56 protein-coding genes and 1 pseudogene (1 of these 57 running past the window's edge) are annotated in these 55231 nt (G+C 63.5%); 19 read left to right on the top strand and 38 right to left on the bottom strand.

Annotated elements, in window-relative coordinates; all coding sequences use genetic code 11:
- Positions 1-39: 39 nt before the first annotated feature.
- The 11 genes from EU811_RS03770 to ftsH all read right to left on the bottom strand — a co-directional run bounded on the left by EU811_RS03770 (position 40) and on the right by ftsH (position 10588).
- Positions 40-1557 (bottom strand): DHA2 family efflux MFS transporter permease subunit, encoded by a 1518-nt coding sequence (locus tag EU811_RS03770; RefSeq protein ID WP_142937180.1) that lies wholly within the window; start codon positions 1555-1557, stop codon positions 40-42.
- Positions 1558-1663: 106 nt separating this feature from the next.
- Positions 1664-2566, bottom strand: coding sequence for a pantoate--beta-alanine ligase (panC, locus tag EU811_RS03775; RefSeq protein WP_142937181.1), 903 nt, complete (start codon positions 2564-2566; stop codon positions 1664-1666).
- A 5-nt stretch (positions 2567-2571) separates the two neighbouring features.
- Positions 2572-3480 carry a Rossmann-like and DUF2520 domain-containing protein gene (locus EU811_RS03780; RefSeq protein WP_142937182.1) on the bottom strand — a complete coding sequence of 303 codons (909 nt, stop codon included), beginning with the start codon at positions 3478-3480 and terminating at the stop codon, positions 2572-2574.
- Entirely contained in the window at positions 3473-5041 is a 1569-nt protein-coding gene (locus EU811_RS03785; protein WP_142937183.1) for a PH domain-containing protein, read from the bottom strand. Before EU811_RS03785 ends, EU811_RS03780 begins: the two co-directional genes overlap by 8 nt.
- Positions 5038-5550, bottom strand: a complete 513-nt coding sequence (locus tag EU811_RS03790) for a PH domain-containing protein (RefSeq protein ID WP_142937184.1) — start codon at positions 5548-5550, stop codon at positions 5038-5040. Before EU811_RS03790 ends, EU811_RS03785 begins: the two co-directional genes overlap by 4 nt.
- Positions 5531-6052 (bottom strand): DUF3180 domain-containing protein, encoded by a 522-nt coding sequence (locus tag EU811_RS03795; RefSeq protein WP_142937185.1) that lies wholly within the window; start codon positions 6050-6052, stop codon positions 5531-5533. Before EU811_RS03795 ends, EU811_RS03790 begins: the two co-directional genes overlap by 20 nt.
- Entirely contained in the window at positions 6049-6594 is a 546-nt protein-coding gene (gene folK, locus EU811_RS03800) for a 2-amino-4-hydroxy-6-hydroxymethyldihydropteridine diphosphokinase (protein ID WP_142937186.1), read from the bottom strand. The genes EU811_RS03795 and folK overlap by 4 nt, the downstream gene beginning before the upstream one ends.
- Positions 6591-6950, bottom strand: coding sequence for a dihydroneopterin aldolase (folB, locus tag EU811_RS03805; protein WP_142937187.1), 360 nt, complete (start codon positions 6948-6950; stop codon positions 6591-6593). The genes folK and folB overlap by 4 nt, the downstream gene beginning before the upstream one ends.
- 12 nt (positions 6951-6962) lie before the next feature.
- Positions 6963-7868, bottom strand: coding sequence for a dihydropteroate synthase (folP, locus tag EU811_RS03810; RefSeq protein WP_142937188.1), 906 nt, complete (start codon positions 7866-7868; stop codon positions 6963-6965).
- 5 nt (positions 7869-7873) lie between these two features.
- Positions 7874-8509: a GTP cyclohydrolase I FolE gene (gene folE / locus EU811_RS03815; protein ID WP_026005412.1), complete on the bottom strand. Its 636-nt coding sequence runs from the start codon at positions 8507-8509 to the stop codon at positions 7874-7876.
- Between the two features lie 9 nt (positions 8510-8518).
- Entirely contained in the window at positions 8519-10588 is a 2070-nt protein-coding gene (gene ftsH, locus EU811_RS03820; RefSeq protein WP_142937189.1) for an ATP-dependent zinc metalloprotease FtsH, read from the bottom strand.
- A gap of 478 nt (positions 10589-11066) precedes the next feature.
- Here ftsH and EU811_RS03825 point away from each other — a divergent pair, with 478 nt between their 5' ends.
- Complete coding sequence (locus EU811_RS03825; RefSeq protein WP_142937190.1) at positions 11067-12044, top strand: type IV toxin-antitoxin system AbiEi family antitoxin domain-containing protein; 978 nt, start codon at positions 11067-11069, stop codon at positions 12042-12044.
- A 13-nt stretch (positions 12045-12057) separates the two neighbouring features.
- Here EU811_RS03825 and EU811_RS03830 read toward each other — a convergent pair whose 3' ends face one another.
- From EU811_RS03830 to dacB, 5 genes are all read right to left on the bottom strand, one after another.
- A complete protein-coding gene (locus EU811_RS03830; protein WP_142937191.1) occupies positions 12058-12885 on the bottom strand; it encodes a hypothetical protein in 828 nt (275 codons plus the stop codon).
- A gap of 203 nt (positions 12886-13088) precedes the next feature.
- On the bottom strand, positions 13089-13640 hold the full coding sequence (gene hpt / locus EU811_RS03835) for a hypoxanthine phosphoribosyltransferase (protein ID WP_011772910.1): 552 nt from the start codon (positions 13638-13640) through the stop codon (positions 13089-13091).
- 31 nt (positions 13641-13671) lie between these two features.
- Positions 13672-14742, bottom strand: coding sequence for a tRNA lysidine(34) synthetase TilS (gene tilS / locus EU811_RS03840; RefSeq protein ID WP_142937317.1), 1071 nt, complete (start codon positions 14740-14742; stop codon positions 13672-13674).
- Between the two features lie 113 nt (positions 14743-14855).
- Positions 14856-15977 (bottom strand): zinc-dependent metalloprotease, encoded by a 1122-nt coding sequence (locus EU811_RS03845; protein WP_142937192.1) that lies wholly within the window; start codon positions 15975-15977, stop codon positions 14856-14858.
- A gap of 60 nt (positions 15978-16037) precedes the next feature.
- A complete protein-coding gene (gene dacB, locus EU811_RS03850; RefSeq protein WP_142937318.1) occupies positions 16038-17483 on the bottom strand; it encodes a D-alanyl-D-alanine carboxypeptidase/D-alanyl-D-alanine endopeptidase in 1446 nt (481 codons plus the stop codon).
- A 147-nt stretch (positions 17484-17630) separates the two neighbouring features.
- Between dacB and EU811_RS03855 the strand changes: the two genes are divergently transcribed.
- From EU811_RS03855 to EU811_RS03885, 7 genes are all read left to right on the top strand, one after another.
- Positions 17631-18122, top strand: coding sequence for an inorganic diphosphatase (locus tag EU811_RS03855; RefSeq protein WP_039239147.1), 492 nt, complete (start codon positions 17631-17633; stop codon positions 18120-18122).
- 223 nt (positions 18123-18345) lie between these two features.
- On the top strand, positions 18346-19326 hold the full coding sequence (locus EU811_RS03860; protein WP_142937193.1) for a hypothetical protein: 981 nt from the start codon (positions 18346-18348) through the stop codon (positions 19324-19326).
- Positions 19323-20129 carry a hypothetical protein gene (locus EU811_RS03865; protein WP_142937194.1) on the top strand — a complete coding sequence of 269 codons (807 nt, stop codon included), beginning with the start codon at positions 19323-19325 and terminating at the stop codon, positions 20127-20129. Before EU811_RS03860 ends, EU811_RS03865 begins: the two co-directional genes overlap by 4 nt.
- Before the next feature lie 74 nt (positions 20130-20203).
- Positions 20204-20839, top strand: coding sequence for an RDD family protein (locus EU811_RS03870; RefSeq protein ID WP_142937195.1), 636 nt, complete (start codon positions 20204-20206; stop codon positions 20837-20839).
- On the top strand, positions 20826-21461 hold the full coding sequence (locus tag EU811_RS03875; RefSeq protein ID WP_142937196.1) for a hypothetical protein: 636 nt from the start codon (positions 20826-20828) through the stop codon (positions 21459-21461). The genes EU811_RS03870 and EU811_RS03875 overlap by 14 nt, the downstream gene beginning before the upstream one ends.
- A gap of 71 nt (positions 21462-21532) precedes the next feature.
- Positions 21533-22132, top strand: coding sequence for a hypothetical protein (locus EU811_RS03880; RefSeq protein WP_142937197.1), 600 nt, complete (start codon positions 21533-21535; stop codon positions 22130-22132).
- Between the two features lie 16 nt (positions 22133-22148).
- The gene (locus EU811_RS03885) at positions 22149-22625 is read left to right on the top strand and encodes a phage tail protein (RefSeq protein ID WP_142937198.1); all 477 of its coding nucleotides are present in this window, start codon (positions 22149-22151) and stop codon (positions 22623-22625) included.
- A 79-nt stretch (positions 22626-22704) separates the two neighbouring features.
- Here EU811_RS03885 and EU811_RS03890 read toward each other — a convergent pair whose 3' ends face one another.
- From EU811_RS03890 to EU811_RS03900, 3 genes are read right to left on the bottom strand one after another with little or no spacing between them, the layout of a single operon-like run.
- Positions 22705-23301 (bottom strand): DUF3618 domain-containing protein, encoded by a 597-nt coding sequence (locus EU811_RS03890; protein ID WP_142937199.1) that lies wholly within the window; start codon positions 23299-23301, stop codon positions 22705-22707.
- A complete protein-coding gene (locus EU811_RS03895) occupies positions 23298-23729 on the bottom strand; it encodes a phage holin family protein (protein WP_142937200.1) in 432 nt (143 codons plus the stop codon). The genes EU811_RS03890 and EU811_RS03895 overlap by 4 nt, the downstream gene beginning before the upstream one ends.
- On the bottom strand, positions 23726-24682 hold the full coding sequence (locus EU811_RS03900) for a hypothetical protein (protein ID WP_187697075.1): 957 nt from the start codon (positions 24680-24682) through the stop codon (positions 23726-23728). Before EU811_RS03900 ends, EU811_RS03895 begins: the two co-directional genes overlap by 4 nt.
- A gap of 183 nt (positions 24683-24865) precedes the next feature.
- Between EU811_RS03900 and EU811_RS03905 the strand changes: the two genes are divergently transcribed.
- Positions 24866-25948 (top strand): FUSC family protein, encoded by a 1083-nt coding sequence (locus EU811_RS03905; RefSeq protein ID WP_223941405.1) that lies wholly within the window; start codon positions 24866-24868, stop codon positions 25946-25948.
- Positions 25949-25950: 2 nt separating this feature from the next.
- Here the strand turns inward: EU811_RS03905 and EU811_RS03910 are convergent, their stop codons facing one another.
- Entirely contained in the window at positions 25951-26985 is a 1035-nt protein-coding gene (locus EU811_RS03910; protein WP_142937201.1) for an NAD-dependent epimerase/dehydratase family protein, read from the bottom strand.
- Between the two features lie 13 nt (positions 26986-26998).
- Positions 26999-28565, bottom strand: a pseudogene (gene rfaE2 / locus EU811_RS03915) (D-glycero-beta-D-manno-heptose 1-phosphate adenylyltransferase).
- Between the two features lie 155 nt (positions 28566-28720).
- On the opposite strand from rfaE2, the gene EU811_RS03920 reads away from it, so the two are divergent.
- A complete protein-coding gene (locus EU811_RS03920; protein ID WP_165450146.1) occupies positions 28721-29896 on the top strand; it encodes a glycosyltransferase family 9 protein in 1176 nt (391 codons plus the stop codon).
- Here EU811_RS03920 and EU811_RS03925 read toward each other — a convergent pair.
- The 7 genes from EU811_RS03925 to EU811_RS03955 are packed head-to-tail and all read right to left on the bottom strand — an operon-like array spanning position 29862 to position 36721.
- Positions 29862-30557, bottom strand: a complete 696-nt coding sequence (locus tag EU811_RS03925; RefSeq protein WP_011772894.1) for an SDR family oxidoreductase — start codon at positions 30555-30557, stop codon at positions 29862-29864. The genes EU811_RS03920 and EU811_RS03925 overlap by 35 nt on opposite strands.
- Before the next feature lie 28 nt (positions 30558-30585).
- Positions 30586-32013 carry a PfkB family carbohydrate kinase gene (locus EU811_RS03930; protein WP_142937203.1) on the bottom strand — a complete coding sequence of 476 codons (1428 nt, stop codon included), beginning with the start codon at positions 32011-32013 and terminating at the stop codon, positions 30586-30588.
- Positions 32010-32696: a D-sedoheptulose-7-phosphate isomerase gene (locus EU811_RS03935; RefSeq protein ID WP_142937321.1), complete on the bottom strand. Its 687-nt coding sequence runs from the start codon at positions 32694-32696 to the stop codon at positions 32010-32012. The genes EU811_RS03930 and EU811_RS03935 overlap by 4 nt, the downstream gene beginning before the upstream one ends.
- 14 nt (positions 32697-32710) lie before the next feature.
- The gene (locus tag EU811_RS03940; protein WP_142937204.1) at positions 32711-33979 is read right to left on the bottom strand and encodes a glycosyltransferase; all 1269 of its coding nucleotides are present in this window, start codon (positions 33977-33979) and stop codon (positions 32711-32713) included.
- Positions 33976-34989 carry a glycosyltransferase gene (locus EU811_RS03945; RefSeq protein ID WP_142937205.1) on the bottom strand — a complete coding sequence of 338 codons (1014 nt, stop codon included), beginning with the start codon at positions 34987-34989 and terminating at the stop codon, positions 33976-33978. Before EU811_RS03945 ends, EU811_RS03940 begins: the two co-directional genes overlap by 4 nt.
- Positions 34986-36074 carry a glycosyltransferase family 9 protein gene (locus EU811_RS03950; RefSeq protein ID WP_142937206.1) on the bottom strand — a complete coding sequence of 363 codons (1089 nt, stop codon included), beginning with the start codon at positions 36072-36074 and terminating at the stop codon, positions 34986-34988. Before EU811_RS03950 ends, EU811_RS03945 begins: the two co-directional genes overlap by 4 nt.
- On the bottom strand, positions 36071-36721 hold the full coding sequence (locus EU811_RS03955) for a D-glycero-alpha-D-manno-heptose-1,7-bisphosphate 7-phosphatase (protein WP_142937207.1): 651 nt from the start codon (positions 36719-36721) through the stop codon (positions 36071-36073). The genes EU811_RS03950 and EU811_RS03955 overlap by 4 nt, the downstream gene beginning before the upstream one ends.
- 86 nt (positions 36722-36807) lie before the next feature.
- On the opposite strand from EU811_RS03955, the gene EU811_RS03960 reads away from it, so the two are divergent.
- A complete protein-coding gene (locus EU811_RS03960) occupies positions 36808-37770 on the top strand; it encodes a glycosyltransferase family 9 protein (RefSeq protein WP_142937208.1) in 963 nt (320 codons plus the stop codon).
- A gap of 42 nt (positions 37771-37812) precedes the next feature.
- Here the strand turns inward: EU811_RS03960 and EU811_RS03965 are convergent, their stop codons facing one another.
- Complete coding sequence (locus tag EU811_RS03965; RefSeq protein ID WP_142937209.1) at positions 37813-38589, bottom strand: sigma-70 family RNA polymerase sigma factor; 777 nt, start codon at positions 38587-38589, stop codon at positions 37813-37815.
- A 141-nt stretch (positions 38590-38730) separates the two neighbouring features.
- Between EU811_RS03965 and EU811_RS03970 the strand changes: the two genes are divergently transcribed.
- Positions 38731-39471 (top strand): GAF and ANTAR domain-containing protein, encoded by a 741-nt coding sequence (locus EU811_RS03970; protein WP_142937210.1) that lies wholly within the window; start codon positions 38731-38733, stop codon positions 39469-39471.
- A gap of 30 nt (positions 39472-39501) precedes the next feature.
- Here the strand turns inward: EU811_RS03970 and EU811_RS03975 are convergent, their stop codons facing one another.
- The 3 genes from EU811_RS03975 to EU811_RS03985 form a co-directional block, all read right to left on the bottom strand.
- Complete coding sequence (locus tag EU811_RS03975; protein ID WP_142937211.1) at positions 39502-39897, bottom strand: DUF1761 domain-containing protein; 396 nt, start codon at positions 39895-39897, stop codon at positions 39502-39504.
- A gap of 80 nt (positions 39898-39977) precedes the next feature.
- Complete coding sequence (locus EU811_RS03980) at positions 39978-40859, bottom strand: helix-turn-helix domain-containing protein (protein ID WP_142937212.1); 882 nt, start codon at positions 40857-40859, stop codon at positions 39978-39980.
- A gap of 128 nt (positions 40860-40987) precedes the next feature.
- The gene (locus tag EU811_RS03985; RefSeq protein ID WP_142937213.1) at positions 40988-41833 is read right to left on the bottom strand and encodes an HAD family hydrolase; all 846 of its coding nucleotides are present in this window, start codon (positions 41831-41833) and stop codon (positions 40988-40990) included.
- A gap of 219 nt (positions 41834-42052) precedes the next feature.
- Here EU811_RS03985 and EU811_RS03990 point away from each other — a divergent pair, with 219 nt between their 5' ends.
- A complete protein-coding gene (locus EU811_RS03990) occupies positions 42053-43081 on the top strand; it encodes a hypothetical protein (protein WP_142937214.1) in 1029 nt (342 codons plus the stop codon).
- A 29-nt stretch (positions 43082-43110) separates the two neighbouring features.
- Here EU811_RS03990 and serS read toward each other — a convergent pair whose 3' ends face one another.
- On the bottom strand, positions 43111-44391 hold the full coding sequence (serS, locus tag EU811_RS03995) for a serine--tRNA ligase (protein ID WP_142937215.1): 1281 nt from the start codon (positions 44389-44391) through the stop codon (positions 43111-43113).
- A gap of 112 nt (positions 44392-44503) precedes the next feature.
- Between serS and EU811_RS04000 the strand changes: the two genes are divergently transcribed.
- On the top strand, positions 44504-45565 hold the full coding sequence (locus tag EU811_RS04000; protein WP_142937216.1) for a diacylglycerol/lipid kinase family protein: 1062 nt from the start codon (positions 44504-44506) through the stop codon (positions 45563-45565).
- On the opposite strand, the gene EU811_RS04005 is transcribed toward EU811_RS04000, so the two are convergent.
- The 3 genes from EU811_RS04005 to EU811_RS04015 all read right to left on the bottom strand — a co-directional run bounded on the left by EU811_RS04005 (position 45562) and on the right by EU811_RS04015 (position 47189).
- On the bottom strand, positions 45562-45792 hold the full coding sequence (locus tag EU811_RS04005) for a hypothetical protein (protein WP_142937217.1): 231 nt from the start codon (positions 45790-45792) through the stop codon (positions 45562-45564). The genes EU811_RS04000 and EU811_RS04005 overlap by 4 nt on opposite strands.
- A 105-nt stretch (positions 45793-45897) precedes the next feature.
- Positions 45898-46830, bottom strand: coding sequence for a prephenate dehydratase (gene pheA, locus EU811_RS04010; RefSeq protein ID WP_142937218.1), 933 nt, complete (start codon positions 46828-46830; stop codon positions 45898-45900).
- Positions 46831-46862: 32 nt separating this feature from the next.
- A complete protein-coding gene (locus tag EU811_RS04015) occupies positions 46863-47189 on the bottom strand; it encodes a rhodanese-like domain-containing protein (RefSeq protein ID WP_142937219.1) in 327 nt (108 codons plus the stop codon).
- A gap of 175 nt (positions 47190-47364) precedes the next feature.
- Here EU811_RS04015 and EU811_RS04020 point away from each other — a divergent pair, with 175 nt between their 5' ends.
- The 3 genes from EU811_RS04020 to EU811_RS04030 are packed head-to-tail and all read left to right on the top strand — an operon-like array spanning position 47365 to position 51091.
- The gene (locus tag EU811_RS04020; RefSeq protein WP_142937220.1) at positions 47365-48108 is read left to right on the top strand and encodes a Type 1 glutamine amidotransferase-like domain-containing protein; all 744 of its coding nucleotides are present in this window, start codon (positions 47365-47367) and stop codon (positions 48106-48108) included.
- A 7-nt stretch (positions 48109-48115) separates the two neighbouring features.
- Positions 48116-49537: an amidase gene (locus EU811_RS04025; protein ID WP_446698039.1), complete on the top strand. Its 1422-nt coding sequence runs from the start codon at positions 48116-48118 to the stop codon at positions 49535-49537.
- Positions 49538-49591: 54 nt separating this feature from the next.
- A complete protein-coding gene (locus EU811_RS04030) occupies positions 49592-51091 on the top strand; it encodes a peptide MFS transporter (RefSeq protein ID WP_142937222.1) in 1500 nt (499 codons plus the stop codon).
- A gap of 92 nt (positions 51092-51183) precedes the next feature.
- Here the strand turns inward: EU811_RS04030 and EU811_RS04035 are convergent, their stop codons facing one another.
- Positions 51184-51825, bottom strand: coding sequence for a DUF4190 domain-containing protein (locus EU811_RS04035; RefSeq protein ID WP_142937223.1), 642 nt, complete (start codon positions 51823-51825; stop codon positions 51184-51186).
- A 220-nt stretch (positions 51826-52045) separates the two neighbouring features.
- Between EU811_RS04035 and EU811_RS04040 the strand changes: the two genes are divergently transcribed.
- Both EU811_RS04040 and pgm read left to right on the top strand, forming a co-directional pair.
- The gene (locus tag EU811_RS04040) at positions 52046-52801 is read left to right on the top strand and encodes an SDR family NAD(P)-dependent oxidoreductase (protein ID WP_142937224.1); all 756 of its coding nucleotides are present in this window, start codon (positions 52046-52048) and stop codon (positions 52799-52801) included.
- A 273-nt stretch (positions 52802-53074) separates the two neighbouring features.
- Positions 53075-54736, top strand: coding sequence for a phosphoglucomutase (alpha-D-glucose-1,6-bisphosphate-dependent) (gene pgm / locus EU811_RS04045; RefSeq protein WP_223941388.1), 1662 nt, complete (start codon positions 53075-53077; stop codon positions 54734-54736).
- 179 nt (positions 54737-54915) lie between these two features.
- On the opposite strand, the gene EU811_RS04050 is transcribed toward pgm, so the two are convergent.
- A protein-coding gene (locus EU811_RS04050) for a malonic semialdehyde reductase (protein ID WP_024818930.1) crosses the window boundary here: on the bottom strand, positions 54916-55231 show its 3' portion. The gene runs 290 nt beyond the window's last position; only the last 316 of its 606 coding nucleotides appear in the window; the start codon falls outside the window, past its right edge — the gene reads right to left on this strand; its stop codon occupies positions 54916-54918.

Raw genomic sequence — 55231 nt, forward strand, 5'->3', positions numbered from 1 at the left:
GAGGGATGTGAGAGAGCGTCTGAGGGGTCAAACGGAGGCTTAGTGGCCGCCGTGGCCTCCGGCGCCTTCCGTCTTGCGCATCATGGCGCCAAGGACCACAGCCGCCACCGCGATAACGGTCGCGGCCAGGAATGCCGCCTGCATGCCCGCCACCAACCCGGAGGATGCAGAAACCACGGCGTAAATGGACACCAGCAGCGCAGTGCCGGCAGCACCCGCAACCTGCTGGGCCGTGCTGATAATCGCTGAACCATGGGAGTAGAGGTGCGGCGGCAGTGGGTTCAGGCCTGTGGTGAAGGCCGGCGTAAAGAGCAGGGCGAGGCCAAGGCTCAGTGTGACGTGCAGGGCAATAACCCAGCCAAGGGAACTTGCCTCATCCAGACGCGAGAACTGCCAGAGAGTCAGGACCATCAGCACCGAGCCTGTGACAGTCAGCGGCAGGGGACCAACCTTGTCGAAGATCCGCCCGATGACCGGACCCAACAAGCCCATGGCCAAACCACCCGGCAGCAGAGCCAGTCCGGTCTCCAAAGGCTGAAGGTGAAGCGTGTTCTGGAGGTACAGCGGCAACAGGATGACGCCGCCGAACAGGGCCATCATGGCGACGACCATCAGCAGCGTGGACACCGTGAACATCCGGAACTTGAAAGCGCGAAGGTCCAAGAGCGGGGCGTCGGACTTCTGGAGCTTGAGCTGCCGGAAGACAAACAGTGCAAGGCAGAGGACGCCTACTACCAGCGCGATGACGGGAACAACGCCAGCCTCGGCTCCACCGATCTGGCTCAAACCGTAAACCAGCCCACCAAAGGCGGGGACGGTAAGGATGACAGAAGGCACGTCCAGTGTGGTCTTCTCCCGTTCGCCCACGTTGGTGAGGTACTTGGCGCCGATCGCAAACGCAGCCAGGGCAACGGGCAGCACGAACACGAACATGAAGCGCCAGGAGAAGTGGTCCAGGATGATGCCTGAAACAGTGGGTCCCATGGCGGGGGCCACCGAGATGGCAATGCTGACGTTGCCCATCACGGCACCGCGTTTGGACATCGGAACCAGCGTGAGGATGGTGGTCATCAGCAGCGGCAGCATGATGGCAGTGCCACCTGCTTGTACTATGCGCGCCAGCAGCAACACCAGGAATCCCGGTGCCAGTGCGGCCAGCAACGTTCCACCGCTGAACAGCCCCATGGCCAGCATGAAAGCCCCGCGCGTACTCATCCGTTGCAGGATGAAACCCGTGGTGGGGATGACGACTGCCATGGTCAGCATGAAGCCCGTGGCCAGCCACTGCACAGTGGACGCGCTCACCTGGAGGTCCGTCATGAGGCGCTGCAGGGCGACGTTCATGATGGTCTCGTTGAGGATCACCACGAAGGTTGCCACCAACAGCGTGACAATGACCGTCACGGATTCGCGTGACATCTTCCCGGACACCGGGGCCTGGGACCCGGGAGCCTGGGGCGCCGGCACTACCGGGGGCGCCGCCTCGGTGGAGGTGACGGAGCCGGAAGCGCCCGAATTAGGCTTGCCGTTGGCGTCGGACGTGACGTCGGTAGACATGAGGATTCCCCAAGGGTTTGGATTTGGTGTCCGGCGATCTATGCCGGTGAAGACTAGAACAGTCTAAACTCCCATCCAATTCCCGTCAGTAGAGAAATTCCTAACGCTAGGAGAACAAAGGGGCGTTGTCGATGAGCCGCACCGGCCCCACTTTGGCGGCAATGATCGCCAATCCCTCACCGCGGAAGGGGGTCTCCTTGCAGTTCTCTGCGAGCGGCTCCAGCGTAGTGGGATCCACGACGTCGAAGTAGTCCAGTTCCACCAGCGGCTGCGATTCAACAAGCGCGACGGCGGAATCGAGGTCAAGCGGTTCATGCGCGTTCGCGCGGGACTCAATGAGGCGCAAAGCCCGCGACAACACCAGCGCTGCTTCACGCTCTTCGTCGGACAGGAACCTGTTGCGGCTGGAGAGCGCCAAACCGTCCTCACTGCGAACGATGGGCACGGGCACAATCTCTACCGGGAAGTTCAGGTCCGAGACCATGCGCTTCACCAATGCCAACTGTTGTGCGTCCTTCTGGCCAAAATAGGCCCGGTAGGCCGCCGTCGTGCCGTCAGCCGCAGCACGTCCGGGGAGTCCGTAGTGCAACAGCTTGGCCACCACAGTAAGGGCGCCGTCGAAATGTCCCGTGCGCGAGGCCCCTTCCCACTTTTCACCCAGCGGACCGGATGTCACCCGTACTAAGGGCTGGCCGCCGGGATACACCTCGTCCACGGACGGCGCGAACACCAAGTCCACGCCTTCGGCATCAAGCAGGGCCATGTCAGCGTCGAGGGTGCGCGGGTAGCGGTTAAGGTCCACGGCATCGCCAAACTGCAAGGGGTTGACGAAGATGGTGGCCACCACCACGTCGTTCTCCGCCGCAGCGGTCCGGGCCAGCGCGGCATGGCCCGTATGCAAAGCACCCATGGTGGGTACAAGTCCTTGCGAATTTCCACCTTTGGCGGTCAGGAGCCGCGCACTCTCGGCCCGTAATTCCGCCGCCGTGGTCACGAGTTTGATGGCCATGCTGTTCAGTTTCCTTCCGGTGCCTTGGGTTCGGCGCCCAAGGCCTCGTCAATCTCAATCAGTTGTTCGGGACGCAGCAGCCCGCGTTTTCCTGCCCTGCGCGCAGTCGCCCGGGCCATGGCCCGGTAGGCCTCAAGGACGTCGCCGCCTGCACCGCCGTCGTACTCTTTCAATGCCTGGGCGTGCGCGGAAACGGTACCCACATCCCCTCGCGAAACAGGACCGGTCAGCGCAGATTCGCCGGACGCGAGGGCGTTCTCGAGAGTCGCACGCAGCAGCGGACCAAGCATGGCCTCCGGGGTTTCGACGCCGATCTCCCGCAGCATTTGCGATGCCTGCGCCACCAGCGTGACCATATGGTTCGAGCTATGCGCGAGTGACGCGTGATAGAGCGTGCGATCGGCCTCAGCAATGGCCACGGGTTCCGCGCCCATCTCCACTACCAGTGCCTGGGCGATCGGCAGCATGGCAGCATCCGCCGTGACACCAAACGTGCAATCCATGAGACGGGTTAGGTCCAGGCTCATGCCGGTGAAGGTCATGGCCGGGTGAAGCGCCAGCGGAATCGCACCCGCTGCCCGGACCGGGTTGAGGATTCCGACGCCGAACCGGCCCGACGTATGCGCCACCAGTTGGCCGGGCTGCCACGCTCCGAGCTTGGCCAACCCCGCCACCAACTCGCCGAGGGCATCGTCCGGGACGGCTAGCAAAACGAGCTCCGAGCGTTCCACGATGTCCTGGATTTCCAGGACCGGAACGCCGGGAAGCAGGTTCTCCGCACGCTCGCGGCTCGCCTCGGATACGGCAGAAACCCCGACGACGGCGTGCTCGGCCGCGCGCAAAGCGGCACCCAACACGGCACCCACCTTGCCAGCGCCGATGATCCCGACACCGAGTCGTCCTGGCCTAGCCATCGTGGCGGTCCTCCTGTTGCGGTGAAGTCTGGGGTGGTGCAGGCTGGGCGGGTTGTTCCGTTAGTGTGGCTGCGAGCTCCGGGGCTTGCGGTGCCACCTGCGCCAGCCATTGTTCGCTGGTTTGCCGCTTCCGTGCCTCCCGGGCCCGGGCAGCCTGCTGATCGAAAAGCTCCACTGCCTGCTCCACGTCGGCTTGGAACACCCGCGGGGAAACCGGCCCTGCCGTGGTGTGGAGGACAAGATCGGCCACGCGGAATCGCCTCGCCCACGGGCCCTGGTGCAGTGCCATGGATTGTGTCCGCTGATGCGGAACCATCACAAGCGTGTGCCACCAGCGGCCGGAACGGATCAGCAACGCAGTCTTGGTGGCAAGGAAACCGTTGCGCCGCCAGCCAAGCGGGGCCAACAACCTTGCGCGGCGGGGAGTGGTGGTGAAGCCGTCACTCGTGGCGGTGTTGGGTTGAACCGGCCCAAGCCCATTAAGGCCCGCGGTGAAAACCCGTTCCGGATCCTCAACTCCAGGATCAGGCAACACCAAAGACATCATCCGCAACACCTCCGGCTTCAGACCGACGGGAAGCAACATTGTTCGGACGCCATCAGTACTGGCCGCCAGGCCGTAACCCGCCACGTTGACGTGAATCCGGTACCAGCCAAAGATCCTCCACAGGGGCGGCTGCGCCACCATGAGCGCCTGGATCCGCCCGGGCGGAAGAGTCTGCGCCTGCGTATCAAGAAGCCCGTACCGGAGGCGGATGCCGTCCGGGGAAATCGCGGCGGTGAAGTTGTAGCCCTTGTTGAAGGAGCTCCAGTAAGACGCAGCGATACCCAGGATGCCGGGGATGAGCGCCAGGAAAATAGCGTTGTTGTCAAACAACACAGACGTTGTGACAACAACTGCGGCCCCAAGCAAAATGCCGACAGTCTGCTCGCTGAGCAGCAGGGAACCAATAAGCCGGGACGGCGGCACCGACAACACAACATGCTCCGGAGCTTCCGGGACTTCCGCTGCGGTTTCCGGTCCGCTGACTACACCCGCCGCCCGCGCAAGAATGGTGGCACGCAGCTGCTTAGCTTGGTCCAGCGGGAGGTAAGCGAGCCGCACGGCCGACTCGCCGGCGTCGGCCACTTCAAACTTCAGTTCAGCGAGCCCGAAGATCCGCGCCAAAAGCGGCTGCACAATGTCGATCGCCTGAACGCGATCCAAACGGGCCTGCCGTTGCTGCTTGAACAGGAAGCCGGTGTTGACACGGACATACCCCTCCGCCACTTGGTAGCGCGTGAAGTACCAGCTAAGAATGAACCCGCCAACCGTCAACAGCAACACTACGGCGCCCCCGGCCAGCAGCCACGGCGCCCGGCCGCTGAGGTTCGGATCCACGAAATCCCGGCCCTGCAGCATTCGCTCGAAAGCGTCACGACCAAAGAAGAACCCGACGGCGGCAAGCGCCACCCAGCCGCGAACGAACGGTGACGCAGGGTGGACGCGGTTCCAGTCGCCGTCGACCGTTGGTTCCGGCTTGCCCGGCAGGCTCTCAGTGGCGTTGTTTTCCAGGCTCACAGCCCGGCCAACCTGGCTTCTCCGCGAGCCGAAAGCTGCTCGCGCAAGCGTGCCCCTTCTACTGCCGGAAGCCCAGGCAACTGCGCATTGGTTCCCGCAGAGGCCGTGTGAAGTTTGAGCGTGCACAACCCCAGGCTGCGTTCAACGGGCCCAACCGCAACGTCCACATATTGCATCCGGCCGTAAGGGACCACCATGGTTCGCTGGAAGAAAATACCGCGGCGGATAAGAAGGTCATCGTCGCGCTCGGCGTACCCGATTGCGCGAACTTGGCGCGGAATCAGCACCAGCCTCCACAAGGCCAACACCAGCACCATTGCGGGAACCGTGATCGCCAGCCACAGAGGCGGCCACCGCCACCAGCCGAGCAACACGAAAACGAGAGGCAGGCTGAGGAATACCAGCATCACAACGTTGCCGATAGCCCACTCCACTAAGCGAACGGTGACGTACTTTGGGGATACCCGCAGCCACTGGACGCCGGGAGGATCAATCGCCTCGGTATGCATACTCGCCTTCACCTTTAGTTTCGCCTCGACGGGTTTCCGGTCCGGCGGTCCCACCTTCCAGGTCCTCCGGCGGGATGCGGCAGAACCGCTCCACCACCAGACCAACCACAACCATCACTACGCCGCCGCCGCCCATCAAAAGGGCATTCCACAGAATTCCCTCGCCGCCACGCAAGCCACCAATACGGAGAAGGTCCGTGGCGATTCCCGCATGCCAACCCAGGAGCAGAGTCCCCGCGTAGGCGCAGGCTTGAGCCAGAATCAGCGTCCTGGCCGCGAGGATCGGATCAAGCAGGTTTTTCTTCTTGCCGTTGCGCCAACGCAATACTCTGATACCCATGACCAGCGTCAGCCCGGCGATGACCGCCATGGTGATGAGCGCGGAAACGGGCAGCACAGGGGTAGGCATGCTGAAACGGTTGGTAGCCACCGTAGCCAACCAACCAATCACGGCAGCGATCACAGCGATGAGCATCAGAACCACGGGGCGCATTGCTTTCATGGCTGCTCCACTGCTCCGGCGGCCGGCACACCGGCTACGTCACCAAAACCGTCGAAGCGCCGAATGTCCGGCATGTCGGCGGCGACGGCGGCCAGTTCAGCCACGCTCCTGCCATTCAGTGTGGCGTGCGGATCCAGCAGGGACCACGGGTACAGCACGAAAGCGCGCTCCGCTGCCCGCGGATGCGGAATCGTCAGAACGGGGTCCTCGCTGGCGACGTCACCGAATACGATCACGTCCACATCCAGGGTCCTGGGACCCCATCGCACCTCGCGGGTACGGTGATGCTTCTGTTCCACTGCATGGCAGTGCTTCAAGAGTTCCAGGGGTGTCAGCGTGGTCTCCACCGCCATGACCATGTTCAGGAAATCAGGCTGGCCCTCCGGACCACCGACGGCCTTTGTCTGCACCACCGGCGAGACACCCAACAAGCGCACCTCCGGCGGGTCCACCAGATCCGCGACGGCAGTGGACAAGGTGTCGTTACGCTCCCCCAGGTTGCTGCCAAGGGCCAGGATGGCCTTGGTATAGCCGGACGTCATGATCGCTCCCGGTGGACGCTAACAGTAACGTCGCCGAACGGTACCTCGATGGGCGCCTTGGGCTTGTGAACTGTGACATCAACGGCGGCAACACTGTAGTTCTCGAGGATGCCCTCGGCAATCCTCACAGCCAGGCCCTCGATGAGGTTCAAAGGCTCGCCCTCAATGTGCTTGGTAATCAACTCAGCCACTTCGCCGTAGTGGGCTGTGTACTGCAGATCATCCGTCTCAGCTGCCTTGGTGAAGTCCGTGTACAGCACGGCGTCCACCACAAAAGGCTGGCCGTCACGGCGTTCGAAATCGAACACACCGTGATAACCGACGGCGGTGACGCCGGTCAGCGTGATCCTGTCCACAGCGGTATCCAATCAGCGGGAAATGCGGGCGGCGACCTTGACGGCGTCAAGGCTCGGGCCGACGTCGTGAACCCGGACAGCCCAAGCACCCTTCGTGGCGCTCAAAGCGGTGATGGCAGCGGTAGCCGCATCGCGTTCCAAGGGTGCAGCGGACTTACCCGCCACTGTGAGAAGCGAACCGAGGAACCGCTTACGGGAAGCAGCAACCATCACCTTGTGGCCCAGCGAGAAAAGCTGATCCAGGTTCCGGAGGATTTCCCAGTTCTGCTCTTCATTCTTGGAGAAACCAACGCCGGGATCTATGATGATCTGCTCCGGCGCAACACCTGCCGCGTACAGCTTGTCGCGGACGCCGCTGAGCTCCGCCACCACATCCTCGGTCACGTTGTTGTAGTCCGTGAGGCTGTCCATGGTCAGGGCGTCGCCACGGCGGTGCGTCAGGATGTACGGAACCTTGGTCCGGGCTACGAGCTCGGGCATGTCCGGTTCAATCGTCAGGCCTGAGACATCGTTAATGATGGCCGCACCCGCCTCAATGGCAGCCGCCGCGGTGGACGTGTGCATAGTGTCGATGCTGACCAGCGCGCCGGCCTTCACCAGCGCCTGAATCACGGGGATGACGCGACTCTGCTCTTCTTCCGGAGAAACCGGTTCGGCGCCCGAGCGGGTGGATTCACCACCAACGTCGATGATGTCCGCACCTGCATAAAACATCCGCAGGCCGAGCGCGATGGCAGTATCCGGCGTCCGGTGAGTACCGCCGTCGCTGAAAGAATCCGGGGTGACGTTGAGGATTCCCATAACGAGCGTGCGGTCCGTTGGCAGGTCCTCGAACCTGGCCGCGGGTCGCGGTTTGCGGAGAATCGGCAGAGGGCTTGTGGCCGGGCCGGTTCCGGGTGCTGCAGCGAGGGAGTCCATAGTGCTTACCTTCCGAGTATGAGGCTCATGGCCTCGGCGCGGGTGGCCGGGTCATGGAGTTGACCGCGCACCGCACTGGTGACGGTCTTCGCGCCGGGCTTGCGAATGCCGCGCATGGACATGCACATGTGTTCACATTCGACGACGACAATAGCGCCGCGCGGGTTGAGGTGCTTCACCAGCGCCTCGACGATCTGGGTGGTGAGGCGTTCCTGCACCTGGGGCCGCCGCGCATAAATATCCACCAGTCGTGCCAACTTGCTCAGGCCGGTCACCTTGCCGTCATGTGACGGAATGTAACCAACATGTGCCACTCCGTGGAACGGCACCAAGTGATGCTCGCACGTCGAGTAGAAGGGAATGTCCTTGACCAAAACAAGCTCTTCATGGTCCAGGTCAAACGTGGTGGAAAGGACATCCGCAGGGTGCTGGTGCAGGCCGGCGAAGACCTCAGCGTAGGCCTTGGCTACGCGCTTAGGCGTGTCCAGGAGTCCTCCGCGGTCAGGGTCTTCACCAATAGCCAGAAGGATCTCGCGGACAGCCGCTTCAATGCGCGGACGGTCCACTTTGTGTCCGTGCTTGGAGCCCGCGGCGGAACCGTGGGCGGCGGCGAGGTCGTCGTCGTCGTCGAAATGAGTCACAGCAGAAGCTTAGCCGTGATGCGGGTGGTCGTTGCCGCCGTCGGGCTGCGGGGCCTGGAACGACTCCTGGCTGCTGACTCCCTGGGCATGCGGTGCCACGACGTCCAAAGGCTCATCCAATCGGGCCTGCTTGGCCTCTTCCTGGGCTTCGCGTTCAGCCTTCTCGGCGCGGCTCTCCACCGGAGGAATCGACTGCACCGGACGGGACTCCTTGGACAGCCAGATCTCGCGGAAATCGCGCTTCCGGATGTCGTGGAAGATGTCAGCGATTTCCTGCTGGTTCAGGGTTTCGCGCTCCAGCAACTCCAAGGCCAACCGGTCCAGGACGTCGCGGTTCTCCGTGAGGATGGCGTAAGCCTCGTCGTGTGCCTGGTCGATCAAGCGACGCACTTCCTCGTCCACAACATAGGCGATCTGGTCGGAGAAGTTACGCTCCTGCGCGGCGTCGCGGCCCAAGAATGGCTCACCGCCGCCCTGGCCCAGCTTCACGGCACCTACGCGTTCGCTCATACCGTACTGGGTGACCATCTTCCGGGCCGTGGCGGTGGCCTTTTCGATGTCGTTGGATGCCCCTGTGGAGGGGTCGTGGAACACGATTTCCTCAGCAACACGGCCGCCCATGGCGTAGGCCATCTGGTCCAGCAGCTCGTTGCGGGTGACCGAGTACTTGTCATCCTCAGGTATCACCATGGTGTACCCGAGAGCACGGCCACGGGGAAGGATGGTGATCTTGGTGACCGGAGCGGAATTACGCAGTGCGGCAGCAACAAGGGCGTGACCGCCTTCGTGGTACGCAGTGATCTTGCGCTCGAGTTCCTTCATGACCCGGCTGCGCTTCTGCGGGCCCGCCATGACGCGGTCGATTGCCTCGTCAAGGGCACGGTCATCGATGAGGTTCGCGTTGGAACGTGCAGTTAGCAATGCGGCTTCATTGAGCACGTTGGCCAGGTCTGCACCGGTGTAGCCAGGTGTCTTCTTGGCAACGGCCTTCAGGTCGATGCCCTGGGCCATGGGCTTGCCCTTGGCGTGGACGTTGAGGATCTGTTCGCGGCCGATCATGTCCGGGGCTTCCACGGTGATCTGCCGATCGAAACGGCCCGGGCGCAGGAGCGCAGGGTCCAGGACGTCGGGGCGGTTGGTGGCAGCGATAAGGATGACGTTGGTCTTGACGTCGAAGCCGTCCATCTCAACGAGGAGCTGGTTCAAGGTCTGCTCGCGCTCATCGTTGCCGCCGCCAATGCCGGCACCGCGGTGACGTCCAACGGCGTCGATTTCGTCAACGAAGATGATGGCCGGGGAGCTCGCTTTTGCCTGTTCAAAAAGGTCGCGAACACGCGAAGCACCAACGCCGACGAACATTTCAACGAAGTCCGAGCCGGAGATGGAGAAGAAGGGAACGCCGGCCTCGCCAGCTACAGCGCGGGCCAGCAGCGTCTTACCAGTACCTGGAGGGCCGTAGAGCAGCACACCCTTGGGAATCTTTGCACCCACGGCCTGGAACTTGGCCGGTTCCTGGAGGAACTCCTTGATTTCCTGGAGCTCTTCCACGGCTTCGTCCGCACCCGCGACGTCAGCGAAGGTCACCTGCGGCATGTCCTTATTGACCAACTTGGCCTTGGACTTGCCGAACTGCATCACCTTGGAGCCGCCGCCCTGCATGCGGGAAAGCAGGAACCAGAACAGGACACCCAGCAGCAGCACCGGAATGAGCAGGGAGAACAGGCCGGAGAACCAGTTGTTCTCCACCGGCTGGTCCGTGAAGCCCTTGTCCGGGTTGGCGTTGGTGACAGCCTTAACCACATCCGGACCGCGATCTGTGACGTAGAAGAACTGAACGTTCTTGCCCTTATCTTGGCCGTCCAGGTTCAGGTTGTCCTTGAGCACCAGGTCAACGCGGTTCTCGGCGTCGAAAATCTTGGCCTGCTCAACCTTCCCGTTTTGGGAAAGGAGTTCGAGGCCTTCCTTGGTGTCAATGCGCGTGGAACCGCCCGGAGCCAGCGTTGCGAATGCCACCAGGAGCAAGCCAACGACGACAACAATCCAGATGCCCGGGCCCTTGAAGAAACTCTTAGCTTTCATCTGATCGGGGTTTTGCCCCGTCCCTCCTGGTAGTGCTGCGAGGCGCAACTTCTGCGCGCGAGTGGTGCTGCTTCAGTTTCTAGCTATACACCGTTCCCAGTAACTCACGCATCGGAAAGTCCAAAAGTTCCCTCTGGGCGTACACAGGATACTCGCGTTGGGTGCGCTGGAACAGGGGTTATGCACTCTCGTTGGGTGCGGGTGCGGCGTCGCCTTGCTGCGTACCCGTTCGCGCCATCCGCACCCGTAACCTCTGGAGCGAACGGCGGAAAAGGGTGCGCACTTGTTGAAGAACAGGCGCGCCCGGCGGAAGAGGGTGCCGGCTTGGGAGGAGCTTGCGAACAACTGGGCCCCGTTGGTGTGCGCCATTTTGGGTCTCGTCCGAGTGGTCTCGATGCCGTTTTCCACATAGCTCGGCTTTCCACATACCTCGGACGGGTGCTTTCGCCTTCGCAGAAGAACAGGAAGCGTGGAACCTATGGTCATTCCGGAACTCATACTTGCTTCAGATGCGACACGCATTGGACAGGACGCGCGCCAGCTTGCGAAGCAGGCCAAACGTGGCGAGCTCGTTCGGATTCGACGCGGAGCCTATATTCGCGCTGTCTATTGGGCGGAATTGAACGAGCGTCAGCGGCACGGCCTCCAAGCCGCTGCGTTGGTCAATACGACCAATACGGTGCCCCTCTTCAACTTGCAGACGGCAGCGCTCCTCTGGGGCCTCGGCGTAGTTGGTGTGCCGCGGAGCTTATGCACCGTCACAGGCGACCCCCGGGGTGGCAGGTCAAAGCACGGAATTAGGAGAAGCCTGGGACCTCTCGACACTGGGGTAACCCAACTAGGCGGCTTCAAAGTCACAGACAAGGTCCGCACCACAGTGGAGCTGGCGGCCGCCCTGAACTTTGCCGAAGCCTTGGCCGTCGTGGACTCCAGCCGCCGAAACCAAAGGTGGGGCGACGCCTTTACGGCCGACGATTGGAACAAGGACAAGGCATGGGGTCCACCGGCGCCAATGGATGAACTGGTTGAAGCTGTCTCCGCTCTCACCAGCGTCTCAAGGCAGCGACGTGCCAAATCGATTCTGGATCTCTCCTCGGAAAAGCCCGAATCGGTGGGGGAATCCATGAGTCGAGCCCAAATGATCTTGCTCAACTTCCCCATGCCTAGCCTTCAGGGCTCTTTTACGTTGGGGAACGGGCGAACCGCCAGAACCGATTTCTGGTGGCCTGAACTCGGTCTTGTGGGGGAATTCGACGGGCACGGAAAATATTTGAGACACGAGTTGCGGGGAAACCAGACCATCCAGCAAGCAATCATGGCAGAGAAGGCCCGCGAAAATGGGCTGCGGGCATTAGGCCTCACTGTGGTTCGCTGGGACTGGTCCGAGATGATGAACCCGCGAGCATTCGCACGCATTCTGAACGACGGCGGCCTGCGCTCCCTGCGGGCGGCCTGAGAGTCCGGTTGAATCAGGCCGCGACCGGGAGCACCAGCAAGTAACCAGTGGGCAGGTCTGAGCTCCAGCGCCGGGGCTCACGGACCACGAACTGTGTGGCAAGCTGCTCCGGAGTAAGCAGACTATTGGGCTCCGGAGAAGGGCCCCACTGCCCACTGCCATGGGGATAGAGCGGATCCAAGACACGAATCCCCGTCACTTGGAACTCCGCGAATTGCGTGGGATCACCCATGGACTCAAAGCCACTCATTACCCAGGCATGCCGACCGCTCCACATGACGAGCCCTACAGGCCGCCCGGTTTCGGCTATTGCACGCGCCGCCGTCTGCAGCGTGTCCTCGTAGGTGGCAATGCTGACCACCGCATATGGGCCCATTCCAACCTCGGTCAAGACCTGAGCCCAGCCCCGCGGGTTGGCCCCGTTGAAGGAATTCGATGACCGTGCACGGGCCATCTCCCACAGCTCGCTTTGCTGTGCGGAGGTTGCCCACGTTCCGCCGCCGGTGTCATCGACGAGGTTGTGTGCCATTTGGATGCTCGCCGCAACACACCAGTCAAAGGTGTACTGCGGGACAAAGTCCCCCTCTTGGTAGAGATTCAAAGCGAAAGCCTGAGGAACAGCGGGCGGCGGTGGCGGCGGTGCGGGTTGCGGTGCCACAGGGGTCTGTGTGGCGCTCGTTGACGGGACCGCCTGGAGGTCACCCGTAGTCGGCATGGCGGAAGAGGACGCGATGGGCTGTCCGGCATCGGTCTCAGTGAGATCGACCGCAGGAGTGCAGGCCGTGAGGAGAGTCGCCATGACGGCGAGCCACGTCAAGAGGCGGGCGGGAGCACCGGTCATGGTCCAGTTTAGCGCGAGGAGCCGTTGCGGCGTCAGGCTTCGGGTCCCCTATGACCGCACCCACGCCCGCCGGGCGCACCCCTTAAGCGCCAACGCCGCACCCACACCCGCCAAACGCACCAGAAGTTACGGGTGCGTCCGGCGGGATAGGGTGCGGCGGGACAAAACAGGGCAAACAGGGCTAACGGGCTAAGCGGAAGGGCTTACTCGTAAACGTGCGGGGCCAGGGTGCCCACGAAGTCCAGGTTGCGGTACTTCTCGGCGTAGTCGAGGCCGTAACCTACGACGAATTCGTTGGGGATGTCGTAGCCAACGTACTTGACGTCGATTTCCACCTTGGCGGCGGTCGGCTTGCGGAAAGCTGTGCAGATCTCGACGCTGGCCGTGCCACGGGATTCGAGGTTGGACTTGAGCCAGGACAAGGTCAGGCCGGAGTCAATGATGTCCTCAACAATGAGCACGTCCTTGCCCATCAGGTCGGTGTCGAGGTCCTTGAGAATCCGGACTACACCGGAGGACTGGGTGCCCGAGCCGTAGGACGAGACAGCCATCCAGTCCATGCTGACGTGGCTGTGCAGCGCACGTGCGAGGTCAGCCATGACCATGACAGCACCCTTGAGGACACCGACAATAAGGATGTCGCGGCCTTCGTAGTCTTTGTCGATCTGCGCCGCGAGTTCCGCGATACGCGTTTGGATCTGCTCTTTGGTGTAAAGAACGTGCTTGAGATCTGCCTGGACGTCGTTTGAATCCACCAATGGCTCCTGTTTTGATGCTCGGGTGCGGCTACTGTTGGGACGATTTCTGATGCCGGAATACTAGCTTCCCACAGCGGGGGGCTAGTCGGGGAACGCCGTCAGCCGCAGCGCCCGCCGAGAACGCGGACAAAGCCCCCGCGGAAACAGGTCCTTCCTGCTCCAGATCGCTGAGGGACAGGCGGTACACACTGACGTGGCCGGGCAGTTCCACGGGCCCTGCCGAGCCTTGCCTGCGAAGCAGTGCTTCCGCAGCTTGGAGGCGCCCGTAGCCGGGTTGTTGACCGCCGACGTCGGCCGCCGCCTTCGCGATGACACGGAACCTGAGCGCTGCGGGCAGTTCACGAACGGCGTCTTCGGGCAACCACGCGCCGTCGTCCACATGCTGCACAAGTGAGAGATAGGTCTCGTTGGCCAGCTCTTCAAGAAAGTCCGCGTCCTGCTGCAGGATTGCCGCGGTCCGGGCCAGCGATTCTGCAACACCCGGGCCGAGTTTCTCTTCCAGAACCGGCATCACTTCAACACGCGTCCTGGAGCGGGCAAAGGCGGGATCGGAATTACTGGGGTCGTGCCAGGGGGAGAGCTCCTCCACCCGGCAAATTTCCAGCGTCTCCTCACGGCGGAGGCCTAAGAAGGGCCGGAGCAGGCGTCCCCGTGCGGGCCTCATGCCAGCGAGGGATCGTGTTCCGGACCCACGGGCCAAGCCCAGAAGTACCTGTTCGGCCTGATCGTCCAAGGTGTGACCCAGCAGGATCGCATCACAGTCCAGCCGGGATGCGGCAGACTCCAACGCAGCATGCCGGGCGTCCCGGGCTGCGGCTTCCGGTCCAAAACCAGTGGCGGCGACTTCCACGGTCCGCACTTCGACCGGAGAAAGCCCCAGCTCGCGCAGCACAGTAGCGGTACGGGCAGCCACCTCCGCGGAGCCGGCCTGCAGTTGATGATCCACCACTACGCCCGCCACGGACACTGGATGCCCGCCTACATGGCCCCGCCTGGCAAAGTAGGCGGCAACTGCTGCCAAAGCCAATGAATCCGGGCCTCCACTGCAGGCTACAAGCACACGTGAGGGATAGCCGGCGGAGGACAGGGCGTTCTGCAATTGCTTCCGCGCCTTGCCGACGACAGGCGCCAAACGCCCGGGCCGACGTCGACCCTTGGCTACAGCGCCCACAGCGGACCCGCTGGCGGTACCACCAGAACCAACAGGAACGCTCAAAGTCCCATCCGCTCAAGCCACAGCTTGGAGTTGTGGATCTCTTCTTCGGTGGGGAGGTACTCGGCGGACTCCCACACCCGGTTGAAGCCCTCCATGCCGGCCACGGCAACTACTTCGCGGACGAACTTGGCGCCATCGGTGTACTGGCGCATCTTGGCGTCCAGGCCGAGGAGGTTGCGGATGAACTTCTCCACCACGCCGCGGTCCTTGCCCCGTTCGTTGAAGCGCTGGCGGATGGTCCTCACGGAGGGGACGATGCTCGAATCCACAGCATCCATCACCACGTTGGCGTGCCCTTCCAGAAGGCTCATGACGGCCGTGATGTGGGAGAGGGACGCCTTTTCCTCCGGGTTCTGGAGGAGATCCAGGATGGCGCCACGGCCTGGCGTCTTCTCGGAAGGGTTACGGTCGCGCAGTGACTTGGCCACAGCGCCGGCGCGTTCAACCAACGTATCCATGTTGCCCAGAAGATTGCCGCTGAGCTTCTCGATCTCATCCAGCATGTGGTGCCGGAGCCAAGGCGCAGCCGCGAACTGGACCCGGTGGGTCTGTTCATGCAGGCATACCCAGAGACGGAAGTCGTCCGGGTGGACGTTGAGTTCGCGCTCCACGGAGATGATGTTGGGCGCCACCAGCAAGAGTCGGCCGCCCGGGGGAACATTCGAATCCGGGGCCAGCGCAGCAAAAGGGTCGTACTGGCCGAGGACTTTACTGGAGAGGAATGCCAGCACGGCACCGAGTTGAGTGCCAGTGATGGCGCCGCTGGCAGCAGTCGCAGCCGGGGTCATTGCCACCCCGCTGCGGCTCTCCAGCATCTTCTCCAGGGCGGGCTGGAGCATCACTGAGAAACTTTGCGTGTTGGCCTTGGACCATGAGGCCCTGTCCACCACCAGGACGTGCGAATCGCGCAGGTCCTTCGCGGCATCCAAGCCGGTGATGTCGTGCACGTGCGGGACGGAGATATCCGCGTTGAAGCGCAGATTATCCACGGCCTTGCCGATCTCCCCGGCGCTAAGCTCCGGACCTGGAGGGGCAAGCCGGGCAGCCGTAGAGGCGGCCAGGTCCCAATTGATCAGGGCCGGGGCCCCTGCTGACGAATCGCGGGCAGATGACACCATACGGTCCATCACACCACACGTCTCTGACAGTGAGCCTTAAGTTCGCTCCGCGCTGAGGATTCAGCCTTGGCAGCCGCACGCGGCAAGCACCGACGCAGAGCGGTCCAAGGCCACCTTATTGCCCGCGGCTCCGGGATCCAGCCCATTGCCGATGAACGAAAACACCAGCAGCCGGCCATCAGCGTCCACAACGTAACCGCTCAACGCGAGCACGGTATTCAACGTCCCGGTCTTAGCGCGTACCAGCCCGGCGCCCTCGGACGTGCCGGCGTCCACATACCTGTTATCCAGGGTTCCGGTGAGTCCGGCTACCGGAAATCCATCGAGCGCGGTCCGTAGGGCAGGGTCAGGTCCGCTGGTGATGGCACGGACAACTTCGGCAAACTGGTGGGCGGTGACCTGATTCTCCAAGGCCAGGCCGGAAACGTCAGCCAACTGCATCGAATCCGTGGCGATCCCCAGCTCCCCCAGCCTTTGCCGCACGGCTGCAGTGGCGCCGTCGTACGTCCCTGCCTGGCCGGACGCCAAAGCGGTCATGCGCCCCAACGCTTCGGCGAGGAAGTTGTCCGAAGACTCGAGCATGAGGTCCACTTGCTCGCTGACGGTGGCCGACTCAGCAGCAGCCAACACCTTGGCGGGGAGGCCTTTGCCGCGTTCGACGCCGGGACTCACCGGGACGCCCGCGGCCGCCAACTGATCGGCGAACGCCTGGGCGGTGGTGATGGCGGAATCCTGGGGCCGGGGACCGGTCAAAACCTCAGGGTTATAGCGGCCGGAGTTCAACGCCAAGGAAAACAGGGGCGCGGTTTCGCCGGCAGCGACGTCGTCCAGGCTCCAGGCGGGATTAAGGGGCGCGCCGCTGAAGAGTGAGTCGTCAACTTGTACGGTAATCGGTCCGTTCACACCGGCCGAAGTCAGAGCGGCGGCCGTGTCCGCAGCCAACGATGCCAGGCCGGCACGGCCAAGAACGGCTGAGGGTTCGGAGGCGCCGGAACCCAGCAGCACATCCCCTCCCCCGGTCAGCACCACTGTTGAGGGATTGTCGGATGCGAGCACGCGGGTGGTGAACCGGGACTCTGGGCCCAGCGCCGTTAGCGCGGCGACGGCGGTCAGCAGCTTCATGTTCGAGGCCGGGATGCGGTTGGCGTTGGCGTCGCGATCAAAAAGGACTTGGCCCGTGGAGGCGTCCATCACCACGCCGCTGATGCTGCCGGCACCATCCGGTGTGAGCGTGGCGTTGAGGAGTTTTGCCACCTGGGCAGGCACAGGAATAGGAGCCTTCGCATCCAAGGGAAGCACACTGTTGACGTCGGATAGACGGTCCGGCACCTTATGCCAGGCGGGAACTGCAGGCATGGGCTTCGGGACAGTGATCAGGCCCGGAAACATCCCCACCACCACTACGGCGCCAAGGCATAACAAAACTGTGGTCAGTAGCAGCGGCCATGCAAAGCGCCCCCACACCGGCGTATCCCGCTTGCGGGCACCCCCGTTTTTCACGCCCATCATGGAAGTTGCTTGGTCCTGTCAGTCCTGAAATGTCCCCGCCGGTTCAAGAAACCCGGGCCTCTCGCTATATCCTCAATAGTAGTCGGCGGCGCCGGCCGTGCTTTTGCCTGCCGCGCCCCACCCACACCCGTCAAGGAGCATTCCATGAAGCACGACGTGACCATCGAGATCCCCAAGGGATCGCGCGTCAAGTACGAAGTTGACCACGAAACCGGCCGTGTCCGCCTGGACCGCGTCCTGTTCACCTCCATGCAGTACCCCACGCACTACGGTTTCTTCGAGAACACCCTGGGCGAAGACGGCGACCCGTTGGACGCATTGGTGCTCCTGCAGGACTTCGATCTCCACCCGGGCGTCATTGTTGAGTCCCGCCCCATCGGCGTGTTCAACATGACCGACGACGGCGGCGGAGATGCCAAGGTCCTCTGCGTTCCCGTGGACGCACGTTTCGACCACATCCAGGAAGTCAGCGACGTCAGCGAATTCCTGATCAAGGAAATCGAGCACTTCTTCACCCGCTACAAGGACCTTGAGCCGGGCAAGTGGGTCAAGGCTGAAGGCTGGGGCGACCGTGCCGCTGCCGAAGCCGAGCTGGAAGCTTCCATCAAGCGCTACGTCCCGGCTGCCGGACACTGATTCTTCCCCAACCGAGTCGCAGTTAAGCGCGTTTTGAGCGGTCAAAACGCGCATTAATGCGACTCAGTTGGGTCCCGACGGCGGTTGGTGCGGTTCCCTGCGAACCGCACCGGCCGCCGTCGTTCTTTTTTATGCACATGGGCATGTCTCCCCATCGCGGCAGCTCGCAGGTCCCTTTAGGCTGGGACGAGACTTTTCGATGCTTGTTTACAGGGGGTTCCACATGGCTGGGTTCTATGGCGCGGACATAGCGCAGCTTCGCAGTCTGGCAGGCGTGATGGGCAAAGCTGCCGACGCCATCAGCCTGCAAAGCACACAGTTGTCCAACGCGATCAACTCCACCACGGCATGGCAAGGCCGCGATGCCACCGTGTTCAAGGGTGATTGGAACTCCCAGCACCGGCAGAGCCTGGTCAAGGCCGCCAACATGCTCCGTGAGAACGCGAGCCAGCTGAAGAAGCACGCCAACCAGCAGGAATTCGCCAGCCACAATGACGGCTCCGGCACCTCGGTGGGCGTTCTCAAGGACGTCTATGACACAGCAATGGGCGTCAAAGGACTGGCCGCCCCGCTGTGGACGGCGTACAAATACCTCAAGCTTGGCAACGCCGAATGGGTGAAGACCCGCGAAGTCCTGACCAACTGGCGGGCAGGCGGGACCGTCATCCGGGACGCCATGACCGCGCTGCGCAACGGTGAGAAAGTCACCGACGTCCTCAACGACGCCAGGGCCAGCATCCCCTACAGCCAGGCGTTCCAGGACGCCAGCAAGTTCTCCAAAGGCCTCCGGATAGCCGGAGCGCTGGCGGCACCGCTGAACATCGTTGGCGGCATCAGCGACATGATCAACCCCCAGCACGACGGTTGGCGCGGGACCGGCGATCGCGTGGCCGGCGGACTGTCCGTCGTGGGTGGCGTTGGCAGCATCATGCTCATGACGGCCGGTGGCGCAGCCCTGCTGGGCCCGATCGGTGCTCCGATCGTGATCGGCGCCGGCATTGTTGCCGGAGCCTGGGCTTTGGGCAACCTCGTGGCCGACAACTGGGACTCCATCAGCAACTTCGCCCGCAACTCGGGCAGCTACATTGCCGACGGCGCCAAGGAGGTGGCGGGCTTCGCGAAGGACGTAGGCAGTAAGGTGGCAGACGGGGTCAGTGACGCCGCCAAGTCAGTCGGAAACTTTGTCGGAGGGATATTCGGATGACCACCAGCACCATGAAATGGACCCAGCGGGACATTGAGGCCGCAGCGAAGGTCCTGGCTTCGGCCAGTGCAATCGGAGCGCCATTGCCCACACTGACCGATGAAGAGATTGTGGCACTGGACGGCGTTCAGCACGAACAGCTGGTGGCCCTGCCGTGGCTTTCGGCCCAGGACGCCAGCAAGGAGCTCATGTGCGCTATTGCCCTGCGCGGCCTGCTGGCCAAGGAACTCGTGTACCCGGTGGTCTTCGAGGGCGAAACTGAACCCTCGCGACTGCACGCCACCGAGGAAATCACGGGCGCACTCACCCTCCGCCGTAGCGGAAGCAGCATCGTATCCGTGGAGCGCACCGTCTCCACCGGCAAGCGTTGGCTCTACAGCTACCTCCACGACGACGGCGTACTGCTGGAGGAAGTGGACGAGAGCGGACTGCACGGCTTCACGGTGATCACCCGCGAACAACTGGTACCGCGCCTGGCTGAATTCGTGGACCCGGAAAAGGCTGCTGCCCGCGACACGGACCCTGCCCTCTACACGGAGGCCCAGTTCGAGGCCCACGCAGCCACAGCCTTGGCTGACACCCAAGCCGCAAGCAACGTGGTGGCATTCAACTCCGACACCAACGATTTCCCCACCGTCACTGTGTATACCGGCCCGTCGGGCGTCCACGTGCTGACTCCTCGTGTGGAGGGCGCTCCGGGCTCCGATCTGCCGGAGCAGGGTGGAGCCGTGACCTTCGAGTTGCAGGAAACTTCCGCCCCTTCCTTGGCCCGCGTCCTGGGCGGACTGGCCGGGCTGGCCTGACGTTCCGGTCCTGACGTTCCGCTCCAAAACGTGCCGTCCAAAGCCGCATCCCGCCGTCGAGCTGAAAGCCCCTCATGAGCACTCCTAAACCCTCAACCTCCACCGGCTTGGTGGATCCGCTGACCGGACGCCCTGTCCGCCGCCACACGGACACCGGCGCGTACTTCGTTAAGGCCAGCGGCACTGCGCACTTCTGGGGCCGCGTGTTGGATGCCGTGGTGTTCCTGGTGGGCTACGCGGTCCTGGCCGTGATCGCCGTAGTGATCCGGGAGGCCATGATGAACAGCGGCTCGGCCTTGGGATACAACGACGGTTTGTGGCTGACGCTCTACGTGGTCCTGTGGTTTGTTGGGCTTTTCATATACGGCATGATCTGGGGATCCGTGGGCAGCGTAGGCGACGCCGCGGCCGGTATGCGCTCTGTGCGTATCAAGAACGGCACGACGGCGGGAGCCTGGTTGGGCGGTTGGCGCGCCGTCTGCTGGTCTTTCTTCCCGTTCTTCGTGGTGATGCTCATTGCCTCCGCCATCAGCGGCGGCGGAGATGACACCTGGGACCCGAAGTTTGCAGCCATGGACCGGCGCTCGGGAATCGCGCAAGGCCAGCAGCCCATCCCGGACCCCAAGGTAGCGGCGGCAGAGCAGGCGGCTGCTGCAGAGCGGCAGAACCTGCCCAACCTTTACGGCCAGCGCCCGGATGCACGGCCGTAACTGGCTGGTTCGCCGGGTTGAGCGCAGGCTCGGTCCTGAACTGGGGCGGCTCCGCTACGTAGCCTCCTCGCGCAAGATCTTCTGGAAGGTCCTACTCCCCTGCCTTGTTGTGGGTTTCGTCTTCGGAACGGTGGCTGAGTTCATCAGTCCCATCCGCTCCACTCGGGAGGCCGGACATTTTAACGATCCCGCCTTCTTTGCGTTGACGAGCATCCTGACCGGCCTGCTGCTGTGGACCATGACCTTCCTGGGGAGCTTCCGCAAACTCTTGGTGTTTGATGCCGGGGTGGTGGCCAAGTACTCGCAGAAACACACCACTTTGGTGCTCCGCTGGAATGACGTGGTGCCCGGCAGCATCAAAGCTGTCACCACCATCGATGGCACCGACCCCGATCACAGACTCGTGGCACGCAGCAAGGTTTCTCTGGGCGCCGAAGGCCAGTTTGCGGTGGTTTTCCAGGCCCGCGGCACCTTCTGGGTCTTTGCCTCCAACAACCACCCCGCCCCTTTGGTCCTAGTCATCCAAGGGGCCATGCAGGACGCCGGAATACCCGACGCCGCGCGGGCGGCGGCAGGTGCGCTGCCCGCCGTCGTACTGACGGGACAAACGGCGCTTGACTGACCGGTTTGACTCACCAGTGGGCAAATTTGGCCCTTGCAGACCGACTACCAGCCGGTAGCATGTGATCCACTATGTTCACTCTCACCATCAACCAACGCGACAGTCGCCACGACGGCGATCTTGTGCCGCAATTGCTCAAGGACCTGCGGCACATTCCTGCGCGGCTCGACTTTGACCGCTCGGTTGAAGACGAGGTCCAAGGCATCGTGGAGTGCAGCCATCAAGCCGTGGAGACGGCCCTGATCGCGCTCCGTACGGGCCAGTGGTACGTGGGTATCGGGGTGGGGCCCATTAACGAGCCCTTGCCCAACCTGGTCAAAGACGCCTCCGGACATGGCCTCGTTTACGCCCGCAGGGCGGTGGACCGTCTTCGCAACGGCAAAGAACGTGTTCCCGTGGCAGTGGACGGCCCCCTTGCCGCCCTCGCTTCAGAGGCTGAAGCCGTGCTGCGGCTCCTCGGGCACATCGTGCAGCACCGGAGTGCAGCGGAGTGGCGGGTGTTGGATCTGCTCACCCCGGGTGTCCGGGGTCAACAGCGAGCCGTTGCCCAGGAGCTCGGCATCACCACTCAAGCAGTCAGCAAGGCGCTGGCGCGGGCACAGTGGGCAGAGGAACACGCCGCCCGTCCCGCAGCGGCCCGTTTGTTGCAGATGATTCTCGAAGTTCGCTGACTGACCAGGAGGGCCCATGCCGTACACCGTTGATTTCAAGACTGTATCCACAGTCGGCTTGGAATCGTCGCCGGTAGCCGAGGCTGCAGCTGGGTTGCGCGCCAATGAGGCCCGCTACTTCCACAATAAGTACAACCACGTATTTGAGGTGAGCCCGGCAAATGAGGTTCCGGACGTGGTGGACCGCGTCAGCCGGATCCTTCGCGAAGAACGCGACCTGGTCATTGAGTCCCGCCCCCTGGAAGCCACTGCGTTCCAGGTTGAAGACCTTCATATGGCCTACGTCTTTTACGAATCAGGCCTAGCCATCAACGTGATGTACAGCCTTGAAGACGGGAAAAGGGCGGTTGGTTTCAAGCTGGCCGACGGGATGGAGGTCCCTGCCGAGTTGGAAGCGAAGTTCAAGTTTGCCCGGCAGAAGTCAAAGCTTGCCGGGACAATCCGGGGTTCCTACTTTGTCATCAAGGGTGAGTACCCACCCACCCCTGCATAACCCAACTGAGTCGCAGTTAAGCGCGTTTTGAGGGCTCAAAACGCGCTCTGCTGCGACTCACTTGGGTCAGCGCGGGAGGTTACTGGTTGCTGATGTTGTCCTTGGCGGTGCCGGCGCGGTCCTGCACGTCAGCGGCAGCTGCCTGGCCTTCGTCCTTGACGTTGGCCGCGGCTTCCGTGGCGCTGTCCTTGACGTTCTGCATGGCATCCTGTGCTGGCTCGCGCAGGTGCTCGGCAACTTCCTGGGCCGCGTGACTCAGCTCATCGGTGAGGGGCTGAGCTGCGTCCTTGACCGCTTGGGCAGCTTCGCGTTCCTTTTCCGAAGCCGGGAACAACGAGGACACCAGCAAGCCCGCGCCGAAAGCGATCAGGCCGGCCGCGATCGGGCTGCCCTGTGCCTTGCGGGTGATGACCTGCGGGGCGTCCCCGATGTCCGAGACGGCACCGGAAACATTGCTGGCCACACCGGAAACAGCGTCTCCGGCCCGGTGTGCAGCGTTCCCGGCAGCATCACTGACGTCATCGCGGGCGCCGAACACAGCGGTTTTGATCTTGTCCACCCGGCGGTTGACGATGTGCGACGGCGTGACCTTGTCAGCCACGGCGTCAACGTTGGTACTGAGCCGCCGGCGAGTTTCTTCGATATCGGCGCGCAGGGCGTCGGGGTTCTGCGTCATCGTGTCTCCTCAGTGTTCGGTTTCAAAGCGGGGGGTATTTCTTTGACCGTCTCAGCGGTCTGGGGCATGCCTTTGATGGCGTTGAGTTCCTTGCGGCCCTTGGCAGCCAAAACGGCTGCGACGATTCCCCAGATGACCGCCACGATTACGGCGGACCATCCAAGGCCAACAAGCTGGCCCAAAGCCCACCAGAGGGCAATGGACAGGAACAGCACGGTGATGTGGCCAGCGTATGCAGCCCCACCCAGCATCCCTGCGCCCTTGCCTGCCTTGGTGGCGGACTCCTTGAGTTCCGCCTTGGCCAGCTCCACTTCCTGCCGCATCAACGTTGAAACATCACGCGTCAGGTCGCTCAGGAGCTCACCCAGGGGAAGGGTCTCCGCCTTCATGTGCGCTTCTGTGGGAGGTAGATCGGCGGGACTGCTCATCGGTGACCTCCATACTGGGGGTCATCGGGGTCGAGCGGTCCTGCCAGCGGGTCGCCTTGGGCCTTAACGCCGCCAGCCTCGGTCTCCGGGTAAGGCAGCGTGGACCCGTCGTAGCCACCGGTGGTTCCCGCGTCGTAGCCGGTGGTGGTGGCCGAGCCGTATCCGGCGGTGGTGGCCGTCGGTCCGGGGAGGTCCACTGCCGGCGGAGTCACCGCACCCCCCTGGGTGGGGTAGCCCTGGGTGGGGTAGCCCTGGGTGGGGTAGTACGCGGCGCGAGGCGTCTCCGTGGTGGCTGGCACGCCGCTTGTGGAGGCCGCATCGGAGGCGTTGCCTGCCATGCCCCGGCCCAGGCGGCCGGCAAGGATGCCCGCACCCGCAGCGATCATGAGGAAGGCTCCCGGCTTGCGACGTGCGAAGCCCTTGACTTCATCCAGCAGCGATCCTGGATCTCTACCTTCCAGCCACTGGGCAATCGAGGAGGATCGCTGCGCCGCCTGCTGGACCAGATCGGTTGCTACGCCACCGTTTTCAGTCGAGTTGGCCATGGTGGAAAGTTCGTCGGAGATGGACCGCAAACCTTCTGCAACACGCTGCTGCTGGGCCTGAGCCTGATCGGCCAGCTCACCCTTGGTCTGCGTCAGCAGTTGGCGGGCGTTGACCTTGACTTCGTGAGCCACGTGACCGGCCTCGGTCTTGGCGGTGTCCACGACTCCGCCGGCAGCCTCACCTACGGCGCCTGCGACTCCCGCAGCTTCTTCCTTGGCAGTATCCACCTTGCCTGAGCTGGCGGAACCTGAACCCGTGGGGGTTCCGCTGATTCCCGTGGTTCCTGCAGTTTGGGTCTCACCATCGGCCGAGTCCAAGTAATTTCCCGTGAACGGTTCGGTGCCTACATGGGCACCGGTGGTTGGCGCCGCGAAGCTTCCGTCCTGCGGCGATTTGCTCTCAGTCATTATCGCTCTCTTTCCACAGTTGGCAGGCTGCGGACAGCAGCCGGGATAGTAAGTATCGTTACTATCAATGGGTGTGTACCCGCTTGACCCGGTTCTAATCGCCTGAATCTGCAAAAGATGCCGTGGCCCACATTCGCCGCTTTTCGCTCGACACGGGAGGGCAGACCTGTCAACGTTGGTTTGATGAGCCAATTGCCCAACAGGCGACGGCTGATTCCCGCGCTACGAAAAACCGTGACCCGCCACCGCCTCTTGTTTGCCGCCAAAACGGCTGTTGCAGCCGGACTGGCCTGGTACCTCGCACCGTTTATGCCCGGACCGGCCGCCGAATATCCGTACTACGCACCACTGGGCGCCCTGGTGAGCATGCACCCCACAGTGGCCGACTCCGCCAAACATGGCCTACAGAGCCTTGCAGGGTTGGTGCTGGGCATCGGCATGGCCTTCGCCATCACCACCGTGGCCGCCCCTACTGCCCTTGCCGTCGCGGTGGTGGTGGGACTCGGCGTTCTCATTGGCGGCCTTCCCCGGCTTGGCACGGCTTCCGAGTGGATTCCCATGGCCGCACTGTTCGTGCTGGTACTGGGTGATTCAAATGCGGAGGGATTCTCCTTCGCCTATGTCCTCCAGATGGCCCTGGGCGTCAGCGTTGGATTCGCGGTGAACTGGCTCATATTTCCGCCCCTTCACCTGGATGACATCGATCCCGCCATCGCGGGGCACCAAGGCGCGTTGTCCCGCCAGCTCAAGGACATGGCCCGGGCCATGGAAGAGTCCTGGCCACCAAACCATGAGGCCTGGGCAAGCCGCAGCGACGAACTTTCACTCACGGCAGCCGGCGTCCGGACGGCGGTGCATCAAGCTGAACTGAGCGCCAAAGCGAACCCCAGGTCCCGCCGTCGTGCAACCCGCCTGCCCAGCGACCTCGCCGGTCTGCGCACCCTGGAACGCCTTACCTTCCACGTCCAGGACATCACCGACGTCCTCGCCAGCGCCATCTGGGAGGAAGGGGCAGGGACGGTCATCCCGGATGCCGTCGTGGGCCCCCTTTCGGAAGCTTTGGAGTCCGTGGCGGCGGTGGTCGATCACTGGCGCGACGCCGAAAACGGTGAGTTGGCCAACCGTCTGGCGCAAGCGAAGGACAGCATCGGCGTACTCAGCGACGCCGTGGCCGAGGCCGCCGCTGACCAGTCCCCGGTAAATGCTCCGGCGTCCGTGGCCATGAGCCTGCGCCGGATCCTGACCGTGGTGCTGTCAGCCGAATAGGGCTACCGCGGCCTCAGCGGAGGAGACGCCTCCCGCCCCTTTCCTGCGCCGAGTCCATCCAGCATTTCTGCCAGTGACTCCAGCGAAGAATGCGTGGGCGACCAACCCAGAAGAGCGTGCGCCCGGGCGGTGTCCATGATTGGTGCGCTGGCCGCCATGTCCACCCAGCCGCTGTCGGTCACCTGCAGGCGGAGTCGCCAACTGACCTCGACGACGGCGCGCAGCACCGGAAGCGGGAACGGCATCACCCGCCGGGCGTTCAGAATCCACGCCAAGGCGTTGGGGTCGATGACTGGCTGGGCGGCAATGTTGAATGCGCCTTGCGCTTTGCGCTCCACCACTCGCCAGTAGGCATCGGCGACGTCTGCCGTGTGGACTGCCTGGAACACCATCTCTTTGGGGACGGCGAGGAACGGCAACCAAGGCTTACGCGGAACCAGCCGGGGCAGAAACCGTCCCAGGAAGTAGCGGCCAACCTCGCTCCCCGCACCGGCACTAAACATCAGCGCCGGGCGGAGCCGCGCCACCACAATGCCGGGGTTTTCCTTGGCAAAACTGTCCAGGAGCCTCTCCTGCGCTGCCTTATCCACGCTGTAGTGCGAGCTGCGGATCCCGCCGGCAGGCCAGTCTTCCGTGGTTCGTTGGTCCTTGGGGGCCGGGGAGTACGCTCCCACCGATGATGCGCACACCACGTGTCCCACTCCGGCCTTGCGGGCGGCGGCCAACACGTGGGCTGTCCCGGCTACATTGGTCCGGCGGAGCATCTCCCGGTTGTGGTTCGGCTGGATCAGCCACGCCAGATGAACCAGTGCATCGGCCCCTGCCAACGCTGCTTCCAGGGCGGGTTGATCCTCAGCGGCACTGATGTCCAGGGTGTGCCACTCGACTCCGCGATACGGGGCGGCGTCCTGATCAGGTTGCCGCCGGACCACACCCACCAGCTCCAAGTCCGCGCCCTCTTCAGAACGTGCCCTCTGGAGCCGTTTCAGCAGTTCAGTACCGCCGTGTCCTGTTGCACCGATGATCACAATACGCATGTCTGCTTCTTCCTCAGGTCTGCGGGGCTTCGCCCGTGGAACGGATGCGTTCCAGGACCGCTGTGGTGGAGTGTTCGGGCACGTAGTCCAGGATGGTCACCGTGCCGCCGTGCCTCGGTTTCCTGGAGCATCTCCGGTGTGTAGTCGCCGCCTTTGGCATAGACATCCGGCCGCAGGAGATCTATGAGCGGTATGGGCGTGGGGGTATCGAAAACCGTGACATGGTCCACGCAGCTGAGTGCCGCAATGACTGCCGCCCGGTCCGCTTCATAGTTGACCGGCCTGTCCGGGCCCTTGAGTTTCCGCACGGAGGAATCGCTGTTCAGCGCCACCACCAGCACATCACCCAGTTGCTTGGCCTGGTTGAGGTAACGGGTGTGGCCGCGGTGGAGTACATCGAAGCAGCCGTTGGTCAGCACAATCCGTTTGCCCTGCCGACGGTGCTCATCCACCTGCCGGGCCAACTCGGCATCCGTCAGTGCTGTATCGGCGAATCCCCGCAGGTGCTTTGCCAGTTCGACGGTGGTACAAACGGAGGTACCTGGCCGGTGGACCACCACATCGGCGGCCGCTTGAGCCAGGTTCACGCTGCTGGTCAGCGGCATTCCCGCGGCCCGGGCGATAGTCAACGCCGCCACGAACGTATCGCCGGCACCCGAAGCTTGTTTCTCCGCCTGCGGCCGCGCCCAGGTCCGGTGGGTTGCCGGCTTTTGCAAGGTGTCGTTACGCCGGATCGTCAAGGTTCCCTCGCGGTCCAAAGTCACGACGACGGCGGCCGCACCTGAGGCGCGCAGGAGCTGGTCAGCGTGGGCTTCCACAAAGGGACACCTGGCAGCGCCTCCGGGAAACTCGGTCCCCAGCAGCCCGGCGGCCTCCTGCGCATTCGGGGTGGCAAGGTCCGGCTTGAGCCCGGCCCAACGTCCTGGATGGTGAGCGTCCACTACCAGCAGCGTGTCCTGCCGGGCATTGGCAGAGCCGGCTTCCGAGGAAACCGGTACGTCGCTTCCGGGACCCAGGTGATCGAAAATTGCATCCCGCACCGCACCGTCCAAAGCGCCCGCTCCGTAGTCGCAGAGAACCACGGCTGATGAGCCGCGGAGGGCTTCCGGGACAGCAGCGGCCATCTGGCGGAGGCCATCAGCGGGGAGCTCCTTGGAGGCATCGTCCAGGCGCAGCATCACCTGCCCGCCGCTGCTCACCCGGAATTTGGTGGTGGTTGTCATGCCTGCATGGGCGACGACGTGCGATACGTCCACTCCCGCCGAGCTGAGCTGATCCAGTAGCGTGTGGCCTCCGGAGTCCTCTCCCACCAGTGAAACAAAGCGAACGTCCGCCCCCATCGCGGCGAGGTTCATTGCCGTATTGGCGGCACCTCCCGGGGCGAAGTCGCGGCGCTGGACCTGGACCACAGGGGCCGGGGCTTCGCGGCAGAATCGGTCTATGGTTCCATCCCACCAGCCATCCAGAATGGAATCTCCGATGACCGTCACAACAGGACGTTCCTCGGCCAAGCGACCCGGCAACCAGTCAGCCAAGCCTTCTTGATTGGCCAGGCCTTCTTGATTGGATAGGCGTGCCATGGGGTACCTTCCGATTGGGCTCACAGTTTCCTGTTCCCCTCAGGTACCCCGCGGCGGGGTCTTCACACGACGGACCAAGGAGTTTCCCGCACGGAGTTCCAAGCGCCGCTCCGCAAGCGGGGGCCCGCAGCACAGCCAGCGAAAGGAATCATTCCATGGAGAAACCGCTGACGACTCCGAGCCCCAGCGTGGGTCCAATCCTGGAAAAGTTCAATGACGTCAAGCGAATAGCGGTCCTCAGGGGCGGCGGTTTGGGAGACCTGATCTACACCTATCCCGCCCTCACTGCGTTGAAGAACGCATACCCCGATGCCACCATCACGCTTCTGGGCACTCCGGTCCATGCGGCCGTGGTGGCGGCGACGGAGGGTCCCGTTGACGACGTCGAGATGCTACCCGTGACGCGGGGCGTCCACGATGGCCCCCGCAACGGCGAGCGCTTCGAGGATGATGCGGAGGACGTCGCGGCGCAGCAGGCCTTTTTCGAAGCCATGCGCGCCAGGAAGTTCGATATTGCGTTACAGATGCACGGCGGAGGGCGCTTCTCCAACCCTTTCCTGCTCCGCCTTGGTGCGCGCCACACAGTGGGCACGCGCACCAAGGACGCGGATCGGTTGGAGCGGAACCTGGACTACGTCTACTACCAAAACGAACCGGACCGCTGGCTGGAGCTCGCAGGTTTGGCCGGAGCTCCGCCGATCATCGCTCCTCCCCTTCGCCCGCTACCGGAACATCAAAGGAACATCGCGGGATTCAGGGACCCTCAACGGAGGTCTTTGGTGGTGGTCCACCCGGGTGCCACCGATCCGCGAAGGCGATGGCCGGCGTCGTACTTCGCTGAAGCGGTGGCCGCAGCAGCAGCCGAAGGGGCGCAGGTGTTGATCGTGGGTGACCGTTCAGAGAAGGCCTTGGCGCAGGAAGTGGCGGAATCGGCGGTCCGGCATCTCACTGAGGTGGACAGCAAAGCCGTGCGCTCCGTGGCTGGCGAATTGGACATTGGAGACTTGGCTGCGCTCTTGGCGGACGCCACGGTGATGCTCGCCAGCGACAGCGGTCCGCGGCACCTGGCGCAGGCGTTGGGGACGCCTACGGTAGGAATCTTCTGGGTAGGCAACGCCCTAAACGCCGGTCCGCGCGGTCGGAGCCTGCACCGCGTCCATATGTCGTGGGTGACCCGGTGCCCGGCGTGCGGGGCGGACGTGACCCAGGTGGGATGGACGGCACCGCATTGCGGCCACGACGACACCCTCATCAGGGGCATCGCCGTGGCCGACGTTGTTCAGGACATGCTGGACCTTACGGCCACGAGCCTTCTTCTGCGGGGCAAATAAGGAGTTCGCGGACTTCGCTGCCGAACGGCTGCGAGAGGGCGAACACCACTGCCTGAGCCACGTTGGCGGGATCGTTGAGCTTGGAATCGTCCTGCGGCTTGTACTGTTCGTCGCGGTCGTCGAAGAAGTGGGTCTTCATGCCGCCCGGGATGATGGTGGTGACGCCGATGACTCCCCCTGTTTCTGCGGCCAAGGCCCGGCTGAAGCCGATCACTCCGAACTTCGAGGCGCAGTATGCCGTGGCATCAGGCAGCGCCCGGAGCCCGAGTGTGGAGGCGATGGTGATGGCCCGGCCCCGGGATCCCTTGAGGTACGGCAAAGCTGCCCGGATGACGGACACTGTGCCTAGGAGGTTCACTCCGATGACCTTCTCCCACTCCTCTGCCGGAACGTCGCCCAACTTGCCGCAGCGATCAATGCCTGCGGCAGTGACCACCCCATCCAGGCCGCCCAGGGTTTCGGCGGCCTCCTTGACGGCAGCTTCCACTGCTTCGCGGTTGGAGACGTCCACTTCCAAGGCTTTGGCGCCGGAGACGTTGCTGACGTCGCGGTCGAAGACGAAGGGTGTGCCGCCGGCGTCGCGGATGGCTTCCACGATCGCAGCGCCAAGTCCGGAGCCGCCTCCAGTGACGATGACGCGGCCGGGTGTTTGCGTGTTCATGCGGTTCCTCTCGGTGATGGTTAATTGGTCAGCTGACCTTGGCAAGCGCTGCAGCCAAGCCGCTGGTGGAGCGTGCCGGGTGGAAGGGCACTGTCACGCAGCGCCCTCCCCAGTCCGCCAACAAGCGGGCTTCCGGCAATACTTCGGGCGTGTAGTCGCCACCCTTGACCCAGATATCGGGCCGGATTTCGCTGAGGCAGGCTTCGGGGGTGTCCTCGCCGAAGACCACCACGGCGTCAACGCATTCGAGTGCCAGCAGCAACTCCGCCCGGTCTTCGACGCTGACGATTGGCCGGTGTGCGCCCTTGAGCCGCCGGACCGATTCATCGGAATTCAGGCACACGATGAGGCAATCGCCCATGCTGCGCGCGGCGGCCAGCGTCCGGGCGTGGCCGGCGTGGAGGAGGTCGAAGCAGCCGCCAGTGGCCACCACCGTGCCGCCTCTGCTCCGCACGGCCCGGGCCAGTTGGACGCCGTCCGGATGCAGGTCACCGGGGTCCACCACTTCAAGACCCTTAAGTTCGACGACGGGACTCGCTTGGTTCCCGGAAGTTGACGCCGCAGCTTCGGTCACCGCCGCCAGCGATGCCGCTCCGCCCGCTGCCAGGAATGCCGACGCATCCTCCACTGCCTTGGTGGCAGCCTGCCCGAGCCCGAGCCCGAGCCCCAAGTGCACGGCGAGGCTTGCGGCGAGTCGGTCGCCGGCTCCGCACGGATCGCTGACGATGGTCCTGGGCGCAGGGATGCCTTGTGCAGCATCACCTGCGGCGAGAAGGAGTGCCCCCTCTTCACCCTTGGTCACCAGAACGGCGCCGCTTCCCCACTTTTGGAGCAGGTGTTGGCCAGCTTCTTCGGCACCGGTACGGGACGGGTCCAAGCCTCCCGCTTTGGCAGAGGCCAACGCTTCGGCAAGGTTGGGCGTCACGACGGCGACCCCCTCCACAGGTTGGGAACCGGCAGGATGAGGGTCCCACACCACAGGGACGCACTTGGCAGCATCTGTGAGGGCGGAACGAATCTCCGCGATGGCGGCGATTCCTCGGCCGTAGTCGGCCACCACAATGGCATCCGCCGAGGCAATGGCATGGAGCATTTCTTCCGTACAGGCCGGGACGGGAGCCGGCGCGCATCCTTCGTCGAACCGGACCATCGGATGCGTCCCGATCCTCACGCGCGTCTTGGTGGGCGTCGGGGCGAGCGGGGCTCCGGCGAGCACAGACACGCCGGTCAGTGCTCGCCTGAGGTGGCTGGCGCCGTCGTCGTTCCCCAACGCGGTGACCAGCGCGACGTCGTGGCCGTCGTGCGCGAGCACGGTAGCCACCAGACCCGCACCACCTGCACGACGCCGGATGTCGGCCACGTCCACCACCGGCACCGGCGCGTCGGGGCTAAGCCGCGTGGCGGTCCCGTTGATGTCGACGTCGAGGAGGACATCCCCAACCACGGTGATCCTCAAGGCTGCCGCCCTCCGAAGGAGTTCAATGCCGAGCCGGCCCGTCGGGCTACCTCGGCATCAAAGGCCCGGCACACGGCGTGGACGGCAATGAGGTGGCCTTCCTGGGCGTTCGCGGCGATAGCGTCCACGGTGATGGCTTGATCGCAGGCCTCGGCGAGCGGGTTGGGGCCGGTGCCCGTGAGTGCCCAGGTGGTGATGCCGCGTTCTTTGGCGGCCCGCACTGCCTTGAGAAGATTGGGGCTGCGGCCGCTGGTGGAGAGCAGGATAAGAACATCCCCGGCGCGGCCGTGGGCCCTGACTTGGCGGGCGAAGACTTCCTCAAAGCCGTAGTCGTTGGAGAGTGCAGTGACGGCGGAGGACTCTGCGTGGAGCGAGATCGCGGAAAAGGGCGCGCGCTCCTCGTCGAACCGGCCCACCAGCTCAGCAGTGAGGTGCTGCGCCTCAGCAGCTGAACCGCCGTTGCCAGCCGCCAGCAACCGTTGCCCGGATAGCAGCCTCTTGGCGAGTTCGGTGCCCCACTCGGATAAGCGACCCGACTGCGAGCGCAGGGATTCCAGAGCGGGCAGGACGTTGTCCAGGTGTTTGGTGACCTCGGCGATGTGGTTGGAATTGCTGGCGTCCGGGGACCACCGGGCAGGCACGTTATCCGGGAGTGCCGACGGGAGGGTGGATTCTTGGGCCATAAGGCCTTTGATAGTCACAGTGCCGTTCCTTCCAATGGTTCCAAGCGTTCGCCGGCTTGCCGGGACAGTCCTGCCGCCAGAACGGATCGGTAGGCTTTCTCGGTGTCTGCGGCGATGCGTTCCCAGGAGTAGCGGGAACGGGCCCGCCGAGCACCGGCACGGCCCATGTCGGCGCGAAGATCAGGATCTGCCAGCAGCTTTCCCAGCGCCTCGGCCAACGCTTCGGGGTCACGGGGCGGGACATGCAGTCCGGTCTTCTGATCCACCACGGTTTCCCGCAGTCCGCCCACAGCTGCTGCCACCACAGGCACGCCGCAAGCCATGGCTTCAAGGGGCACAATGCCGAACGGCTCATACCAAGGAGCACAGACCACGGCGTCGGCGCTGCGGAAAATTCCGGGCATCGCATCCCGCGGGACCTGGCCACGCATGCTCACTTTGTCCTCGACGTCAAGTTCCTTCGCCAAGGTATGGAGGCGCTGGGCTTCCGGGTCTTCTTCAAGCGTCAGGGCGTCACCGGAACCGCCCACAATCAGCAGTTCCACGTCGTTGAAGCCCGCCTCTGCCAGCAGCGGCAGGGATTGGATGATCAAGTCCACGCCTTTGCGTTGCACCAGGCGTCCCACGCTGAGGATGCGATGCGTGCGGGACTTGGTTTCGGCGTCGGACGTTCCCGGGAACAACGTGAGATCCACACCGCAGGGTGCGACTGAAATTTTGGACCGGCTGATGCCAAGGGCCTTGAGTTCGAAGACCTCATCGGGGCACGTGGCGATGACCCAGTCCGCGGTGCGTCCTACCCACGGTTCCAGCCATTCCCGGGCCGGCGGGCTGGTGTCCGCGGCCCCTTGGTGGCGGCGTTTCACCGATCCGAGGGCATGGAAAGCCTGCACCACTGGTACGGGATCCGCTGCTTGTGCCCGGCGGGATGCTTGGATGGCAGCGAGTCCGGACATCCAGAAGTGAGCATGCAGCACGTCCGGCAGGTGGCCGGCCCAGTCTGCGCAGATCCCGTCCGCCAGCTCTCCCATGTACGGCAGGAGATCGTCTTTGGGAATGCGCCGGGCCGGACCGGCATCCACGTGAACAACGCTGAGTCCCGGCCCAACCTGCACCTTTGCAGGTAGATCGGGGTCATCGCGCCGCGTGTACACCGTGACCTGATGTCCGCGGTCTGCCAGCGCTGAAGACAACGCCGCCACGTGGACGTTTTGCCCTCCGGCGTCAACGCCTCCCAAGGCGGCCAACGGACTGGCGTGTTCGGAGACCATGGAGATTTTCATGGGTGCGTCCTCTCTGTGTGGTGGCGGCGGGCGCCTTGGGGGAGGTCAGCCAGGAGTTGGTCCCAGGCGCCAAGAAACGTGTCCAGCCCATAGCGTTGCAGCGCGGCCTCGCGGGCCACCATGCCCATGGCGTAGGCGTCGTCGGGGTCATCCAGCAGCCGCCGGGCGAACCTCTGGAGATCGCCGACGTCGTTGGAAACCAAGCCTGCACCGCGCGGAATGGCGCGGCTCGCCTCGGTGGTGGCTAGTGCCAGGACGGGCATGCCAAGGTGCATGGCTTCCAGCAGCGCCAACCCGAGCGAGGTCCAGCGCAGGGGATGAAGGTACAGGCGGCAGCGGGCAAGTTCCTGGTGGAGTTTCGGGGCTGGGACGTCACCGGCGATGCGTAGCCTTTCCTCGCTGAGGCCGAATCCCTTGAGGTTCAGTGCTTCGGGCAGGGCCTCTGTCCCCATGCCGAAGACCCGCAGCGGCCCCACACCGGCAAAGCCCGGGAGCAGGTCCGTTCCCGTGACCCGCCCACGCCGGACAGGCTCGTTAACCACCACGCCCATCTCTTCCTGCTCCCCCGTGTACAGGTGTCCGGGGTCCGGGATGCCGTGCTCAATCACCGTGGTGGTTGCCGTTCCCGTGTCCCAAAAGAGTTGATTGAAATGGGTCACGTGGACCACGGGAATGGCGCCCTGGTCCGCCAAGGGGTGCAGGGTGAATGGGACGTCGCCCTTGGGGGTGTTGTGTTCCAGGTACACGGCCGGGAGGTCAACGCCGGGGCTGCGGCCAAGGGTTCGGGCAACTGCTGCGATTTCTTCCGGCCGCTGAAGGACAACAGCGTCCACACTGCCAGGGTCCAGGGTTTCCAAGTCCACTTCCTGCGCGGCGGCAGGCCACTGACGGCCGCCTCGCCCCAAACCCCACGCGCCGCCGTCGGACGTTTTCGGCAGCAGGTACTCATGCCGGCCGCGGACGAATGCCTCCATCCACCCGCCGTGGACGTGCCACACCAGAATCCTCATGGTTTCCACACCTTCCGTCGGGTGGACAGAGATGACACGCCACCCAGGAGCCGTTCAACAGCTTCCACAACCTGTTCCGGGGTCACTGAGCTCAAGCAGGGATGCCCGGCGACAGGGCAAACACGGGCACGGGAGTTCTTGCAGGGCGCCTCCTGGTCGCCCAGCAGTTCCAGCGGGACGCCGTACGGTGCCCATCGGATGGCTGGAACCACCGGGGCGAACAGGCACACTACCGGCGTTCCCACCGCTGCCGCCAGATGGGCGGGACCGGTATTGCCGGTGACTACGACGGCGGCTCCCGCCAGTACCGCTGCGAGCGTCCGGAGGTTGGTTCCACCGCCCAGGTTCCGGGCAGCGGGGCCGGCCACCGTTGCCGTGAGCGAGTTTTCGTCCGGGCCTCCTGTCACCACCACCCGGTGCCCGTACGCCTCCAAAAGTTCCACAGCTGCTGCGTGGTGAAGTGCGGGCCATGCCCTTGCCGGTGCGGCAGATCCCGGATGAACCACAATGTACCGGCCCTCATCAGCCAGCTCATCAGCCACACCTTCAGGGTCCTCGCCGGTGGTGATGCGAAGCTTCCCATCATCCCCGTTGGGCAGCACATACCCGCCGGCCTCCGCGATGGTGAGCGCCCGGATCGCTTCCGGTTGATCCTCCGGGAAATCCTCGCCAGGTTTGAGCCGCACATCCAGGAGCGAACCAGCGTAGTCCGTTGATGCACCCGTGATTTTTTTGACTCCGGCCAGTCGAAGGAGCATCGCCAGCGGAAGCGGGGACTGGTGGAAGGAGGTAAGAATGACCGCTTCCTGAATCCGCGAACTGCGGACAAACCCGATCAAGCCCCGGGTCATCTCATCCGTGACAGGCGGCGCGGGATTCACAATCCACGGGCACGCCCACGTGTGCACTTGCGTGACTCCTGGCAGTAGCTCCGCTGCGCTCGATCCTTCGGGACCGCAGAGCAGAACCACGTCATTGGGTCGGCTGCCATCGGGGCGGCTTCCGTTCGCAACGGCCCGCAGGGCGGGTCCGGAAAGGAGGACATCGCCCATACTGTCCAGCCGGGCTACCAGGACGCGGCTCATACAGGGGCATCCTGCTCGTCCAAGGTCCGGGCTATAGTCCGGTCCGGAGTTCCGTCCAGAGTCCGGTCCGGAGTTCCGTCCAGAGTCCAGTCCGGAGTTCCGTCCAGAGTCCAGTCCGGAGCCTCCGTCAGCAGGAGCTCCACCGCATGGCCCAGGTCCTCCGCAACACGGTGGGCCGCCTCGATCTCTTCGCGTCGCGTGACTTCCGTTGGCACCAACACAGCCTTAACACCCGCAGCAGCAGCCGCCTCCATGTCAGCACCAATGTCGCCAACGAAGGCCGCCTCCTCCGGGCTGATACCCAGGGTGTGGCAGGCGTCCAGGATCATTCCCGGCCGGGGCTTGCGGCAGGCGCAACCGTCCTCTGGTCCGTGCGGACAGAACTCCCACACGTCGAACGGTCCCAGTAACTGATCCACCCGGTGGTTGACGGAGTGCATCTGCTCCACGGTCAACAGCCCACGCGCCACGCCCGACTGGTTGGTTACCACTCCCGTGGCCAGCCCTGCCTGGCGTACTTTTTGCAATGCTTCACGGGCACCATCCATGGGTCGCACCAGCTGCGGATCGCCGTTATATGGCACGTCAACAACCAGTGTTCCGTCGCGGTCAAACAGGACCGCCTTCAACGTTACGGTTCCTCCCATACCCGCAACGTTCCCCGGTTCTCCCGGCGCTAAACAATGCGGCCCCGAGAAGTTTCCTGCAGCTAGACTCCTAGCGGGAGGCCACCTTGGACACAGTTTTGGACAGTGACGAGAACAACCATCAGCCGCTACTGCTTGCCTTGCGCGCCCTGAAAATGGGGGACCTACTGGTTGCCGTCCCGGCACTGCGGGGCTTGCGCCGGGCGTTCCCCGAGCACCGGATCTTGTACGCCGCGCCTGCATGGATTGCCGAGGCTTTGGAGTTGGTGGGCGGCATTCACCACCTGCCAACCCCAGGGCTCGATGACCCCCTGACAGTTCCCCGGGGCGCTGTGGACATCGCCGTGAACCTGCACGGAAACGGCGCTGAAAGCCGTTTGCGGATTGACGAACTCCAAGCCAACCGGGTGGTGTCGCATGCTTCACACGGCACTGAAGGGCCTGAATGGATCACCGGCATACCGGAGCGCGAGCGCTGGACGAGGCTGCTCAACTGGCACGGTATCGACGCCGATCCCCTGGACTATCGGCTGAACCGTCCCGCGATTTCGTCGCCGCGTCCCGGCGCCACCGTTGTGCACGTGGGGGCGGCCTATGGCAGCAGGCTGTGGCCGGTGGAACGGTTCGCTGAGGTTGCTGTGGAACTTGCCGCGGGCGGGCACGAGGTAGTTCTCACAGGAGGCACGTCAGAGCGCGGGCGCGCTGAGGAGACCGCAGCGTTGGCCAAACTCAAAGGAGTAAATCTCGACGACGGATTGCTGGCCGGGCGGCAAGGTCTCGCCGAATTTGCGGCCACCATCGCCGAGGCCCGCCTCGTGATCTCAGCAGATACCGGCGCGGCGCATCTCGCGTCCGCGTATGAGCGCCCCTCGGTAGTGCTGTTCGGCCCGGCGCCCGCCGAAGAGTGGGGGCCGCCGCCCGGACCGCACGTGGTGCTGACCGCCGTCGAACTCCGCCGTGGTGATGTGTTTTCAGCGGATCCCGATCCGGCGCTTTTGGCCGTCAGTGTCCGCGACGTCGTGAACGCAGTGGAGGGGCTGCGCTGTTAGAAACCCGCTTCCGGCGGTAACCCGGGTTGTCATTCCAGGCTTTTAGGGCGCCGTCCCGTCCTGCAGTTGGGCTTCTTCGTCCAACAGTTGTGTTTGGAGGGACACCAGGATTTTGGAGAGCTTGCGCGACACCTGCATCTGCGACATTCCCAACCCCTCCGCGATGGTGGACTGCGTTTCCTCCCGGTAATAGCGTCGGTACAGCAAGTGCCGGTCCTCAGCGCTCAGGCCGCGGATGGCGTTGCGCAGAGCCAGCACGTCCTCCAGCCGATCCGTGGGGCAGCCGAACGCTGAAAGCGATCCTTGGAGACCATCACGCCCCTCGGACGCGGGCACGTCGAGGGAATCCGGGCGCTTGCTGGTGCCGGCCATGAGTGCTTCGCGGGCCTGGCACGGCTCCAACTGCAAATCTTCGGCCACCTCCTCCGGAGAGGGGGTGCGTTGGAGTGTTTGGGTCAATTCCTCCGTCCGGGCCAGCACTTGGCGCCGGACATCCTGGATGATCCGTGGTGGGCGGACCACCCAGCAATGGTCGCGGAGGTAGCGTTTTACCTCACCCGCGATGGTAGGTGCGGCGTAGGCGGGAAAACTGACCCCTTTTGCCTCGTCATAGCCGCGCGCCGCCTTGATGAGGCCCATGTACGCCACCTGCCTGACGTCGTCGAGGTCGTGAGTGTGGGCGGAATATCTGGCGGCTATGGACTTTGCCAGATTGAGGTGGTCCAGGACCAGGCTGTCCTGAAAGCTCTGGCGGATTCTGCCTTCCGGCGAATGGGTGGGGGGACGTGTGGGGACGCCAAAGGGTGGGATCTGTCGCATGGGGCTTCAATCCTCGGACCTGCTGGTTAGGGTGAGCCCACGGCAAGACTCCTTAAAAAGAGAAGCACACTTACTATTAGCTTTCAACGGGTTCTCGGGGTTAGTCTCGAAAGGTAGCCAAATCAGGGATTGGAGTTCCGCATGGAAGAACCTCAGCTCGCCGAGCCGACTACAGTCGTGGCCGATATCCAAGACCTGCTGCTCGATACCCCTGACGTTGAAGCCTTCCTGGAGGAGCTGGCCAGGCACTCGGCCGGCATGTTCAGCACCCCCGGAAACGAGGTCTACTGCGGCATCACGCTCATGCGACACCGCTCCGCCGGGACGGTGGCCAGCAGCGGTGAGCGCGCCCGGATGCTGGATGAACTGCAGTACAACTTCGACGACGGGCCGTGCTTGCGTGCCTGCCGTGAAATCACCCAAGTGCACATACCTGATTTCGCCAAAGACAACACCTGGCCGGAGTACAACAAGATCGTCACTGAACACGGCATCCGGTCCGTCTTGGCAGTGCCATTCCCCCTCAGTGATGACACTGCAAGGGCTGGCCTCAACCTCTACTCCGAATACCCCAATGCCTTCGACCAAGCCGCCGTGCAGCGCGCCAACGACTACGTGCAGCAGGCGTCCAAGGGCCTGCGCCTGGCTGTCCTGATCGCCGAGCACAGCCAGACAGCCAACAACCTCCGGGCAGCCATGGAATCCCGTACCGTGATCGACGTGGCAACAGGGATCATCATCGCGCAGAACCGCTGTACCCAGGAGGAAGCGATTGAACTCATCAAGAAAGCCTCCAGCAACCGGAACGTCAAGCTCCGGGTAGTTGCGCAGGCCATTGTTGAATCGGCGGGCGGCGGGACCGTTCAGACATACTTCAAGTAACGCTGCTGCTTTGAGGCGCCACCCCAGCTCCTAGCCCTGCATCGCGCCTATGATGGCGCCCATGGCGGTGAACGTGACTACGTTGTAGCTGGCATTGATAGCGAACAGAGTCAGGCTTCGGCGTTCGAACAGGTAGTTCACGCCGAGCGCTGTTGCTACCCATCCCAGTCCAGCGGCCAGGCCGGCGAAGGTTCCGAATGCGAGCCCACCACGGCCAATGAAGGCGGCCAGGAAAACAGCCATCACCACGGCAAGAAGGAACGAGCCCACAAAGACGCGAACCGTTCCGGACTTCAGCTGCTCATCGCTGACACCGGCCGCCTTTTGCCATGGCTTGGCGAACAGCAGCGAGTACCAGAGCCCGCCGACAACGAACGTCGCCAGCGCAGCCAACAACACGGCGAGCCAATTGATCTGAAGGTCCATCGGTATCCTCTCAAGAGCGGGTAGATCCTGAGATGACTGTAAGTACTTCAGCCCGCGGGGTCTTGTAAAAAAACCGCAGGCTAGCTGGTGACTTCCTCCAGCGGGACGAACGTGGCGTACTCCGCACCATAGCTCTGCACCACCTGCAGGTACTCCGTTGGCGTGTACCCACTGAAGCGCCTGAAGGACCGGATCAGGTGCGGCTGATCGTAATAGTCGGCCAAATGAAGAAGCTCGCGGCCCGGCACCGAGCCCTTCGGCAGGGCCGCCGCTTGGTTCACCATCCTGTTGAAGCGGCATACATCCGAATACGCTTTTGCCGTGGCTCCGCAGTCCCGCATCATGATCCGCTCCAGCGTGGACGGGCTGACACCCAGATCCTTGGCCAGCACGCCGATCGCTACGTCCTCCTGCGCCAGGATTTCTGTAGCTTTCTCCACCCTGGGATCCGCCCGGTAGCTGGGCCTTAGCCGTTGGTGGAGGAAGGTGCTCAGGGCCCCGAACGCCTGCTCGGGTTCCGCGTCGGTGAGGTTCGTGCGTAGTTCCGAAAAACCCGGGAATACAGTCTCGGCGTCCACCACACGGTTCTGAAACACCGACGGCGGTTGGCTGGTGAACGCTGCCAGGCCGTAGGGGGTCAGGCGGGCACCAACGTTGAAGAGCTGGGCAGGGTTCTCGCTGATCAGGTAGCTGCGTTGAAGGCCCGCGTAGAAACCCGTGGACACTTCAGTTGAGCCGGCTTCCGTCCGGGTGGTGCCTGTGCCGGCTTCCTGGGCGTTGGCGGCAATGCCGGTTTCCGGCGGGCTGATGAGCCTGTAAGGGTCGGAGAGGTTCAGGATCAGGTGCGCAGACGGCCCGGGGAGGATCTTCTCGTACCTTGCCTGCGGCTCAGCGCGGAGAAACCACAGCCCGGTGACGAACGGCTGGAGCCCGGGAGGTGGTGGGCACTCTTCATAGAACACAGGCCCAGTCTAGGCAGCTCAACGCCTCGGAGCCCGCCTTTGTTCGCAACCCCCGCCGCTCAGCGGTGAGGGTTGCGAACCGGAGGTGTGTTGGCCACAGCGGTTCGCCCGGCTAAGACGAGCGGCAGTTACAGGAGGCTGCGCAAAACCTGTGCCGCGCCGTCGTCGAGCACTGAAGCGGTGACCTCATCCGCGACGGCAATGACCTCGTCAGGCGCCTGGCCCATGGCTACGCCGCGACCGGCCCACGTGAGCATCTCGATGTCGTTGCGGCCATCGCCCACGGCAACCGTGTTGGCCTGGTCCGTTCCGAGCTTGTGGCGCAGAACCTCCAAGGCGCTGGCCTTGGTGACGCCCTCGGCTGCGATGTCCAGCCAGGCGGTCCATCCCACCGAGTACGTCACGCCGGAAAGTCCGATGTGCCTGATGGCCTCATTGAACTCATCCGAGGTGTTCTCGCTGCTGAAGACCACTACGCGGACTGCCGTGGCATCCAACATGGTCTGGAAGTCGACGCCGATGGACTCCACACCGAAACTGGCATCCTGGAAGCGCTCCGTGGAGAGGAAGTTTCCGTCCTCATCCTCCAGGGCGTACTTGGCGTTGGGCAGCCGTTCCCGCAAGGCCTTCAGAGCCGGAGCGGGGTCGAACGTTGCCTTATGGATGATCTCGTAACCCTTCTCCAACGACGGATCAAGGCGGAGGGTCACACCACCGTTACAGCACACGGCGTAGCCTCGCTCGAGGCCGATCTTCTGGATGATGGGAAGCGTCGCATTGAGCGAGCGGCCGGTGGCAATCATGACGTCGTGGCCGCTTGCAACCACAGCCTGGGCGGCGGAGCGAACTCCCTCCGACATGTGGCCGTCGTGGTCCACGAGTGTGCCGTCCACGTCCAATGCCACCATGTACTTGTTGTTGTTATTTGGCTGGTCATCGATGCCAGCAACTGGAGTATCAGTCAAAATAGTCATACTTACAGTAGAGCAGACACCCCGGACACTGAACTAGGACCGACGCCACAGCTGCGCGTTAACGCACGGTGAATACCTGTTCCGAGTTTCACCCTCTACCGGACAATTCACCCCCGCATCCGCCGGTGAATTGTCCACATAACGGTGAACAACCGAACCCTTTCCACATAGCCCTACTGAGCGGGAGTCACGTGAATCCCTGTGCAGCAACAGTGGTTCATGGACTACCAGAACGAATTCATAGTGGCTGCCCGGCATGAACTGGAAACAGGTGCATCGCGGCAGCTCAGCAGACGGTACAAGAAGGGTGAGCTTGTCCGGGTACGCCAGGGCGTATACGTGGACAAACAGCATTGGCTGGGGCTCAAACCCTGGGATCGATACGCTGCAACCGCACGGGCCGTGGCAGCGGAGAACCCTTCCGCGGAGTTTTGCTTCGAAACAGCCGCGTTACTCTGGGGACTGCAGATGGTCGGCGTTCCATCGCACATCCACCTTGCCAACGCCTCGCGCGGGCATGCCGGCGCTCGAAAGCCGAGCACCAGCGCAGCCACCCTGGATTCCTCGGGAACCAGCGGTCTGGAGCGGATCCGCGGATATGGCATCTACCGGCACTACTATTCAACCGACACCGTGTACCTGCGCGGGTTGCGACTCACAGGACCGGCGCGAACGGCCGTTGATGTCCTGGCCAGGGGTTCGTTCACCAAGGGCGTCACCTTGGCCGATCACGCGATCAGTGCAGCAAGGTTTCCGTCGCTTTTCATGAGCAAAGCGGCACTTAGCGCGGCAGCCGAGGGCCTTGCTTCCGAGGCCAAGAGACAACGCGTAGAGCACATTCTGAGCTTTGCTGACGAGAATTCCGGCTCCGCGGGCGAGTCGCTTAGCCGCGCCCAGATGCACCTTCTCGGCTTCCCTGCTCCGGAGTTGCAGTGCGAGTTCCGCGATGCCATGGGGTTCGTTGCCCGTACGGACTTCTTTTGGCGGGACCAACGAGTAATCGGAGAGTTCGACGGCGATGCAAAGTACTTGAGGGACGAATATCTGGGTGGACAGAGCACCAGGGAAGCGGTCCTCGCCGAGAAGAAACGTGAGGACAGGCTGCGTGCTCTCGGGTTCAAAGTAGTGCGATGGGACTGGGCAACGGCCAACAATCCCGCCTTGTTCAGGGCAAAACTCCTCGCGGCCGGGCTGACCCCGCAAAGAAACACCCTCCTACGGACAATTCACCCGCGCACTCGAGGGTGAATTGTCCGTAGAAGGGTGACAAGTGGAATCTAGAGAACCGGGAGAACCTCAAGGCCGCCAAAGTACTTCTGCAGCGCCTTGGGAACGTTGACGGAGCCGTCCGGGTTCTGGTGGTGCTCAAGGATGGCAACAATCCAGCGCGTGGTGGCCAGCGTGCCGTTCAGCGTGGCAACGGCTCGGGTTCCCTTGGCAACACCTTCGTCGTTGACCACGCGTTCCCGGATGTTGAGGCGACGCGCCTGGAACGTGGTGCAGTTGGAGGTGGAAGTGAGCTCGCGGTAGGCGTTCTGCGTGGGGACCCAGGCTTCGCAGTCGAACTTGCGTGCCGCGGACATGCCCAGATCACCGGCAGCTGTATCGATCACGCGGTAAGGAAGCTCGCACTTTGCCAGCATTTCCTCTTCCCAAGCCAGCAGGCGCTCGTGCTCGGCAGCGGCTTCCTCCACAGTGGTGTAGATGAACATCTCCACCTTGTTGAACTGGTGCACGCGGATGATGCCGCGGGTGTCCTTGCCGTGGGAGCCGGCCTCGCGGCGGTAGCAGGAGCTCTGGCCTGCGTAGCGGATGGGGCCGCCAGAGAGGTCCAGGATCTCGTCTGCGTGGTAGCCCGCGAGGGCCACCTCCGAGGTTCCCACGAGGTAAAGGTCGTCTTCGGCGAGACGGTAGATCTCGGCGTCGTGCTTTACGTCAAAACCGGTGCCCTGCATGGTCTCGGGGCGCACCAAAGTGGGGGTGATCATGGGGACGAAGCCGGCGTCAATCGCCTGCTCCATGGCCATCTGCAGCAGCGCCATTTCCAACCGTGCACCGACGCCGCGGAGGAAGTAGAAACGCGAGCCGGACACCTTGGCGCCACGCTCCATGTCAATGGCACCGATCAGCTCACCGATTTCCAGGTGGTCTTTCGGCTCAAAATCCTTGAACTCGCGGGGAGTGCCTACGGTCTTGACCACAACGTAGTCGTCCTCGCCGCCCTCGGGGACTCCGTCAACAACAAGGTTGGGGATGACCCGCAGCAGCTCTTCCTGCTTGGCCTGCGCTGCGGCAGCCTCGGCGGAAGCGGCCTTGACCGAGTTGGCCAGCTCTTTGACCTCGGCCAGGAGGGCCTGCTTTTCTTCGCCCTTGGCCTGAGCCACCTTCTTGCCGAAAGCATTCTGCTCGGCACGCAGGGTTTCGTGGCGAATCAGCGCGGCACGGCGATCGGAGTCAGCGGAGATGATCGCGTCCACAACGGACTCGTCGGCGCCACGGGCGCGCTGGCTGGCCCGGAACTTGTCCGGATTTTCGCTGAGGTCTTTTACGTCGATCACCAGACAAGAGTATTCGAATCTGCCGCGGTTTTCCGGCCCGCAGCGGGCAAAGTCCCTCCGTCACGGGCGTGAGGCAAGAGGAGACTGCCCGGGAGGATAGTGTGGGAGCACCATGAGCGACTGGATCCTGTACCTGATTCTCGCTGGGGGCGTGGTTTTTGCCGTCTCCAGTTGGTGGGGTGTGCGCCGACTTAAAGCCCGCCACATCAGGAGCGCGGTCCGGGAGGACTCACACAAGCCCGGCCCCGGGGACCAGCGCGTGGCGGTCATCCTCAACCCGGTGAAAAACAACGCCGAAGAGGCCCGCCAAGCCATCATCGACGCCTGCGATCTAGCCGGCTGGGACCCGCCCAAGTTCTTTGAAACCACCGTGGACGACCCCGGTTACGGTCAGTCGCGCCAAGCGCTGGCGTACGGGGCCGACGTCGTTCTGGCGTGCGGCGGCGACGGTACAGTGCGCGTTGTGGCAGAGTCGCTGGCGCACAAGAACGTTGCCATGGGCCTTGTCCCGCTGGGCACCGGTAACCTGCTGGCCCGCAACGTGGATCTTGACGTGACCGACCTCGCTGACTGCATCCAGGTGGCGTTGTTCGGCAACCAGCGCTACATCGATACCGCCACCATGGGCGTGGATAACGACATCACGGGCGAGTCAGCGAAGCACACGTTCCTGGTCATCGCCGGCATGGGCCTGGACGCCGAGGTTGTGGGTGACACCAAGGAAGACCTGAAGAAGAGCGTTGGTTGGCTCGCCTATACGGAGGCAGGCGTCCGCCACCTGCCCGGGCGCCGCAAACGCGTCACCATCACCATGGACGACCAGCCCGAGCAGGCACGCAAGATCCGCAGTGTACTGTTCGCGAACTGTGGCCTGATTCCCGGCGGCATTGATTTCATCCCTCAGGCCATGATTGACGACGGAATGCTGGACATTGTGGTGATGAGTCCTCGCAGTGCTTTCGGCTGGCTCGCCATGTACACGAAGGTTTTGTTCAAGCACAAAGCGAACCTGCCGATGATGAGCTTCTACCGTTCAGGGAAGGTCATCATCCGCAGCCAGGAACCCATGGCCACCCAGCTGGACGGCGACCCCTCAGGCGAGGCGACAACCGTCACCGTGCAAGTGGAGCCGGCGTCCCTGCTGGTGCGGGTGCCGAAAGCCAAAACCGTTTAGAGAGCGCCGACGTCCGGTTTTGCAGCATCCCTCTCGGCTTCCTCAGTGGCCGCCTTGGCAGCAGCGCGAGCCTCAGCCTGCTCCTTGATCATCGCTTGTTCTTCTTCAAAGCGGAGTCGGTCAGCGCGATCAGCTTCATCGCCATTCCAGTCGTCCTGGTTATCGCCAGTGGGCTTCGGATTGACGATCATGCCCTGGCCGTCTTTGTCATCCCGGTGGACAGACATGACCGCTCCTTTCATTTGCCATTCATCCATCGTTTATGGATCAGGCAAGCATACGCACAGAAGCATTCTTGCGAAAGGGCAGACGCTCCGCCTGTGGATAGCGGGCTAGGAGCCCTTCAGGATTGAATCCACCCACGCGTGCGCCGAAGCGAAAGCAGCGTCAGAAGTGTGCGGAGCAACCACGGCCGGCTGCTTGTCGGCACGGGCATAGGAGCCCAGGAACCGGGTTGCCGGACTGATCCGGTGCAGGCCTGCAAGCGCGTCAGCCACCCGCGAATCAGTGGCGTGCCCATCAGCGTCGATGCTGAAAAAGTAGTGGCCCAGGTATTGTCCAGTGGGCCGCGATTCGATGCGGCTCAGGTTCACGCCGCGGGACGCGAATTGGTCCAGGATTTCCATGAGTGCGCCCGGGTGATCCTCCGGCAGCGGCACCACCACGGTGGTCTTGTCCGCGCCCGTTCGGTCCGGAAGGAGGCCGGGCTTGCTCACCAGGATGAACCGGGTGACAGCCTCGGGGTTGTCGCCAATGTCCTCGGCCAAGACGTTGAGGCCGGGTTGTCCGGCAGAAACCAACGGGGCACAAATGGCTGCGTCATAGGGGGCGTCGTCCTCCAGCAGGCCCATGGCGGATGCCGCCGTCGAGGATCCGGGGAAGTAATCGGCCTGCGGGAGGTGCTCATCCACCCACAGACGGCATTGCGCCCAGGCATGGCCGTGCGTCGAGATCCGCTTGATGTCCGAAAGCTCGACGCCGGGCCTCGCCACGAGCACGAACGTGATGGGAACAAGGGCCTCACGGATGATCCGGAGCTCTTGGCCCGTGGCAATCGCGTCCAGCGTGGCAGTGACCCCGCCCTCCACCGAGTTCTCGATGGGCACCATGGCCGCGTCAGCCTCTCCGGCCCGGACCCGATCCAGCGCCGTATTGACGTTGGTGCACGGGACTCGAGTGGCGTCGGTAGCCCCAGGGACCTGCATGAGGGCAGCTTCGGTGAAGGTGCCCTCGGGGCCGAGGAAGGTGTAGGTGACTGCTGACATCGGAGATATTCCTTGCTGGTTATATACGCGGGTTACAGAACTACCGGCTTGAGCCCGTTATCCGAAACCATGGGTTTCCCCGCCTCAAACCACATGTCCATGCCACCGGCAACGTTCACGGCAGAATAGCCCTGCCCCACGAGCCACTGGACAGCGCGGAATGACCGGCCTCCGGTGCGGCAGATGACAAAGAGATCGTCATCCGGGTCAAGTTCGTCCAGGCGTGCCGGCAGCTGGTCCATGGGGATGTGCACTGCACCTTCCGCGTGCCCGGCCACCCATTCGTAGTCTTCGCGGACGTCCAGAATGCTGGCATCTGCCGGAATGTCGCCCACAGGTACGGTATCGAAGTCGCTCATGGCGTTCCCTTCCCATCGATTTAGTCCAGCATCCAGCCTAGTCCCCGATGCATGGCACCGTAACTTCACGGGACACCGCAACGCCACGGAATCACCTGCCCTTGCTTCCCGGCGCCAGGACGTTAAGACTGGGACGGAAGCGCCTTCCCACCCCCGGCCCGTTAGGAGTGCCCGAATGACCTCTGGACAAGCAACCATTCTGGCGACCTCCGGCGGCTACAAGCCGGGTGAGCGGACCCGGATCGAGTTCAACCACCTGATGCACTACGCAGTGGAGCTCTCGGGCGTCAGCGGCCGGGCACCCCGGGTGACACATATCGGGACTGCATCCGGTGATCAGCGCTGGTGGGCTGCGGAAATGGACCAGGCAGCACGCATTGCTGGGTTCGATTTCAGTCATCTCAACCTCTTCACCATGCCCAACATCGAGGACCCGGAAGCGCACCTCCTGGAGCAGGATGTTGTGTGGGTGAACGGCGGCTCGGTGGTGAACCTGCTGGCTGTGTGGCGGGCGCACGGACTGGACGGAATCCTGCGGAAGGCTTGGGAGAGCGGAGTGGTATTGGCTGGCGTTTCGGCAGGGTCCATCTGCTGGTATCAGGGTGGTGTGACCGATTCTTTCGGCCCGGAACTCAAGCCTGTCACCAATGCTCTGGGCTTCCTCCCCTACGCCAACGGCGTCCATTACGACTCCGAGTTGCGGCGCGCCCCGGCCATCCACAAGCTGGTGGCCAACGGCACGCTCGGCGAGACCCATTGCACGGACGACGGCGTTGGGCTGGTTTACCGGGGCACCGAACTTGTGGAGGTGGTGTCCGAAGTGAAGAACAAGGCTGCCTTCCGGGTGACAGCCGGCGCCGGCGAAAGCGTGGACGCTGTTGCTGTGGAGGAACGGTTGGAGCCACGATTCCTTGGTTGAGCCTCCCCTGCAAGAAATTTCGCAACTGACAGCCGTTGAGCTCCGCAATGCCCTCGCTGCGGGCGATCTCTCCGCCCGGGAAGCCGCCGAGCATTTCCTGCAGGCCATCGAATCGCGGAACAGGCAACTGGGTGCCTTCGTCACCGTCACGGCCGAACAGGCCCTCAAAGACGCCGCGGCTGCAGACGCGCTGCACGCAAGGCTGGCCCGGGAGGGCCGCCGCGAAGAACTCCCCGCCCTCCACGGCATGCCCACCGCCTTCAAGGACCTCACGGATGTGGCCGGCGTGCCCACCACGCACGGCAGCGCAGCCCTCGAGCACAAACCAGCTCCGGAGGACGGCGCCCTCTCAGCTACATTGAAGGCGCAGGGCGTCATCTCGCTGGGCAAGACCCAGGTTCCGGAATTTGGACTTACGGCCTACAGCGAAAACCGGGTGGCACCGCCGTCGCGCAATCCGCATGCCTTGGGACGAAGCTCGGGCGGGTCGTCGGGCGGCAGCGCTGCCGCGGTGGCTGCAGGGCTGGTTCCGTTCGCGCCGGGTACCGACGGCGGCGGCTCCATCCGGATTCCAGCAGGCGCCTGCGGACTGGTTGGCCTAAAGCCGGGACGGGGCTTGGTGCCAGGCGGCGCCAGCGCGGGCGATGCCGCTAAATTGGTGGTTGCCGGGCCGCTCGCCCGGACCGCGGCAGACGCAGCACTGCTGATGGACGCGCTGGTCCCGCGGGATCAAGCGCCCGACGGCGGATACCTCGCCAATGTGGGGCAGGCCCCGGAGCCCTTGAGGATCGGGGTGAGCTTGGACAGCCCGTGGGCCGGTATCTACCCGTTCCAGATCGACGAAGAAGCAGCTGATGCCTTGGAGCTCGGGACCAAGCTGCTGGAAAAAGCCGGCCACAGCGTCACCGAGGCCGGCATCCGCTACGACAACCGCTATCCCGAAGCGTTCACAACAGCCTGGACTGCCGGCGTCGGGAGTGCCCGCATAGCACCCCAGCGTGAGGCGCTGCTGACCCCGTTGACCCGGACGTTCCGGCGTCGAGCGCAACAGCGGAGCGCCTCGAAAGTCAATGAAGCGCTGAGTTTCCTGCGGCAATTCGAGCACGACACCTCGGCGCAGTACGCGGAGTGGGACCTGATCCTCATGCCCACTTTGGCGCAGACACCGCGGCCCATCGGCTGGTTTACCGGCGGCGGCCACAGCGGCGAGCCGTGGCCGAGCGAGTGGGCCGGCGATGCCGATGAGGACTACAAACGGCAGTGCGAGTACGCTCCGTGGTCCTCCATGGTGAACGTCTGTGGGCTCCCGGCCATCAGCATCCCGGTGCACACAACTGCCTCAGGGTTGCCCATGGGAATTCAGATCATCGGCCGGCCGGGATCTGAACTGCAACTTCTCCAGCTTGCAGCCGTCCTGGAGGCCCGGTAACCAGCACGTCTAACATATGGAAAGTGGTTGCCCCGGGCATTGATCGATGTGACAATGCCCGCAGTCAGTGCCAGCATTGAGAAAATGAGCACACCTCAAACCACGGCTGAGTCCGCACAGCCAGCGGGCGATACGTCATTCTTCGGCCACCCAAAGATGTTGGCCAGCCTCTTCTCCGTGGAAATGTGGGAGCGATTCTCCTTCTACGGCATGCAGGGAATCCTGCTCTACTACATGTACTTCACCGCCGAGCAGGGCGGTCTTTCCATTGACCAGGGACTCGCTGCTGGTTTGGTGGGCGCGTACGGTGGTGGCGTTTACCTGTCGACGATCCTCGGCGCCTGGCTCGCCGACCGTCTCTTCGGCTCCGAAAAAGTTCTGTTCGGCTCGGCCATCATGATCATGGCCGGCCACATCGCACTGGCGCTGCTTCCGGGCGTTCCGGGCCTGATAGCGGGCCTGGTGCTCGTAGGTATCGGCTCCGGCGGCTTGAAAGCCAATGCCACGGCATTGGTGGGCACCCTCTATGGCGAGAAGGACGAGCGCCGCGACGCCGGCTTCTCCATCTTCTACATGGGCATTAACATCGGCGGGCTCATCGGCCCGCTGGTGACCGGCTGGCTGCAGACGAGCTACGGCTTCCACGTGGGCTTCGGCGCCGCAGCCGTGGGCATGGCCATCGGCCTGGTCATCTACGCGTTGGGCCGCAAAAGGCTCCCCGAGGAAGCGCACCGCGTTCCCAACCCGCTCCCGGCGAAGGACCGCACCAAGTATGGTCTGATCTTCCTGGCCATCCTGGTTGTCATCGGCGTTCTGCTTGGAACGGGGCTCGTCAACGCCAACAACCTCGCCAGCAGCATGGCCTACGCCGCAATTGGCGCCGCTGTGATCTACCTGTTCCTGATCTTCCGAAGCCCGCTGGTCACCGGCATTGAGCGCAAGCGCGTGGTGGCCTTCATCCCCTTGTTCATTGCATCGGCCGGGTTCTGGGCACTGTTCCAGCAGCAATTCACCTTCATCGCTGTGTACTCGCAGGAGAAGCTGGACCGCAACCTGTTCGGCTGGGAAATGCCGGCCGCCTGGGTTCAGTCCATCAACCCGGTGTTCATCATCATCTTCGCCGGCGTCATGGCTGCCCTCTGGACGAAGCTGGGTTCCAAGCAGCCGAGTTCGCCGCTGAAGTTCTCCGCCGGCCTGTTCATCATGGGACTGGCATTCCTGGCGTTCATCCCGCTGGCCGGCGAGGGCAAAACTCCACTGCTGGCGCTTGTGGGCATCCTGTTCATGTTCACCTTGGCCGAACTGTTCCTCTCCCCCATCGGCCTGTCCGTCAGCACCAAGCTCGCCCCGCAGGCGTTCCACACCCAGATGGTGGCCTTGTTCTTCCTGTCCGTCTCACTCGGCACCACGCTGGCCGGCATCCTCGCCGGGCTGTACAACCCCCAGGACGAACTCCCGTACTTCCTGGGGATCGGCGGCGTTGCAGTGGTCCTGGCCGTTGGCTTGGCTGCGGCTACGCCCGCGATCAAGAAGCTGATGGGCGGCGTTCGCTAGGCTTCCCGGCACACGGCACGCAACCTTAACGACGGCGACCCTTGGGTCCGGTGGAAATCCCACCTGACGCAAGGGTCGCCGTCGTACGCGTCTTAGTAGTTGTAGCGGCCGCTGCTTGACGCGCCAATGGCGACGAAGAAGATGATGCCAAAGATCAGCGTCAGCGCAACGCCGAGGTAACCCATCACCAGGCCGGCGATCGCCATGCCCTTGCCTGCAGGCTCACGCTTCAGGGCGAGGTGGCCCAGAATCACGGCTGCAATCTGCGGGAGGATGAAGAACCCGAAGCCAACGTAGACGGCGATGCCACAGCACATGCTGGCAATGCTCAGGCCCTTGGGCTCGGCCTGCATGGCGTAGTAGGCGGGCTGGCCGTAGGGTGACTGCGGCTGACCGTAAGGCTGCTGGCCGTAGGGCTGCTGGTTGAACGCCTGCTGCTGGTACGGGCTGGGCGGCTGGCCGTAGGGCGAGGGGGGCTGCTGGCTGTAGTCACCCGGCGTGTACGGGTTCTGGTCTTGCGAGCCCTGTTCGTAGGGCGGGATCGGCTGGGTGACGTTGGCGCCGTATTCCGGAGCGCCGTGTTCGGGAGCGCCCTGTTCAGGTGTGCTTTCGGCGGACGGGCTCTGGCTGTACGTGCCCGGCTCGGGCGCGCTGAACTGTGCGGGCGGGACGTACTGGGGCGGTTCGTAGCCCGCAGGCTTATCCTCGTTGCCCTTGGATGGCTGGTCTGACATAGGTATCCCCCTGGATGTGGTCTTTGGTCCCAACACTACCGCCGCCAGGGGCGCCACATAAGGTAGCGCGCGACCCGCGCGTGTGCCACCGAATCACGTAGGGGCATATTCATGCATACGCATGGAATATTTTCGAGCCGGACTTGGTTTTCATCGATAGCGACCTAAATCATCGCTCACCAACGAAATCTGCGGGGCCCTGTCCCGCAAAGGAGGAATCATGGGTAACTTTGAAGGCAAAACCGCGCTCGTCACCGGCGGAGGCTCCGGCCTCGGGGAAGCAATCAGCAAGGACCTCGCGAAGAACGGCGTCAACGTTGTTGTTGTGGACGTCAACCTCGACGCCGCCACGCGCGTAGCCGAGCAGATCACGGCCGACGGCGGCACTGCAGTACCGTTCCAAGGCAACACTGCTGTGGCCGAGGACAGCAAGAAAGCCGTCGACTTCGCAGTGGAGACGTACGGAGCCCTCAACTACGCCGTCAACAATGCCGGTATCGGCGGTGCCAGTGCTCCCGTTGGAGAAATCGACATCGAGGACTGGGACCGGGTCATCGCCATTAACTTGAGTGGCGTCCTCTACGGAATGCGCTACCAAGTCCCGGCCATCCTTGCCGCCGGCGCATCCGAGGGCGCCATTGTGAACATGGCATCGATCCACGGCGCCGTAGCCGCTCCCGGCAACGCCGCGTACACCGCAGCCAAGCACGGCGTTGTGGGCATGACCAAGAACGCGGCGGCTGAATACGGAACCCAGGGGCTTCGCGTCAATGCAATCGGCCCCGGCTACATCGACACTCCCTTGCTGGCCGCCGCGCCGAAGGAAGTTGTCAGCGGGCTCGAAGCGAAGCACCCGCTTGGCCGCTTGGGCACGGCCGAGGAAGTCGCGAACGTCACCACGTTCCTCCTCTCCGACAAGGCCAGCTTCATGACCGGCTCCTACGTGCTCGTCGATGGTGGCTACACCGCCGTCTAGCGTTCCTGGTTTCGTTCCCACTGGGTTGTTCGCTACCCCTACCCCCGATCGCGCCCCTAACCTCTGGAGCGAATAGCGCGAAAGGGTGCGCCACCGGTGAACAAGTGGCGCGCCCAGGGGGAACGGGTGCGCCTGCTGTGGTCTGAACGGGGAATGAATCTTTGCTGACTTGGCGGTTTTTGTCCTGACGTAACAACGCCATTCGGCGTCACAGGGGCCGGATCGGCGGACATTTCGTGTCAGCTGACGCCAAGGTCTGGCATGCTGGACCCCATGGCTAGCCGAGCGGGCACAGTTGCCCTTCCCCAGGACCTTGTTGACATCACAGCCCTGCTGGACGCGTACTTCGACGTAACTCCAGATCTGGGCGACCCTGCGCAGCGCGTGGCATTTGGTACGTCCGGGCACCGCGGATCCAGCTTGAAGGCGTCGTTTAACGAGCCGCATATCCTCGCGATCACGCAGGCAATCGTCGAATACCGTGGCCGTCAGGGCATCACCGGGCCGCTGTTCATCGGACGTGACACCCACGCCCTCAGTGAGCCGGCACAGAACTCCGCACTGGAAGTGCTAGCTGCCAATGGCGTCACCGTCCTGGTGGACGCACGCCACGGTTATACCCCGACGCCGGCGCTGAGCCACGCCATTCTCAAGTACAACCGCGAAGCCGCCCCGGGCACTCCCCAAGCTGACGGCATCGTGGTCACCCCCAGCCACAACCCGCCAGGTGATGGCGGTTTCAAATACAACCCTCCGCACGGCGGCCCCGCTGACACGGACGCAACGGGTTGGATAGCTGACCGCGCCAACCAGTTGCTTGAGAACGGCCTCCGCGGGGTCAAGCGCATGCCGTTGAACGATGCCTTGGCCGCCGACACCACCGGCAAGTTCGACTTCCTCAGCAGCTATGTGGACGACCTCCCTTCCGTGCTGAATCTTGACGCCATCCGGAACGCCGGCGTCCGCATCGGGGCTGATCCCATGGGCGGCGCGTCCGTTGACTACTGGGGCGAGATCGGCGAGCGCCATCAGCTGAACCTCACGGTGGTCAACCCCACCGTGGATCCGCAGTGGGCTTTCATGACCCTCGACTGGGACGAGAAGATCCGCATGGATTGCTCGTCGCCGTCGGCCATGGCGTCGCTGATCAAGCGCATGGCCGCCGGTGCCGATGGTACCGCCGCCTATGACATCGCCACTGGCAACGACGCCGACGCCGATCGCCACGGCATTGTGACACCGGATGGTGGTTTGATGAACCCCAACCACTACCTGGCCGTAGCCATCGATTACCTGTACCGGAACCGTAGCGGCTGGAACCCCGAGTCTGTTGTGGGCAAGACGCTGGTTTCGTCCTCCATCATCGACCGCGTTGCAAGTGGGCTCGGCCGCAAGTTGGTTGAGGTTCCCGTGGGCTTCAAGTGGTTCGTGCCTGGATTGCTTTCCGGTGAAGGCGCGTTCGGTGGCGAGGAATCGGCCGGAGCATCCTTCAATAAGCTCGACGGCAGTGTGTGGACTACGGACAAGGACGGCATCTTGCTGGCCCTGCTGGCGTCGGAGATTACAGCCGTCACCGGCAAGTCTCCTTCACAGCTGTACAAGGGTTTGACTGACCAGTTCGGCGCGCCTGTTTACGCACGCATTGACGCTGCGGCCACCCGCGAGCAGAAGTCCAAGCTGGGCAAGCTCTCCGCCGCGGACGTCACCGCGACTTCCCTTGCAGGCGAAGAGATCACGGCCAAGCTCACCGAGGCTCCCGGCAACGGCGCGTCAATCGGGGGCTTGAAGGTTGTCACGGAGAACGCCTGGTTCGCGGCACGGCCTTCCGGCACCGAGGATGTGTACAAGATCTACGCCGAGTCCTTCAAGGGTGCGGATCACCTGAAGCAGGTCCAGGAAGAGGCCAAGGCGTTGGTGGACGGCGTTATCGCGTAACTTCCTCAAATCTTCTCTCACATTCCAGCCTTAAATCCGGGTCCCTCTCTCCCGGGTGGAAGTGATAGAGCATTGGCCCCAAACCCGAGGGATGTGAGAGAACGTCCAGAGGGTCGCCCCGTTAAGGCAAAACGCCCGCTCACACGAAAGTGAGCGGGCGTTTCTGCTGCGCGAAGACTCTAGACGGTGCGCACAACGTCGTCGTAAGCGAACTTCGGCTTGGCTTCGCCCCAGGCGTCCGGGCCGGGCTGGCCGATGTTGACCACCAGGAAGCTCTTCTGGTCGCCGGCCGGGAAGAATTCGGCGTCGATTGCGGAGAAGTCGGCACCGGTCATCGGGCCAGCGGCGAACCCCAGCGAGCGCACGGCGAGGATGAAGTAGCCGGCCTGCAAGTGAGCGTTGTTGTTGCCCGTAGCAGCGGCGAAAGCGGGGTCGGCGTCGTACATAGCCTTGGGCGCGCCGTAGGCGGGGAGGAACTTGTCCCACTGGCCCTGC

It is taken from the genome of Arthrobacter sp. TS-15 (genome assembly GCF_006964045.1).
Lineage (GTDB): Bacteria > Actinomycetota > Actinomycetes > Actinomycetales > Micrococcaceae > Arthrobacter.

Bases quoted from the DNA above. Each gene is read 5' to 3' on its own strand.
- EU811_RS03865 (WP_142937194.1), top strand. From the start codon at position 19,323: ATGACCACCAGCACCATGAAATGGACCCAGCGGGACATTGAGGCCGCA.
- EU811_RS03955 (WP_142937207.1), bottom strand. From the start codon at position 36,721: ATGGGAGGAACCGTAACGTTGAAGGCGGTCCTGTTTGACCGCGACGGA.
- EU811_RS03910 (WP_142937201.1), bottom strand. From the start codon at position 26,985: ATGCGTATTGTGATCATCGGTGCAACAGGACACGGCGGTACTGAACTG.
- EU811_RS03965 (WP_142937209.1), bottom strand. From the start codon at position 38,589: ATGCGACAGATCCCACCCTTTGGCGTCCCCACACGTCCCCCCACCCAT.
- EU811_RS03780 (WP_142937182.1), bottom strand. From the start codon at position 3,480: ATGGCTAGGCCAGGACGACTCGGTGTCGGGATCATCGGCGCTGGCAAG.
- EU811_RS03770 (WP_142937180.1), bottom strand. From the start codon at position 1,557: ATGTCTACCGACGTCACGTCCGACGCCAACGGCAAGCCTAATTCGGGC.
- pheA (WP_142937218.1), bottom strand. From the start codon at position 46,830: ATGTCAGCAGTCACCTACACCTTCCTCGGCCCCGAGGGCACCTTCACC.
- folK (WP_142937186.1), bottom strand. From the start codon at position 6,594: ATGACGTCCGGCTATACCAAGGCCATCCTGGCCCTTGGCAGCAACCTG.
- ftsH (WP_142937189.1), bottom strand. From the start codon at position 10,588: ATGAAAGCTAAGAGTTTCTTCAAGGGCCCGGGCATCTGGATTGTTGTC.
- panC (WP_142937181.1), bottom strand. From the start codon at position 2,566: ATGGCCATCAAACTCGTGACCACGGCGGCGGAATTACGGGCCGAGAGT.
- EU811_RS03795 (WP_142937185.1), bottom strand. From the start codon at position 6,052: ATGAAAGCAATGCGCCCCGTGGTTCTGATGCTCATCGCTGTGATCGCT.
- EU811_RS04015 (WP_142937219.1), bottom strand. From the start codon at position 47,189: ATGAGCGACTTCGATACCGTACCTGTGGGCGACATTCCGGCAGATGCC.
- EU811_RS04040 (WP_142937224.1), top strand. From the start codon at position 52,046: ATGGGTAACTTTGAAGGCAAAACCGCGCTCGTCACCGGCGGAGGCTCC.
- pgm (WP_223941388.1), top strand. From the start codon at position 53,075: ATGGCTAGCCGAGCGGGCACAGTTGCCCTTCCCCAGGACCTTGTTGAC.
- EU811_RS03905 (WP_223941405.1), top strand. From the start codon at position 24,866: ATGAGCCAATTGCCCAACAGGCGACGGCTGATTCCCGCGCTACGAAAA.
- EU811_RS04000 (WP_142937216.1), top strand. From the start codon at position 44,504: ATGAGCGACTGGATCCTGTACCTGATTCTCGCTGGGGGCGTGGTTTTT.
- EU811_RS03900 (WP_187697075.1), bottom strand. From the start codon at position 24,682: ATGACTGAGAGCAAATCGCCGCAGGACGGAAGCTTCGCGGCGCCAACC.
- EU811_RS03935 (WP_142937321.1), bottom strand. From the start codon at position 32,696: ATGGCCCAAGAATCCACCCTCCCGTCGGCACTCCCGGATAACGTGCCT.
- EU811_RS03860 (WP_142937193.1), top strand. From the start codon at position 18,346: ATGGCTGGGTTCTATGGCGCGGACATAGCGCAGCTTCGCAGTCTGGCA.
- EU811_RS03925 (WP_011772894.1), bottom strand. From the start codon at position 30,557: ATGAACACGCAAACACCCGGCCGCGTCATCGTCACTGGAGGCGGCTCC.
- EU811_RS03950 (WP_142937206.1), bottom strand. From the start codon at position 36,074: ATGAGCCGCGTCCTGGTAGCCCGGCTGGACAGTATGGGCGATGTCCTC.
- EU811_RS03945 (WP_142937205.1), bottom strand. From the start codon at position 34,989: ATGAGGATTCTGGTGTGGCACGTCCACGGCGGGTGGATGGAGGCATTC.
- EU811_RS03885 (WP_142937198.1), top strand. From the start codon at position 22,149: ATGCCGTACACCGTTGATTTCAAGACTGTATCCACAGTCGGCTTGGAA.
- EU811_RS03845 (WP_142937192.1), bottom strand. From the start codon at position 15,977: ATGGTGTCATCTGCCCGCGATTCGTCAGCAGGGGCCCCGGCCCTGATC.
- folP (WP_142937188.1), bottom strand. From the start codon at position 7,868: ATGGACTCCCTCGCTGCAGCACCCGGAACCGGCCCGGCCACAAGCCCT.
- EU811_RS03825 (WP_142937190.1), top strand. From the start codon at position 11,067: ATGGTCATTCCGGAACTCATACTTGCTTCAGATGCGACACGCATTGGA.
- EU811_RS03870 (WP_142937195.1), top strand. From the start codon at position 20,204: ATGAGCACTCCTAAACCCTCAACCTCCACCGGCTTGGTGGATCCGCTG.
- EU811_RS03985 (WP_142937213.1), bottom strand. From the start codon at position 41,833: ATGACTATTTTGACTGATACTCCAGTTGCTGGCATCGATGACCAGCCA.
- EU811_RS03975 (WP_142937211.1), bottom strand. From the start codon at position 39,897: ATGGACCTTCAGATCAATTGGCTCGCCGTGTTGTTGGCTGCGCTGGCG.
- EU811_RS03790 (WP_142937184.1), bottom strand. From the start codon at position 5,550: ATGCATACCGAGGCGATTGATCCTCCCGGCGTCCAGTGGCTGCGGGTA.
- EU811_RS03940 (WP_142937204.1), bottom strand. From the start codon at position 33,979: ATGAAAATCTCCATGGTCTCCGAACACGCCAGTCCGTTGGCCGCCTTG.
- EU811_RS03920 (WP_165450146.1), top strand. From the start codon at position 28,721: ATGGAGAAACCGCTGACGACTCCGAGCCCCAGCGTGGGTCCAATCCTG.
- EU811_RS03880 (WP_142937197.1), top strand. From the start codon at position 21,533: ATGTTCACTCTCACCATCAACCAACGCGACAGTCGCCACGACGGCGAT.
- dacB (WP_142937318.1), bottom strand. From the start codon at position 17,483: ATGGGCGTGAAAAACGGGGGTGCCCGCAAGCGGGATACGCCGGTGTGG.
- EU811_RS03890 (WP_142937199.1), bottom strand. From the start codon at position 23,301: ATGACGCAGAACCCCGACGCCCTGCGCGCCGATATCGAAGAAACTCGC.
- EU811_RS04035 (WP_142937223.1), bottom strand. From the start codon at position 51,825: ATGTCAGACCAGCCATCCAAGGGCAACGAGGATAAGCCTGCGGGCTAC.
- EU811_RS03970 (WP_142937210.1), top strand. From the start codon at position 38,731: ATGGAAGAACCTCAGCTCGCCGAGCCGACTACAGTCGTGGCCGATATC.
- EU811_RS03830 (WP_142937191.1), bottom strand. From the start codon at position 12,885: ATGACCGGTGCTCCCGCCCGCCTCTTGACGTGGCTCGCCGTCATGGCG.
- EU811_RS03895 (WP_142937200.1), bottom strand. From the start codon at position 23,729: ATGAGCAGTCCCGCCGATCTACCTCCCACAGAAGCGCACATGAAGGCG.
- EU811_RS03990 (WP_142937214.1), top strand. From the start codon at position 42,053: ATGGACTACCAGAACGAATTCATAGTGGCTGCCCGGCATGAACTGGAA.
- EU811_RS03855 (WP_039239147.1), top strand. From the start codon at position 17,631: ATGAAGCACGACGTGACCATCGAGATCCCCAAGGGATCGCGCGTCAAG.
- EU811_RS03875 (WP_142937196.1), top strand. From the start codon at position 20,826: ATGCACGGCCGTAACTGGCTGGTTCGCCGGGTTGAGCGCAGGCTCGGT.
- EU811_RS04005 (WP_142937217.1), bottom strand. From the start codon at position 45,792: ATGTCTGTCCACCGGGATGACAAAGACGGCCAGGGCATGATCGTCAAT.
- EU811_RS04030 (WP_142937222.1), top strand. From the start codon at position 49,592: ATGCCCGCAGTCAGTGCCAGCATTGAGAAAATGAGCACACCTCAAACC.
- EU811_RS04020 (WP_142937220.1), top strand. From the start codon at position 47,365: ATGACCTCTGGACAAGCAACCATTCTGGCGACCTCCGGCGGCTACAAG.